This window comes from Lebetimonas sp. JS085, from assembly GCF_000523295.1.
GTDB lineage: Bacteria > Campylobacterota > Campylobacteria > Campylobacterales > Nautiliaceae > Lebetimonas.
The window spans coordinates 323160-380830 of the sequence record NZ_ATHR01000001.1 but is presented as its reverse complement, the minus strand read 5'-3'; the positions used below and the strand labels follow the sequence as shown (position 1 = coordinate 380830).

The following is a 57671-nucleotide window of genomic DNA, read 5'->3' as shown; positions in this document are numbered from 1 at the left end:
AGCAATAGCAGATGAACTTGAAGGAGAGCTTAATCATTTAAAGGATTTGGCAAACACCTCAATTGACGGAAAATATATCTTCAGCGGCAGTATGTTTAATACAAAGCCTGTTAATGACGAATTAAAATATCAGGGAAACGGCGAAAGTGTGAAGGCATTTTTGGGTGCGGGCGTCGAGAGGGAGTATAATATTGACGGAAAGAGCCTGTTTTTAGGAAGGGATAATGATTATAATAAACATTTAAGCTTAAATATTCCCCAGTTTGACAAAATGAAAGCCAATCCCCAGTTTGTAGTAAGAGGAAGTGACGGAAAACTTTATATTGACAAACATATAAAAGAGCATAATCAAATACCCGATTCTGACAGTGTTGCCCAAAATATCCCCGTTAGTGCAGATAGCGAAATTAGAATGCTAAGCGGTGTAGAGGATAATTATGATTCGGCTACAAAAACATATTCTGACGGAACAAGTTATTTTTATATAAAAGGGAAAAATCCGCAGGGTGAAACGATAAATTCAAAAATTGCATTAAAAAACAGCGAAAAGGTTTCTACACTTTTGGAAAAAATAGGGGAACTTTACGGAAATACCCAAACTACTAAAAAAGTTGATGTAAGCATCAATAAAATGGGTGAAATTCAGATAAAAGACGTAAATAGCGGAAAATTAATTACGGATTTTTATATGGTTGCAAGCGACAGGGATGAAAATTCACTTGAAGATGTGGTTAAAAATGGGGATTATATTGTCGAATTTCAAAAAAGTAATTTTAATTCAATCAGAAATCTTGATACAATAAAAGCAAACAACGGTTATTTTGATAACAGAATTTTTAAATTTGGAAGTATTTTTAGATTGATTGATAATTCTAGAGACGCTTTACCTTCTGATTTAATTCAAAATATAATAGGCTCAAAAGCAATTAGAAGCGGTGATGGGTCTATTCAGACAATAGACCATTTGACATTAAGAGGGACAGATACAAACGGAAACAGTGTAAATGCTACTTTAAATATTACATCAACTACCACTATGCACGATTTAATAGACAAAATAAAAAGTAATTTTGGAGATGTTGACGTAAAAATAGAAAAAGGGGAATTGATAATAACAGATAATTCTTTAACAAATAAAAATGACACCTCCAAATTTTCTGTTTCAATAGAGGCAGATGACAGCAGCGGAAACAAACTTCAGGCATTCAGAAGTAAAGACGCAGTTAATTTTGATAAGTTATTTATGGGGAAAAACGGTAATTTAATAGAAGGTAATAAAACTCAAATTATAAAAGATTATAAAACATATATAAAAGACGGGGTTATTTATAAAATTGAAAATCCTGATGCCCAAGGAATTGCTACTGATGATACAAGTTTAACGGATGTTATGGGAACTGATGAAATGCCACAAACGCTTGAAATTAGGTTTAGAGATAAAAACGGAGATTTTAATACAGCAAAAATAGTTCTTCAAGACAGTGAAGACAGCGACGGGCATTTGAGTTATTTTGAAATAAACGGCAGTAAATACGATATTTTCGATTCCCAGGGCAATAAAACACCGGCACACGATATTATAACCACCTATTCACAAACCGACCCTAATAACTGTAAAATATGTCAAAAAGAAAAAAGAGTAAAAGGATTTACATTCAGACAGCTCGGTGATGTTATTTCAATGATTACAAGCGGAAATGTTCCGGCTAATAATGATGAAAGTGATTATTTCACTGCACTTGACAATGCAAAAAAAGAAGTCAAAAGCGGTATGGAAAACGGCCATTTTTATGTAAAGGATTTAAATAACAATCCTTCAAAAATTGATATTTCTATTTTTGATGAAAATAACAATGTTTCTTTTCAGGCCAATGACGCAATTACAATAGATAGCGCAAAAGTTGATTTTTTCTCTATGTTGCAAAATGCAATTAATGCCGTAAAAAACGGAACTAATTATCCGGACGGAAATTCAGATAATCCCAGAAATTTTGGAATTCAGGGTGCAATTGAAGAGATTGATCATTTGAGTGATCATGTAAGAAAGCTTCATGCAAAAATAGGTGCTGTAAGCAATGAATTTGAAATGAGTATTGAAAGGGTTGACACTCTTATGATTCATACAAAGACACTTCAATCTGAAAATATTGATACAGATATAGGCGAAGCTACAATGAGGCTAAATTCACTTAAAACTTCATATCAGGCACTGCTTGCCTCTATTGCAAAGGTTAATGATTTGACGCTACTTAATTATTTAAGGTAAAATTGCGTTTAAAAAGGCTGGTTTTGCGAAAAAGTTTATATTTATTGTTATTTGCGTTTTTTGTTTATTTTTTTCTTTCTACAATTTTTCCTTCTTTTTCATATGTAGGTAAATTCGGTTCGTTTCTTGGAAAAACCAATTTAGTGCTTTTTGGATATATAGCCTATATTTTTCCTCTTTTGTTAATTTATGTTTTATATGCTTTTTATAAAGAAAAGTTTGATTTTGATTTTTCTCTAAAAATTTTAGGAGGAATTTTTATTTTTTTTGCTTTACTTTTAATACAATATGAAATTTTTGATAAAGGGATAATTGCAAAACTGTTTATTTTTTCTTTGCAAAAATACATAGGGATATTTGGCATTTGGATTTTAATATTGGTAATGTTTGCCTGGGGAGTGTTTTTGATTTTTGAAGATAAAATATTAAACTTAATGGAAAATGATAAAAATAGTGAAAATGTGAAAATGAGTGCAAATGAGCAAAGCGAATCAAGCTCACCTGGCCGTTTGAAAAACGGCTATGGTGGAAAATGTATAATGGACAATGAAGAAGAAAATAGTAGCCAAGTTGCCAAGAAGCAAGAACCAAGTACCAAGGACCAAGTTTCAAGTGAAGAAATTGAAAATGAGATAAAAATTGAGAATGGGCTTTTGGATGAAGAAAATGATTTTGAAGAGGAAAAAGAGATAATTGAAAATGAAGCAAGTAGTAGCCAAGAAGCCAAGAAGCCAAGTGAAGAGATTGAAAGTAAAAAAGAAAATGAAAAAGAGAAAAATGTAACTAAAGTTGAAGTTTTAGAAGATACCAAAAAATTGCTCTCCCAGATTGAAACGGGTAAAAGGGATTTGCCTAAAAACTGGAAATTTCCTCCAATGGATTTTTTGGCAAAACCTAAAAATGAGAAAAAAGTAATAAACGAAGCAGAAATTGATAAAAAAATTAAAATATTGATTGAAAAGCTTAAACAGTTTAAAATAGAAGGCGATGTTGTAAGATATTATGTCGGACCTGTGGTTACCACATTTGAATTTAAGCCTCTTCCGCATATAAAAGTAAGTAAAATTTTGGCTTTGCAGGATGATTTGGCTATGGCGCTTAAAGCCCAGTCAATCAGGATTCAGGCTCCAATTCCCGGGAAAGATGTGGTGGGGATTGAAATACCAAATGATAAAATGCAGACAATTTATTTAAGGGAAATTCTTGAAAGTTCTATATTTAAAAGGGCAAAATCCCCTCTGACCATAGCTTTGGGCAAGGATATAGTAGGGGAACCTTTTGTAACCGATTTAAAAAGACTTCCGCATTTATTGATAGCAGGAACGACCGGCAGCGGTAAAAGTGTGGGAATTAACGCTATGATTTTATCCCTTTTATACAGAAACTCTCCCGATGAGCTTAAATTTGTAATGATTGACCCGAAAATGCTTGAATTTTCCATTTATAACGATATTCCGCATTTACTGACGCCTGTAATTACGGAATCTAAAAAAGCTATAGTGGCTCTTAACGCTATGGTGAAGGAAATGGAAAGACGCTATAAGCTGATGGCTAAAATGAGGGTTAAAAATATTGAGGGGTTTAATCAAAAAGTAAAAGAAAAACTGCCGTATATTGTTATAATTATAGATGAATTAGCCGATTTAATGATGACAAGCGGAAAAGATGTGGAATATTCCATTGCCAGACTCGCACAAATGGCAAGGGCGAGCGGAATACATTTGATAGTTGCTACCCAGCGCCCGAGTGTAGATGTTGTAACAGGGCTTATTAAAGCAAATTTGCCAAGCAGAATCAGCTTTAAAGTAGGGCAGAAAATTGACAGCAAGGTTATTCTTGACCAATTTGGCGCTGAAAGTTTATTAGGGCGTGGGGATATGCTTTTTACGCCTCCGGGAATTACAGGCTTAATAAGACTTCATGCCCCTTTTGCCAGTGAAGAGGAAATTGAAAAAGTTGTGGAATTCTTAAAAAAACAAAGAGAGCCTGAATATGACGTAAGCTTTTTGAATACCCTTGACGAAGAGAGTGAAATGCTTGAAAATATCGATGATCTGGATGAATTATTTGATGAAGCGAAAGAAATAGTATTAAAAGAAAAAAGAACAAGCATAAGTTATCTTCAAAGAAGACTAAATATTGGGTATAATAGAGCAGCTAATTTAATTGAACAGATGGAAAAAATGGGGATACTCTCCAAACCTAACAGTAAAGGACAAAGAGAAATTTTAAAAGGGAGATAATATGAAAAGATTAATTATTTTGGGAAGCTTGGTGTTTTTATTCGCAGGATGTGCAGATAAACCGTTGGCAACAAATGTTGTTGATTTGGCCGGTAATCAAAAAGTGGCGGGATGGAAAGATAAAAATGAAACTGCTTTAAAAAAAGTAAAAACTGTATGTAAAGAAAAAGTTGTGTATAAAAGTGAAAATGTAAAAGATTCCGACGGAGACGGTGTTATAGATAAATTTGACAAATGCCCCAACACACCGAAAGGACTGGCAGTTGACCATAATGGATGTCCTATAATTGCAACATTAAGAATTAATTTTGATTTTGACAAGGCAGATGTAAAAAAAATATATTATAAAGATATTCAAAAAATCGCCCTTGCTATAAAATCCAATTCTAAGATTAAAAAAATTGAAGTTGCCGGACATACTGATAATATTGGTTCAAAAGAGTATAATAAAAAATTGTCTTTGAGAAGAGCAAAGGCTGTGGCTGAATTATTGATAAAATTCGGTGTAAACCCTAAAATGATTGTTGTAAAAGGATGTGGAGAAGATTATCCTTTAGTTCCAAATACAACTTCAACAAACAGGGCATTAAACAGAAGAGTGGAAATTATAAATATTACAAATTAATTTCCTCTCCGTTTATGTATAAATAATCCACTTCATTTGTATGTAAAATAATTTGAAGAAACAAATTATCAATATCATTAACCCTCTCAGGTAATTTGAAACTTATTAAATCCGCATCTTTTGTTGGTTCAATACTGCCGTTATTAAGTCCCAAAGATTTCGCCGCATTAATTGTTACCGCTTTTAATAAATCTTTTGCAAGATATTTTGGATGAAGTTCAACTTGCATAAGCAGGGCGGCTCTAATTTCTTTAAAAAGGTTAAGTGAATAATTTGAGCTTTTTCCGTCTGTTGCAACCGAATAATCTATTAATTTGTTTTTAACATTTTCCAAATTAAGTAATCCGGTATTTAAAAGTCTGTTTGATATGGGGCAATGTGATATAAATCCTTTTATATTGCTTATTTCTTCTAATTCTTTTTCATTGGCATGAACACAGTGTATAAAAGTTGTTTTGGTATCTTTAAATTTTTGTATAAATTCAATCGGTTTTATCAGCGGATGTGAGAGTTTAAAATTCTGCTCGAAAAAAAGTTTGAATTCCCCTTTGGCCTGATCAAGCCAAAGTCTTTCTGCCTTGCTTTCCATAAAATGGGTTTGCATGACCATTTCTTCTTTTTTAGCAATATCTATAACTTTATCCATTAAAACAGGATGGACTGAATAGGGGGAGTGAACAGAAATGCCTGTTTTAAATTTCTCGTTTTCATATTCTCTGCTGTTTTCAAGGCGTGCTAAAAAATCTTGATACAGTATATCCGCAACAGCAGGGTTTGAACCTATAATTTCATTGAAATAAACAACTTTTAATGGTTGTTTGGTTAAATATTTTAAATCGTTTCCACTTGAACTTATTTCCCCGAAAGCACATATTCCGCTTTTTTTCATTTCATTTATTGAATCTTTATAACATTTGGAATTGCATCCTGTAAAAAGATTTTCTCTGTTTTGAATGACAGAATTTAGCCAGGTAATAAAATCTCCATATTTTAGTGTGGTTTTGTTTGAAGAAAATTCTAAATGGGTATGATTGTTGATAAGTGCAGGCATTAAAACCGAATTTTTACCTAAATAAACAGCGGGAGTTTCATCTAAATTATATCCGACTTTTATTATTTTTTTCTCAAACAATACTTCGGCATTTAAAAGAATTTCATTTTTTTCATTAAAAGTTAATACATAATCAGCTTTAAGTTTAAGCAAAATTGTTCCTTTTTATTAAGTTAAAGCAAATTATATGCCAAATTTTAATATAATTACAATAAAAAAGGAGATTTTATGAAAATTAAAGTAATACACGGACCAAATATGAATATGTTGGGAATCAGGGAAGTAAATATTTACGGGCCTATGAAACTTGAAGACATCAATAAAAATATGGAGGTTGTAGCCAAACAAAACGGATTTGAAATTGAATTTTATCAATCAAATCACGAAGGTGATATTGTGGATTCAATTCAGGAATCTGTTAGTGATAAAACAGACGGGATTATAATTAATCCCGCCGCTTTAACTCATTATTCTGTTGCAATAAGAGATGCTGTCAGTGCTCTTAGAAATATTCCTATACCTGTGATTGAGGTTCATATGAGCAACATTCAATCAAGAGAAGATTTTAGAAAAAAATCCCTTATTTCGGATGTTGCAGCCGGAACGGTAAGCGGGTTCGGACCTTTTAGTTATCATTTAGGCTTGCTTGCAATGATGCAGATTTTAAATGAAATTAAAATGGCAAAAGAAGCGCAAAAAAGAGTGAATGGTGAAAGTGGTGAGTAGTGAGTGGTAAAAATGGAAAATTTTATATTAAATAAAGAAAATGAAATTTATTATGAATGCGGTTATTCAAACGATAACTGCATTTTACTTTCAGTTGACGGAGAAAAATATTTAATAACAGACGGGAGATATACCCTTGAGGCCAAAAAAGCAAAAGCCGAAGTTATTGAAGAGAGAAATTTAATAAAAAAAGCAAGAGAAATTATTCTTAAAAAAAGGGTTAAAAAACTAATTATAGACCCGCTTAACTGGTCAAAAGAGGAATATGATTATTTATCAGCGGCTGTGAAACTTAAAAATGATAAAAATTATTCACATAAAAAGAGAATGATAAAAAAACAAAATGAACTTGAAATAATTAAAAAAGCGGTGAAACTTGGTGCAAAAGCTTTTGATGAATTTTCTAAAGCAATTGAAAGCGGTATTGATGAATATGAACTTTCATACAGATTTAAAGAAAAACTAACCTGTAGGGGGAAAAGAGAACTCAGTTTTGCTCCGATAGTGGCAATTAATGAAAATGCCGCAAAACCCCATGCAAAACTTACAAATAAAAAACTTAAAAAAAATGATTTGCTTTTACTTGATGCGGGAATCAAATATAAAAGATATTGTTCTGACAGAACAAGAACCGTTTCAATAAATAAGAATATATCGATGGGTAAATTTCAAAAATTTAAAAACCAAAAAATGCAAAAAATATATGATATTGTTCTAAAAGCTCAGGAAAAAGCTATTAAAGCCGTAAAAATAGGCGAAAAAATTTCCGCTCTTGATAAAATAGCCAGAAAAGTTATAGAAAATTCCGGATACGGGAAATATTTTGTCCATTCCCTTGGGCATGGGGTAGGGCTTGATATTCACGAATGGCCTTTTGTTAATTCAAGAAATGATATAATTATTCAAGAAGGTATGGTTTTTACAATAGAGCCGGGCATATATCTGCCAAATGAATTTGGTGTAAGAATAGAGGACATGGTTATGATTGATTTTAACGGTAAAACCAAGGTGTTAAGCGAAAATGTGTAAATTATAAATAGTGGATTGTATTAAAAAAGGAGGGGGAAATGAGCATTGGTAAAATTAGAAGTATTCTTTATAAAACAGCTAAATATTTAGGCGATATTAACGCAATAAAAAGAGCTATAAAAAAAGGAGATTTTACTCCTGTCATCAAAAGAATAATAAGAAGAATATACGGATATATTGTAGGGAGGGGAATGCCAAGATAAGTTAAAAATGAAAAATGTAAAATGGAGAATGGAAAATGAGCGCAAATGAGCAAAGCGAATTAAATTCACCCGGCTATCAAAAGCGGCCACGGTGGATAATGAAAAATTAAAAATGGAAAATTAAGAATGAATGTAAGGTTTAAATTTAATGACAACAGAAAAATTATAAAAACTACATTTTATCCGGACAGTTATAAAAAAAGCAATAAAAAAAACATTGCTTTAATTGGAATTGGCTGTAATATCGGAAACTGCATAAGAAGATTCAAAAAACTTTATCTGTTTTTATCAAACCATCCCAAAATAGATATTATAAAAACTTCAATAATTTATAAAAACCCCCCTTTTGGATATTTGGCTCAAAATGATTTTTATAATACCATTATGATAATAAAAACAAATTTTTCTCCAATTGAGCTTTTAAATTTTTTGTTATATGTGGAAAAAAAATTCGGAAGAGTTAGAGCATTTAAAAATGCACCAAGAACGTTGGATTTGGATATAATTATATTTAATGAAATAAAAATTAATACAAAAAAATTAATTTTACCGCATCCTTTTTTCAAAAAAAGGGATTCGGTGTTAATTCCACTTATTTTAAAGGATTAAATTGAAGTTAAAAACATATACGGCTGAAAGTTATACCGAGGCTTTGAAAAAAGTAAAAGAAGAGGTGGGGGATGACGCTGTAATTGTTTCAAGCAAAGAAATTAAGAAAAAAACCCTTACAAGCCCGGGTCTGTATGAAATTGTTGTAGCTGTTGAAGAATCCAATATCAGGCCCAGAAAACCGATGAGTGATAAAGAACATGCACAAGAGGTTATGTTAAAACTTTCAAGTGCGGCAAAAGAAATATCTTCTATCTCAAAAAAAGAAAATAAAGAAATTATAAATCAGCCGAATTTAACGCCAAAAAAAAATGACGAAATAATTGAACTTAAAAAACAGGTTACAAAAATAAGTGACACATTAAAATTTTTACAGGCGAGTATGTGGAAAATTGCAAATAAAAGTGAATTACAGTTGCCTCCCGAATTCAGTGAAATATACGCACTTTCACGTGCAAGTGGAATTAATGAAAAACATTTGGACGAAATAATGAAACTTACAATAAAATATATGCCTTTAAAAATGAGAAAAAATTCCCAAACGATAAAAAGATATTTTTATACACTTCTTAAAAAAATGATACCTGTAAGAATGGAAAGGGAAATAACTCCTCCACATAAAAAAATTATGATGTTTGTGGGGCCTACCGGGGTTGGTAAAACCACAACCATTGCAAAACTGGCTGCCAGATTTGCTTACAAACTTTCCAAACGCCATAAAGTTGGGATAATAACATTAGATACATACAGAATAGGAGCGGTTGAGCAATTAATGACTTATGCAAAAATGATGAGACTTCCTATAGAAACAGTGGTGGACCCGAGCGATTTTTCACTGGCTCTTGAAAGTCTGCGGCATAATGAATATATATTAATTGACACGGTAGGAAGCAGCCAGCATGATAAAGAAAAAATTGAAAAATTATCAAATTTTTTAAAAGTGGATACGTTTGCCGAAATTAATATAAATTTGGTTCTTTCAGCTGTAACTAAATATGATGATTTACTGGATATTTATAAAAATTTTTCAATTTTGCCTATCGATACACTTGTTTTCACCAAACTTGATGAAACAAAAAATTATGGAAATATTTTTTCTCTTTTAATTGAAACAAAAAAACCTGTCAGTTATTTTTCGACAGGACAGGAAGTTCCGGACGATTTAACACAGGCCGGGGCCGATTATTTGCTTAAAGGTATTTTAAATAAGGAGTTTAATTGAAAACTCAAGCCGATAAACTCAAAGAACTGGTTCAAGAAAGAAATACCAAACCCTCAAATGTTCATTTTATAGCGATAACCAGTGGAAAAGGAGGTGTGGGGAAAAGTACAATTACAGCAAATTTGGGTTATGCCCTGCATAAATTGGGGTTTAAAGTTGCTCTTTTTGATGCTGATATAGGCTTAGCTAATCTGGATGTAATATTAAAAGTTAAAAGTGATAAAAACATATATAATGTACTTAAAAATGAATGCTCCTTAAAAGATATTATTGTTGAAATTGAAAAGGATTTTATTTTAATCCCGGGAAAAAGTGGTGAAGAAATAATGGATTTTGCAGATGAAGTTACCCTCAGTAAATTTTTCTCTGAATTTGAAATATTAAATGGTTACGATTTTTTTATTATTGATACGGGTGCGGGAATAGATAAAAAAGTTCAAATGTTCCTTGAGGCAAGCGATGATATTATTGTAGTTACGGTGCCTGAGCCTGCCGCCATTACCGATGCATATGCCATGATAAAACTGATAAGTGAAAAAAAAGATAAAATTTTTATGTTTTTAAATGAGGTTAACAGCGAAAAAGAAGCAATTAATATATTTTCAAAAATAAACAATGTGGCCAAACATAATTTAAAAAAAGATTTAAGACTTCAAATGATAGGATATTTAAAAAAAGATAAAATAATTACCAACTGTTCTATAAACAGGGCTCTTTTTACAAAGCAGGAGCCTTATTCGTTTTCCAGCGAACAGATATATAATATTGCAAAAAAACTGGCAAAAATTTCGGAACGAAAAGTGCTTAAAACTGAAAATAAAGGAATCGGAAGATTTTTTAAAAAGATATTTTCTCAGTTTTAAAGGAAATAAATGAAAGCGGAAAATTTTATCTATTTTTCTACTGTAAGCGGTTTTTTTATTGCTGTAATATTCGGAATATTGAAAAATTTTGATGTATATAATTTTTTTTGGTTTGTGATTATCACAACATCTGCTTTTTATATTCTTTCTTTGGCAAGTGTTTCTTTTTTTATCAAATATACAATGCTTTCAAAATATATTATTTTTAATAAAAACGAAATAGAAAAAATTGTTAATTCCCAGATAAAAGAACTTGAAAAAAAAGAGGATATTATTTATGAAAATTATAAATTTTTAAAAAAATTTGAAGAAGAAGAACTAAAAATTCTAAAGAAGAAACATGTGTAATCCTTACGAACAGACATTAAAAGAATACAGGGATTCTCTGGCGGTTAATTATATGCCCGCGGTAAAGGCAATGGCGGCAAGACTTAAAGAAAGACTGCCAGGCAGTATTGATTTTAATGATCTGGTTTCAATCGGGCTTGAAGAACTTGTGAAATTATCAAAAAGATATGACCCTAAAATGAATGATAATTTTTGGGGATATGCACAAAAAAGGGTTTACGGGGCAATGCTCGATTTTTTAAGAAGTCTTGATACCATAAGCAGGGCTGAGAGAAAACTTGTAAAAGAAATTGATAAAATTACGGAGAATTATATGTCCAGATTCGGAACTGCCCCAAGTGACGAATATTTGGCCGAAGTTTTAAACGAAAGTATAGAAAAAATAAAAAAAGCAAAAAAAGCGGGAGAAATATATAATGTAATGCCAATTGAAGAGCAGCTAAATTATTTTGAAAATATTTCTAAAAAAGTTGAAGAGGAAGAATTAATTGATATAATTAAGAAAGTTTTAAAAGAGTTGGGCGAAAAAGAACAGCTTGTGATTCAACTTTATTATTTTGAAGAGCTTTCATTAAGAGAAATAAGTGATATATTAAATGTATCCGAAAGCAGAATTTCCCAGATACACTCGCATGTTATAAGAAAAATAAGGAAAAAATTAAATGGCTGAATTATTATCGCAGGAAGAAATTGATGCGCTTTTAGAAGTTGTTCAGGAAGAAAACGTGGCACCTGAGGAGCTTGAAAAAGCTCCTGATATACTAGAACAGCGCCAAATTACTTTATATGATTTTAAAAGGCCAAACAGGGTCAGTAAAGAGCAGCTCCGTTCTTTAAGAGCGATACATGACAAAATGGCCAGAAATCTTGCAAGTGATATTTCCGCACTTATGAGAAGTATTGTTGAAATCCAGCTTCATTCTGTCGACCAGATGACTTATGGTGAATTTTTAATGTCACTGCCAAGTCCGACGTCGTTTAACGTTTTTTCTTTAAAACCGCTTGACGGAAAAGGTGTAATTGAAATTAACCCTTCAATTGTTTTCCCTATGATAGACAGGTTACTCGGAGGGGGCGGTTCTTCTTATGAATCTAACAGGGAATTTACTGATATAGAACTCAGTCTGCTTGATCAGATTTTAAGGGTTATTACACAAAATATGAAAGAGGCCTGGTCGCCTATAATGGAACTTTTTCCGGTAATAGAAGCAAAAGAATCAAGTCCCAATGTTGTTCAGATTGTTGCCCAGAATGAAATTGTTGTTATGATTGTTATGGAAATTGTCATCGGTCATACAAGCGGAATGATGAATATTTGTTATCCTGTTATTTCTATTGAATCCCTTCTTCCAAAACTCGCAAACAGAGATTTAATGCTAAGCGGGACAACAGGCAGAAAAAGTAGAAATACGGAACTGAGAGCTCTTATAAGAGGGGCAAAAATAGAGCTCGAGGCAATACTCGGATATGCTTATATGAGTATGAAGGAAATTATTGATTTGGAAGTCGGTGATATAATAAAGCTAAACAGGCCGGCCAATGATACAGTTGTTGTTAAAGTGGACGGCAGAGAAAAATTTATTGCAGATTTTGGGGTCAGCAGATACAGAAGAAGTATCAAAATCAAACACATTTTAAAAACCGAGCATGATGAGGTAAAAGAGATTTTGGAAAAACTTGAACAAATGAGAAAAGAAAAAATAGAAAATATAACATCAGGGGAGAAAAATGAATAATTTTATAGATATTTTGATAAATGAAATAAAATCTGTGGTGGAGGGGTTAATAGGAATAGCTCCTGATGTAATTTTGAAAGAAGAAAAACATAAAGTAGATATTGAGCCTCCTTATGCAAAAATAACTCTGCAGTCCAAAGAAGGTGAATTGGCAGTTATTATACCTCCGGAAATTGCCACAATTCTCGGAGATTTAATGCTTGCAGGTGAGGGAGAGGCGAAAAGTGAAATGAATGAAGACGATTTGGATGCTATAAAAGAAATTGTATCCAATATATTCGGATCACTTTCAACAACACTTGAAGCACAGGAAAATCTGCCTAAATTAAAATTTCAGATTAAAGATGTTACTTTTAATCAGGAAAAAGAAAAATTTGATTATGCAGATGACATCGTTTTAAATTGTTCTATAAAAGATATAAAAAAAGAGTGTCATATTCTTTTGGATGATAAAATATATGCTCTTATCAGAGGTAAAAAAACACATATTGAAGAAAAAAAAGAGACAGATAAAACCAAGCCTCTTCCAGAGGTTAAAAATTTGGAAATGCTTTTAGATGTAAAATTACAGCTTCGTGTGAGGATTGGAACAAAGGTTATGCTTTTAAAAGATGTTGTTTCTATGGATATAGGCTCAATCGTTGAACTTAACCAGCTTGCAAACGAACCGCTTGAAATTTTGATAGAGGATAAAAAAATAGGTGAAGGAGAAGTTGTAATCGTTGACGGAAACTTCGGAATTCAGATTACTTCTATAGGGACAAAAGAAGAGAGACTCAATACTCTTAAGAAATAGTGAAAATGGTGAGTAGTGAGTTGTGAAAATTGACAAAATAGTTTTGTTTTGATATTTTGCTGTTAAAAAAGGTACGCGGTGTTTAAATTCAGTGAATTTTCGGATATGTGTATAAAATGTGGAAAGTGTATTCCGGGATGTACTATTCATGGAATAAATCCTGACGAAGCCACATCTCCTAGGGGTTTTTTGGATCTCTTGAAGGGTGTGGAAGAAAGAGAAATTGAGCTTGATAAAAATGCAAAAGATATTTTTGAAAGCTGTTTTTTGTGTAACCAGTGTGTGGAAATATGTCCTAATTCTATTCCCACCGATTTTATGATAGAAAATATTAGAGCCGAAATTGCCGAAAAATTTGGAATAGCCTGGTTTAAAAGAGCATTTTTTTATCTTTTGAAAAACAGATGGGCTTATGATTTGGTAAGCAGGCTCGGTTTTTATTTTCAGACATGCGGGTTTAAGATTGAGCAGGAAAAAAACGCAATGCGCTCCCGCTTTTCCATACCTCTTTTACATAAAGGAAGATTACTCCCTTATTTTAAGAAAAAACCTTTTTTAAAAAAATATCCAGAAAGGATAAAAGCACAAAATCCTCAAAAAAAAGTTGCTATATTTATCGGATGTATGGCCAATTACAATTATACCGAGGTTGGCGATGCCCTGATAAAAGTGCTTAAATTTTTGAATGTTGATATTTTTATCCCTAAAAAGCAGCTTTGCTGCGGGGCACCGGCTTATTTTACGGGTGATTTTAAAACAGTAAAAGAACTTGTAGAATATAATATTACATATTTTGAAACTTTCATTGATGAGGTTGATGCCATTATTGTCCCGGAAGCCACCTGTACAGCAATGTTAAAAAAAGATTATGAAGAATTTATAACATACCATATGCCGGAGTGGCTGGAAAGGCATAAAAAAATAAAATCCAAAATTTTTGGAACCACCGAATGGTTTTATAAATATACCGATTTAAAAGAAAGGCTTGCAAAACTTCCAAAAGAAAAAGAAAAAATCACATATCATGATGCGTGTCATTTCGGTAAGGTGTTTAATATAAGAAAAGAACCGAGAGCTCTTATAAGTCAAAATTATCAGATAAATGAAATGGAAAATCCTGATATGTGCTGCGGATTTGGCGGTATTACAATTCAGAGTGAAAAATTTCATCTGGCAAGAAAAGAAGGGTTGAAAAAAGCCGAAATGATTAAAAAGGTAGACGCTGAAATTGTAAGTGCTGAATGCAGTGCTTGCAGAATGCAGATAACCGAGCATCTTGATAAAGTGGGGGATAATAAAAAATTTATGCATCCTATCGAACTTATTGCCAAGTCAATAGAAAACGGTGAAAATAGTGAGTAGTGAGTAGTGAAAAGAATGGAAAATGAATAATTTAATAAATTTCTGGCAGCATATCTACTCTCATATAAATCCTGTTGCCCTTAATATAGGCCCTTTTCATATTCACTGGTATGCAATTATGTATATAACAGCACTTGTTTTGGGTTATTATTTGGGGATTAAATTCGGCGAAAAAATGGGTTTTAGTAAAAAGATAATAGACGAATATTTTATATGGGCTGAAATAGGAATTATTTTGGGTGCGAGATTCGGATATGTTTTATTTTATATGCCAGGAGATAACAGTTATTATCTCCTTCATCCCTGGGAGATGTTTAATCCTTTTGAGGGCGGAAAATTTGTGGGAATTGCAGGAATGAGTTATCACGGGGCGGTAATAGGATTTGTTCTCGCCACTTTGATTTTTGTAAAAGTTAAAAAAGTTGATTTATGGAAATTGGTTGATGTTGTGGCTCTCGCCGTTCCGCTTGCATATATTTTCGGAAGACTCGGCAATTTTTTAAACGAAAGAATAGTCGGCAGGATTACCGATGTTCCCTGGGGGGTTTATATAGACGGTGCTTTAAGGCATCCTATCGGTTTATATGAGGCTTTTTTTGAAGGACTGGTTAGTTTTATAATTATTTATTGGTTTTACAAAAAATTTTACAAATGCAAAGGGGAATTGATAGCTTTGTATTTAATTACATATGGCGTTTTCAGAAGTCTGTGTGAATTTTGGCGCCAGCCGGACCCTCAGCTTGGATTTATTGTCGGCCATATAACGATGGGACAGATTTTAAGCTCTTTTTTGGTTATAATTGGTTTTATAATTTTTTATTACAGGAGAAAAAAATGCAAAAATTAGCAATTGTGGGGGGAGGTATAAGCGGGTTAAGCCTTGCATATTATCTTCAGAATGATTATGAAATAACTGTTTTTGAAAAAGATAAATGGGGCGGAAAAGCCTATACGCAAAAAGTTGGGAATTATCTTTTTGAAGAAGGTGTAAACGGGTTTTTAAATAATTCTCCCAAAACGCTTGAATTATGTGAAAAAATAGGCATAAAACCTATAAAAGCCGATGAAAATGCAAAAATCAGATATATTTATGATGATAAACTGATTAAACTTCCTTCAAAACCTATTGAATTTTTAACAAGTGATATAATGAGCCTGAAAGGGAAAATCAGGATTTTGAAAGAATTTTTTATAAAACCCGTATGTGACAGGGAAGAGAGTGTAAAAGAATTTGCAATCAGAAGACTCGGCAAAGAATTTTATAGAAAAATGATGATACCTATGCTGGCCGGCATATACGCCTCTACTCCTGAAATGACTTCTATGAATGCCGCTTTTCCCAAACTGAAAAAAGTTGAATGTGAATACGGTTCTCTTTTTAAAGGTATGATTAAATTAAAAAGGGGAGGGGAACCTACGGGGGAACTTCATTCATTTGAATACGGAATGAGTGAATTTATTAATAAACTAAAAGAAAAAACAAAAGCAAATTTTGTAATTAAAGAAATAAAAGATGTAGATGAACTGAAAGATTTTGATAAAATTGTAATAGCTACGGAGGCTTATTCGGCATCAGAAATTTTAAAAAAATATGAAAAACTTTCAGATTTGTTAAAAAAAATCCCTTATAACCCTGTTGCTATTGTCGGACTTGATTTTGAGAGTGTTACACCTAAATCTTTCGGTATTTTAACTATAAAAAATAAAACACTCGGTATATTGATGGACAAATATATTTTTCCAAACAGAAACGGAATCAGGGCAATGCTGGGCGGAGCCAGGTATTCTGAAATTAAAGATTTAAATAAAGAAGAAATAATTAAAACAGCGCTTGATGATATATATGAAATTATCAAAAATGCTAATCCGAAAATAACGTGGTTAAAGCTTCATAAAAACGCAATTCCAAATTATTCCCTTGGTCATCAGAAATTAGTTAAAGATATATTCACCGAAGCAGAAAAATTTAATATTTATTTAACAGGCAATGCTTATAATGGCATCAGTTTTAACGACTGTATTAAAAATTCCTATGAACTTGCTGAAAGGTTAAAGAAATGAAAAAATTGTTTTTGATTTTTTTATTTTTGACTTCTATTTTTGCAGATGGAATTCATTGGGTAAAAAATTATAAGAATGCATTTGAGTTGGCTAAAAAGGAGCATAAACTTCTAATGGTCGATATTTCCGTTCATCATTGTCCTCCATGCTGGTATATGGCAAATATTGTATATAAATACAAACCTGTAATTGATTATATAAACAAAAATTTTATACCTATATTTATTTATGCCGATACAGACAGGGTTCCCATTGAGTTTTCAATTTATTTTACGGGTGCGGCTCCCAATGTATTGTTGATTACACCGGATGATAAGCTTTATTACAGAATTTTCGGTTCAAGACCGGCTAAAGTTTTTCTTGAAGTTTTAAAACAGTATAACGAAAAATATCAAAAAGGCAAATAATGGAAAATATGGTTTATTCTCTGTTTGATTATTTTGACAAGATGCCATTTATCGTAAGTTTTATTGCAGGTGTTCTTTCATTTTTTTCTCCCTGTGTATTGCCTCTTGTGCCGATTTATTTTTTTTATATAACAGGAATAAGTGCAAAAGAAATTGAACAGAGGAATTTAAATAAAAAAGAAAGACTTAAAATTTTAATTAATTCCTTTTTGTTTATTTTGGGTTTTGCTTTGGTGTTTGTTTTAATAGGTGCAGCGGCGGCAAATTTAATAGGCAATATATTTGCGAATAAATGGTTAAATGTAATTGCAGGAATTGTAATAATTATTTTCGGGTTTAATATAGGAGGATTTATTAAATTTAAAATTTTTCAGTATGAAAAAAGATTAAATCTGCAAAATGCAGGAAGTTTTTTACTTGGGGTTTCCTTTGCATTTGGATGGACACCATGTATTGGCCCAATATTTGGCACAATTGTTGGAATGGCGGCAACCGACCCGGCAAAAAGTGTTTCTATGATGATTGTTTATTCTCTCGGGCTTGCTCTTCCGTTTTTACTTATGGCTATTTTTACCGTTTGGAGTATCAGATTTATACAAAAAGCAAAAAATTATATGGGTTTAATTGAAAAAGCAAGCGGAATTTTGTTAATATTAGTAGGTATTTATTTTATTTATAAAGGAATTAGATAAGTTAAATAAGGAGAAACAATGGATGCTGTAAAAGAATATTGGAGTGATAAAACTTTTTTACTCGGGATGTTTTTATGTATAATAGGAACCCTTTTGGGAGCTGTAGGAGTAGTGGCGCCTGCGGTTTTGATAGAACTAACGGGTATTATTTTGATGATTGTGGTAATATATAAAATTGATAGAAAAAATGAAATTACCTACTAATTAAAAAATATTAAGATATATTTTAAAAATTTATCCAAAAGTAACATTAATTTAATAATTATTAAATATAATTTCAACCTATTATTAAAAATAAAGGGTTAATATGAAAAAATTATTCGCATTTATAGGATTAGCCGGATTTTTATTTGCAGGTGATAACTGTGCAATGTGTCATAACGGCGGTATGGCTAAAAAACTTGATACTTTAACACCGGCTCAAATCGAAGCAAAAATGAAAGAATTTAAAGCCGGAAAAGGTAATCCTATGATGGTTAATGTTGCAAAAGGTTTAAAAGAAGCCGATATTAAAAGAGTTGCTAAAGAATTTGGTAAAAAATAAAATAGAAATTCCAAAACAAATATTTTATTTGTTTTGGAAAATTAATATAAAATAATTTAATAAATAAAACTTTATATTTTTATGGTTGGCAATAATAAGTGCCAGGCACTTTAAATTGTATTATTGAAAACAATGCCCAAAAAGGGCAGAAAAATTATTCGTGAGTAACAACTGGCATTGGAGGTTCGTTTTCAAGAACTTTTTTAGCGCTTCCGTATTTTTTAAGCATTCTCATTCTGTAGTTGTAAATATCTTGCATTTCTCTGATATCTTGCATTACTTGGAAAACACCATGCCAATGAGCATAATCTGGGCTTCCCATTGCCGCACCTTGTCTCATTCTTCTACCTTCATGGTGCCATAGATAATAATATAATTTAAAGAATGGATCGCTCCATACATCAGATTTGATAAGTCCTTTAGCTTTAAGTTCTTTTAACATTTTATTTGCTGCATTGAAATAATTATTGTAATTTTTAACTTGGGCATCTACTCTTTGGAAGTAGTTATTTATAAATGTGGCTTCGTGGCAGGTTGCACATACTTGTTTCATTTGAGCTCTTGCTGCTTCTGGTCCTTCAGGGTTACCGGCTTTTGGATTACCTCTTAATATTGTTTTTCCAGGTATAATTTTTCCTCCACCGTTCCAGAATGCCCATCCTGCGCTTTCTGTACCACCAGTTCTTAAGAAACTTTTTGGTGCCCATAGGTTCCATTTAAGTCTTAATGATACATTGTGAGTTGCTTTAAGCCCGTTGATTGAACTCATATGACATGTAAAACATGTTGGTGCTCTTAAAGTTTTGCCAGGAATTTGTTCTCCTGTTTTAAAATTATAAAATTGATGATTTGTTTCAAAAATATGGCCATGAACACTTGAATCAAATATTTCTTTATCCGGATGGTCAGGTCCTAAGTGACAGTTTTCGCAAGCTGCCGGTTGTCTCGCTTCTGCTGCTGAGAATGTATGTCTGCTGTGGCATGCTACACAGTTTCCAACACCTCCGTCAGGATAAAGTGAAGCCATACCATCATTTGGCCAAGTTGCTGGATCAGGTCTTCCTTCTTTATCTAATTTAATAGTTGTTCCGTGGCATTGAATACATATGTTTGCAACGCCTAAATCAGCCTGTCTTGGATTATTTTGATTTGAAGTAAATACAGAATTGTCTTTTCTGATTCCCGCAGCCATTTTTGCTGCACTGTAACCGTTTAATGAAGGATGTTTTCCTTTCATATATTCATAGTTGTATGCAAGTTTATTCATCAAAAATCCGTGTTTGCTCATATTGGCTGCTAACCATTGAGCTGCCGCTCTCGCATGTCCTGAATTTAAAAATTCTTTAACTTCTTTGGCGTGACATTTTGCACATGTCACAGAAGATACCGCAATTTGAACTGTCCAGTTTTTTCCTTGGAATGGGTGAGCTTTAAATGCTGTTGGATAATTTTTTGGTACAACGTGGCATTGCACACATCCGACACCCATTTTCGCGTGTTTTGAATGTTGCCAGTCGGCTACGATTCCAGGATCTTGAGCTTTATGACACATTAAACACTGTTGATTTGTCACTGCAGGATTTGGTTTGAAATTTTTAAGTTTTACATAATTTGGATTAGAATCCAAACTGTTTGCAGCAAATGCTACTGTTGTTAGCGCTGCAATGCTAACTCCGGCTGAAAGTGCCTTTTTCATTTTGTCTCCTTTGAGTTTATTTTTACTCTTCAGTATTGTATTATAAAAAAGTGTCCAAAAAGTGCCAAAATTAACTTTTTATTAAATTAATATTTATTTTTCAAACTTCCTTTATAATTTATTTCTTCGGCTTTTTTTTCTGTATTAAGCTCTTTTACAGTTTGATTAATGTCAATATTTTTTCTTAATTTGTCCAACTCTTCTTCATTATAACTCATATGCATATTAGCACTTATTATAAAAGGCATATTTTCTATACTTGTTACTTTAGATATTTCTTCTTCCACGCTTTCGCCTTCAACAGTTACTATTATTATTCCTTTTTCTTTTTCACCGAAATGCACATCACATAAATCACTTTCCATCAAATTCATATAAACCGCATCATAATGTTCAGGTTTTGTTTTGACTATTATGCTTGATATATTCATTTATTCTCCTTTAATTTCCAAATTATAACTTCTGCGGGTGAGAAACTTATAATTTCATTATTGTTTATATATTTTAATCCGTTTAAAGCCATTGTGTGTCCTTTTAATATTTTTATAAGTTTATTGTTCATATCAAACAGTGCAATATCGTTATTTTCATCATATTGAATGGCATAATATTTTAAATTTGGAGAAATTCCTGCAGCATACGGTAAAAATTTTACTTTATTTTCAATAGGAAAATTATCATATTTTAAATTATAAATACTTACCCTTCTGTCTTCACTTGCGTTTAATATTAAATATTTTTGAAAATCAACACTTAATGTTTTTGCTTTGTTAAATCCCCCTATAGTTTTAATTATCCTCGCATTTTTCACATCAATAATTGTTACAATACCGCTTTCATCTCCAAATGCAGCCAAAGATTTATTATTGTTTAATTTAAAAGTTGAAAATACATAATTTCCTATCTGTTTATGATAAGTTTCTTTTTTGGTATTTAAATTAAATAAAATTGCTTCATCTGCCAGTGTTGCAATCAATATTTTATTATTTGTTATGTATTTTGCTTCTATTAAATTCTCTTTTGTAGAAAATATTTTTGTTAATTTTTTGTTTTTAAAATTATATAAATAAATAATTTTTATGCCTTTTTCCCCTTGCGCCAAAATCAGTAAATTCTTATTATCCGGAGAAATATCGAGTGAATATATCGGCATAGGGATAAGTTCACCCATGAAATCATGAATTTTAGGCAGCGTAATTTTATCTATATCCTTTAATGTTTTAAAATTTTTAACAATTATTTCACCGTTTTCAAGTCCTGATATTAAATAGTTTTGATTAAATGTAAGTTTTGAAATATAGCTTGGATAAACAATTTTTTCATATCCAAACAGATTTATAATCATAAACAATAAAATTATTAATTTTTTCATTTTTATCCTTTATTTAATAATGATTTCTATTGAATCGTTTGGACAGACACCTATGCAAAAACCGCATCCGTTGCATTTTTTCAAATCTATTACGGGATTAAACATTTCTTTATAAATTATGGCATTTTTTTCACAAATATCTTGACAGGAATAACATATTATATTGTTCCAGGCAAGACATTTTTTATAATTTATTAAAAACTGTGCGTTTATTTTATCCTTTTTATACTCTAATTTTAAAACTTTTCCGCATGCTCTCGCACATTCATCGCAAAAGGTACATCCGTTAAATGCAAAATTTAAAACAGGAATGTCGTTATTTAATTCTATAATTTTTTCAGGACAGGAGTTAACGCATGCTTTTTCATCACATTCTATACAGGTTAAAAAATCTTCTTTTTTTTCATAATAAGGGGGATAAATAAAAGATTTAGGAGAAGAAATTCTCCTGAAAAAATTTCTTTTCGATCTATTTATCATTTTATTCCTGCACTTGGTTTTAAACTTTCAAATTTGTTTTCAACGACAGGATTTACTTTTGCCTGAGGAACGTGACATTGCGTACAGTTATATCTGCTTCCTGCGACTTTTTGAACATGTTTGTCACCATCAAAATTATCAACAAAATGATCTTTTGGCATAGGGATAATTCCCATGGCTTTTGCAGGTGCTGGCATATGACAGTTTAAACACATATTTCTTTTGATAGTAATTGGCACCATTCCGCTAACGCTGTGAGGTATCATAGGAGGTGCTGTTATAAAAGATTTTTTATAAAGTTTTACCTGTCCTGGAACCGGTGCCTGATTATTGTATTTTACAACAGGTAAATTTTCACTTCCTGAATTTAATGATGTTTTTCTTATACCTGTAATTTTTACTGTTTTTTCAGATGCTGTGTTTTTTTGTGTATTTGCATTTTGACATCCTGTAAATACAGCCACAGCAACTAAAGAACTAATTATGAGTTTTTTCATTTTTTTCTCCTTTTATGTAATTTCTAATAGAAAATTTTAGTGCATTATCTTTGCACACTTCAATGCATCTTCCGCAGTTTGAACACTCAATTCCTGAAATGAAATCGCTTTTTTTACCAATTACAGGTGCAAGAACCTGAGGTTCAGGACATATCGTTAAACAGTTTCCGCAATTGGTACAGTTATCTTTATTGTGTTTAACCCTGATTAAGCTTTTAACACCTATTATGGAATAAGTAGCTCCTAAGGGGCATACATGTCCGCACCAACCGTTTTTTAAAACAAAAGCATCAAATAAAAATATGGCTATCAGCCATACCCATCCAAATCCAAGAGAAAATGCAACACCTCTTGTAAAAATACCGATAGGAGAGATAAATTCAAATGCCGCTGCACCGCTTAGCATAGATACGATTAATAAAATTCCGGCAAACCAGTATCTGAAATTTTTAATTTTCATAGCACTGATTAGATTATCTTTTTCGTGATGTGTTTTTCTTCTAAGCCATGCGGCCAAATCTGTTATCATATTTACCGGGCATACCCAGCTGCAAAATGCTCTTCCTCCAATAAGTCCGTAAAAAAGAGTAATAATAATAACTCCAACAATCATATTTGTACTTATCATAGCACCTGCAAAAAGCATTTGTAAAAATGCATAAGGGTCAGTTAAAGGAATTTTGCCAAAAATTTTAGATAAACTTAAATTTCCAACAAGTATTTTCCATCCGTATGTATTAGCGCCAAAATATAAAAATAAAATTGTAAGCTGGGATATACGTCGTAAAATTAGATATTTATTTTTAATTATTGATTCCATTTTATACCTTGATTTAAGTTATTTAATGGATTTTTTTCACTCCAAGGTGTTTTTGTCGTTGTTTTTGTTGATGCGTTTTTAACTCTTTGTTGGTCTTTTTTGCTCCATCCTTTGACGTATCTGTCTCCCGCTTTCCCAAGAAAAACTTCTCTTGGGAATATTTTAATGGCTGCTTTTTCAGTAACACATGCTCTTTCGCACATTCCGCAACCTGTGCAATATTCTTCGTGAACAACAGGAATTCTGTATGCATGTTCACCTGTTCTTTTATTTTGTTTCCATTCAATTGTAATAGCTTTATCCATTTCCGGACATGCCCTGTAACATGCGGTACATTGAAGTCCCCAGAATGCAATACAACTGCTAGAATCTATTACTGCAACTCCCATTTTTGCATAATCTATTGCTACTTCACCTTTATCGTTTTTACATTTTTCCGGTGTTAATGCACCTGTTGGGCATGCATGCATGCAAGGAATATCATCACACATAAAACACGGACCCGTCCTTGCTATAAAAAAAGGTGTACCGATTGGAGCATTGTCTCCGGGGCTTGCCAATTTTAAGGTATCAATTTCCTCTCCATTTACTATCATTTTATTTTCTCTGTTTTTACATGCTTCAACGCATTGGCCGCATCTTATGCATGTTTTTATAAAATCTCTCTCTTCCAATGCCCCAGGCGGCCTCAGGGTTAAAGGTTTTGCTTTGTCTTCTTCAACAAATGCTCCAACAACAACTCCAGCGACAGCAGACGCAGCTGCTGCCTGAGCCATTTGAGTTAAAAAGTGCCTTCTATCCAATTTTTGCCTTTATGCTTTATATATTTTAACTGCTGCTTTTTTATAGTCAGTCTCTTTACTCATAGGACAAGTTGCATCTAAACAAACTTTATTGATTAATATTTTTTCATCAAACCAAGGAAGCATCACAAGGCCTCTTGGAGGTTTGTTTCTACCTCTTGTTTCAATTCTTGCTTTTACTTTTCCACGTCTGCTTTCAATTACAACCAAATCAAATCTTTGTAAACCTAGAGCTTTGGCATCTTTTGGATTCATATAACAGAGTGCTTCTGGCATTGCTCTATATAATTCAGGAACCCTCATAGTCATAGTCCCAGTGTGCCATTGTTCTAGAACTCTTCCAGTACATAACCAGAATTTATAACCTTCAGTATCATATTTAGGATCTTCCGGGTGAACCATAAACGGTCTGAAGAAAATTTTTGCTTTATTCGGTAAATGAACTTTACCCATAGAAGCAATAGGGTGTTGTAAGTTACCTCTTTTAATTGTTTTTAATAGTGGTCCGTAAAATGCAAATTTTTCACCAGGTTTTGCAAATTTTCTTGCATATGGGTCATATTCAGTGTTAAATCTCCATTTTGTCTCTTTTCCGTTAACAACCGGCCATCTTAGACCTCTTACTTTTTGATATGTGTCAAAATCAGCTAAGTCGTGACCTCTTCCCATACCGAATAATCTATATTCTTCCCACATTGCTTTTTGAATAAAGAAACCGTATCCATTAAACGGTTTACCGTCAGTTCCGATAATTTCTCTACCGTCATTTGCTGCTTCAGTGTTTGGATGAAGTTTTCCTGTTTGAGGATTTTTAGCAATTGGGTCTGGCCATGGGAAGTTTTTGCGGTATTCTTCTCTGTTGAACAATACATCAAATAATGTATCATCTGGAGAATATCCCATTCTTTTAGCTTCTTCTAATATGTCTGGTAAAACAGTTCCATCTGGAAGTTTCCATTTGTGCCATACTTCTTTTAATTTAAATCTTTTTGCAAATTCTGTCATTTGCCATAAATCTGGCATTGCTATTCCCGGAGCTACAACCTGTTGTCTCCAGTGTTGTGTTCTTCTTTCTGCATTACCGTAAGCCCCCCATTTTTCATAAATCATAGCACTAGGCAATACTAAATCTGCCACTCTTGCAGATACTCCAGGATAACTGTCTGATACGATAATAAAGTTATCCATAGTTCTTGCCGCTTTTATCCAATGGTTTGCGTTTGCAGTATCTTGCCAAGGATTACATACCATAGTCCATGACCATTTAAGGTTACCAGATTCAAGTTCTCTCATCATTTTTACGAAATGGAAACCTACTTTTGGATTAATTGTCCCTTCTGGAATTTTCCATAATTTTTCAGTTATTTTTCTGTGTTTTGGATTTGCTACAAGTAAGTCTGCTGGGAGTCTGTGGGCAAATGTTCCAACTTCTCTAGCTGTACCACATGCACTTGGCTGACCGGTTAGAGAAAATGCTCCGCTTCCTGGAATTGATTGTTTTCCAAGAAGTAAATGAACCATATACACAATTTCGTTAATCCAGCTACCTCTTACATGTTGATTGAATCCCATTGTCCAGAAAGATACTACTTTTCTGTTTGGGTCAATATATAAATCAGCTAATTTTTTTAGTTTTGCTTTAAAACTTTCAATGCTTTCGTCAGGGTCTCCTTTTGCAACACTTGCCACATAATCAAGTGTATAAGGTTCAACCGCTTTTTTAAATTCATCAAAAGTTATTTCCCAATGGAAAAACGGTGCATGTCCTTTTCTGTGTTTCATTTCCATTATATCACCGGCTTTCCATTTACCTATTGCGCTAAGTGCCACTGCTTCTTCATCAGTTACCACTTTTGCAGCCTGTTTTTTAATTGTTTGCATTTCTTTGTTTGAATAGTCTAATTTTTGAGCAACACTTGGTTCTCTCATACCATAACCGGTATCAACCGTTCCTGTTGCAAAGATTGTGTATTTTTTTACAAAATCCCAATTTACTGCATTTCTATGGAGAATTTCTCTACCTATATAGTTCATAATTGCTAAATCTGTATTAGGTCTAAAAATTATTTCCATATCTGCAAGATTTGAACATCTGTTTCTGTAAGTAGAAAGATTAACTACTTTATATTTATCAGGATTGTTTAATTTCGCATCACTAACTCTACTCCAAAGAATCGGATGCATTTCGGCCATATTTGCACCCCAGGTTATTACTGTGTCGGTAAGTTCTATATCATCATAACATCCTGCCGGTTCGTCAATACCGAATGTTTGATAAAATCCGACAACGGCACTTGCCATACAGTGTCTTGCATTAGGATCAAGATTATTACTTCTCCATCCACCTTTTACCAATTTACTTGATACATATCCTTCTTCAATTGTATATTGACCGGAACCGAAAATTCCTACACTTGTTGGTCCGTATTTATTGTAATATTTTTTGAATTGTTTTTCCATTTCATCAAATGCCCTTTTCCAGCTGACCGGTCTAAACGGGGCATTTTTGCTGAAATTTCCATTTTCATCAAGCCTTAGTAGCGGCTGAGTTAGTCTGTCTGCACCATACATAATTTTTGCATTAAAATAACCTTTAATACAGTTAATACCCCTGTTTACTGGAGCTTCAGGGTCACCTTTTACAGCAACGATTTTTCCTCCTTTTGTAGCAACCATAATACCGCATCCGGTTCCACAGAAACGGCATACGGCTTTATCCCATTGCCATCCTTCTTCACTTGTTTCGGCCTGTGCTTTTAATTCTTCCGGAACAGTAATTCCAGCTGCACTAGCCGCTGCCACTGCGGCAGTTGTTTTTAAAAAATCTCTTCTTGTCATTGACATAAGCACTCCTTTTTCGCTTTTTAACACTAAAATGATACAACTTATTGATAAAAATGTTTTATATTTTTATAATAAATTTAATTTTAAGGCACTTTATAGGCACATTTACGGCACTTTATAGGCACTTTTTATGATAAAATTAAATAAATTTTTAAAGAAGGAAAAAAATGAAAATATTATTGGTTGAAGATGATGAATTTATAGGTGAGAGTATAAAAGAATATTTTGAAATGAATGGTAGTAAGGTCGATTATTATTCAACTCCCAAAGGGGCACTTGAAAAGATTTATCCCGAGCATTATGATATATATTTATTGGATATAAATATGCCCAAAATGAACGGATATGAATTTTATAAGGAATTAAAAAATTATTCTTCTTCAACACCGGTGATTTTTATAACCGCTTATTCAGATGTAGAACATATTGAAAAAGCCTTTAATATCGGTGCTGCCGATTATATAAAAAAACCTTTTGATTTAAAAGAGCTTGAAGTGAGAATCAAAAGGCTTGTTTTCAAAAAAACGGACAGGATAAAAATTACAGCAAATTATTCATTTGATATAAAAAAATTAAAACTTTTTTATAATGGTAAAGAAGTGGAACTTACCCCCAATGAAAAATATTTCTTAGAAATTTTGGTTAAAAATATTAATAATGTTGTAGATTCCGAAACAATTAAAGATTATGTCTGGGAAGAAAAAGTTATTTGTGAGAATACTTTAAGAACACAGGTTAAAAAATTAAGGAGCAAATTAAAAGAAAATTTTATTAAAAATGTAAGAGGATGCGGATATAAAATTGAAAAAAAACAGTGAATTTAAGTTTGATTTAACAATAGCCTTTGCTTTATTTGCCTTTTTGATAATTATTGTTGTTATATATATAAGTATATATTTTTTTACAAACATAGAAAATGAAAATTTTCAGCAGAATGTTATTTTATATGTCAAAAATTTGGTAAAAGACTATAAAATAAAAAAACAAAAAGCTGTAAATAAGGCTGTTGCAATATCAAAAAGTCCATTAATTTCAAGTGAATTTAATATTAATGAAAATCTGCTTTTTGGGATTTTTAAACTTATCCTTTCAAGTGATGACAATATATATAAAATTTCTCTTATACAAAACAATAAAAATATTTATTGTAAAAAAAATAATTCTATAGTGTGTTCAATAAATCAATCACAAAAACCGAAATTAAAAACTTTGATTTTAAAAGAAAATATAAAAAATCATAATGTTGTTTTTAATATTTCGGTGCCTCTTAAAAATAAAGTTTTAAATATTGTTTATAAATATAAAAATATTTTTGAAAAATATAACGATATGTTTAACATTATAGTTATAGATAAAAAAGGAAAAATCTATTACAGCGATTTTACAAATGCCAAATATATATATGACATATACGGATACCCTGTTGTAGATTTAATGAAAAAATCCCAGGGGTTTATAAGTAATGATATTTATGTGCTGAATTTTAATGACAAATATAACGTTATTTTTTTACAGAACAAGAAATTAATTCGTGAAACAAGTGAAATCTCCAAAAAACTGGCAATTGTTATGATGATTTTATCTGTTTTTGTCGCAGTTCCTCTCGGAATATTCTTTTCAAGACCTTTATACAATTATTATAACGAACTTGATAAAAAAATAAATAAAGAAGTGGCAAAAGTAAAAGAGAATGAGCAGCTTTTAATGCAACAGTCCAAACTTGCGGCTTTGGGAGAGATGCTTGGAAATATTGCGCATCAGTGGAGGCACCCTTTAACACATCTTTCGCTGCTTATTCAAAATATTGAAATAGCATATAAAAAAAATAAAATAGATGAAAAATATATCCAAAATTTTAAAAATAAGGCAATTAAACAGATAGAATACATGTCTAAAACGATAGACGATTTCAGGAACTTTTTTAAAGAAGATAAAGAAAGAAAAGAATTTAATGTTAATGAATCTGTTAAAGAAGTTCTGTTTTTGTTGGAAGGAAGACTTAAAAATTACAATATCGATGTGGAATTAATTGAAAAAAAAGAAAAAAACATTATAGGATTTAAAAATGAATTTTTACAGGTAATTATGAATATTTTAAATAATGCAATAGACGTTTTGAATGAAAGGAATATAAAAAATAAAAAGATTTGGATTAAAATAGATGATAATTTAGAAATAGAGGATAATGCGGGGGGTATAAGAAAAGATATAATGGATAAAATTTTTGAACCTTATTTTACAACCAAATTTCAGTCCCAGGGAACGGGTATAGGGCTTTATATGAGTAAAATTATTATTACAAAACATTTTAACGGTAATTTGAATGCTTATAATTCAAATAACGGAGCGGTTTTTGTTATAAAAATTTAAAAAGCACTTTTTAAGCACGAAATTTATATATAATATCAATAAAAAAAAGGAAATCAATGAAAAAAGCTACAATCGGCGCATTAATAATAGGTGCTATTATCGGAATTGGAATTTCTTATTTTGCAGCGGTGATGGTGGATGTTACAGGAACACCTCAGTTTTGTGCAAGCTGTCATGAAATGAAACCGGAAGTTAGCAGTTTTGAATTCAGTGTGCATGGAGGAAATAACCCTTATGGATTTTCAGCTCATCACTGTACTGATTGTCACCTCTCTCATGCAAGTATAATTTCTTATTTGGTTACAAAAGGAATTAGCGGTACAAGAGATGCAATGGCACATTTTGGATTAATTAAAAAAGTTGATTTTAAAGAAAATTTTTGGGAAATGCATCATTATGTATATGATAATGCATGTCTTCACTGTCATAAGGGAATAGAAGAGCTAAAAGATAAAAACCACGTTGTCGGACTTGATGATAATATTCAAAAAATTCATAAAATTTATTATTGGAATGTTAAGGAAAATGGCAAAAAAGTCAGCTGTGTAAAATGCCATAACGATTATACAATGCCTAATTTTGCCCATCCTAATCTTTTAGAAAATTTATCTTCCGAGAAATCGGAATAATTTCTTTTTTATATACTTAATCAGTATTCATATAATTTTTTTGTTACAATACAGAAAAAAAGGAAATTAAATGAAAAAATGGTTGTTTTTAATTGTTGCTGTTTTTGCTTTTGCGTTTGAATGGAGCGGAAAAGTCAATTGGGCAATGGGTTTTAATGCGGCAAAAAATGTTGCCTCCCAAGAGCATAAACTGATTATGGTTGATGTATCACTTACAAACTGCCCCCCATGCAGGTATCTTGCTGCAAATGTTTATACAAATGATAAAGTGGCCGGTTTTATTAATAAAAATTTTGTTCCGGTGTTTTATCTGGCGGATCAGGATAATTTGCCTTTGATAGTTCAAAATTATTTTACAGGTTCAACCCCTACAATATTATTTATCAAACCAAACGGGGAACTTTATTACAGGATGATAGGCGCGAGACCTCCTCAAACGTTTTTAAAAATTCTTCAGTATGTAAATCAAAAATATAAGGCTGGTAAATGATAAAAAAAATATACAATTTTTTCTTTTCTATTGAATTAGCGGTGGTTCTTTCTTTGATATTTATAGTTGCGATGGGGGCTGCAACCTTTTTGAAAACGGATCTTGAAGCCTGGCAGTATGTTTACGGGACCAAATGGTTTGAACTTATTATGTGGCTTCTTGGAATTAATTTAACAGGGGTAATGTTCAGATATAAAACTTATAAAAAGACTCCTATATTCCTTCTTCATCTCTCGGTAATTGTTATTTTACTCGGAGCCGGGATTACAAGATATTTTGGATATGAGGGAAATTTACATTTAAGAAACGGGCAAAGTGCAAATCAAATAACCGTTATTAAAAACAGGGCCAAACCTACTGATATTGAAATTAAGGATTTGGGCTTTAGGGTAAGGCTTGATAAATTTGTTTTAAAACATTATCCGGGAAGTATGCAGCCTAGCAGTTATGACAGTTATGTAACAATAATAGATGGTAATAAAAAATTTCATTATCATATTTATATGAATCATATTTTAGTTTATAAAGGATATAGATTTTATCAGGCAAGTTATGACCCGGACGGAGGCGGAAGTATACTTTCAGTCAATCACGACCCCGGAATGTATGTTACATATCTCGGATATCTGTTAATGGCAATAGGATTTTTAGCAAGTATGCTTTATAAAAAAAGCAGATTTCAAATCACCGTTAAAAAATTAAAAACAGGGGGTCTTTTTTCATTGTTAGTATTTTTAATGCTTCCGCATTCGGCCAAAGCGTTTGACCTTAATTCTTATATACAAAAATCCAAATCCGTTGAACCTGTATGGGAGAGAATTTTGGTGCAAAAAAGCGGAAGAATTGAGCCTATGGATACGCTGGATTTGGATATAGCCCATAAAATTGCAAGAAAATATAAATTAATGGGAATGGATTATAATCAGCTAGTTATGGGAATGCTGGCGTTTCCAGAAAAGTTTCAAAAACTGCCCCTTATTTATATAGGTCATCCTAAAATAAGAAAACTCTTGCATATAAAAGGTAAATACGCTCCTTATATAGATTTCTTTTTACCTAACGGGAATTTTAAATTTACAAAAGAGGTGAATAAGGCTTTTGATACACCAGATATTCAAAAAACACAGTTAGACAGGGAATGGATAAAAATAAACGAAAGGGTTTATGTATCCTTTATGGTTTACACTGCCCAGATTTTTAAAATTTTTCCAACACCGAATTCAAAAAAAATGAATAATACCTGGTTTTCGCCTTATCAGATAGAAGAGAGTGTAACAAAGGGGATGATGGATCCTTTCAGTGCCAGGGCTTATTTAAACAGCTTTAATTCGCTGGTAAAGAATATAAAAGAATTTAATTTAAACGGAGTAAAAAAAGCTTCTAATGAAATATATGAATTTCAAAAAACATATACACCCGATATACTTCCTTCCAAAAACAGAATAGAATGGGAAATTAAATACAATCATTTACAAATTTTTCCTATGCTTATAGGAATTTATTCAACACTTGGGCTCATTATTATAATTTTAGGATTTATTGAAGTTTTAAGACTTAAAAAATATCAGAAAACCGAACTTATTTTTGTGACTTTGGGTGCACTGGCTCTTTTACTTCATACATTTAATATGGGGCTTAGATGGTATGTAGCAGGGCATGCCCCCTGGTCTGATGCATATGAATCAATTATATTTATCGCATGGGGCGCCGCTTTTGCATCACTTGTTTTCTTTAGAAAATCAATGCTCGCACTTGGTGCCGGCCTTTTTGTAGCAGGTATGTTTATGATGGTTGCGCATTTAAATAATATAGATCCTCAAATTACAAATCTTGTTCCGGTATTAAAATCATACTGGCTTTTGGTTCATGTGGCGGTGATTACCTCTAGTTACGGATTTCTAGCAGTCGGAGCGATGCTGGGTCTTCTTAATCTTGTTTTGTTTGCTATTAACAAAGAAAAACTTAAAAAACAAATTAAGGAATTCAATAATATCATTTATATCGCTTTATATATAGGTTTGGCTTTGCTCAGTGTCGGAACATTTCTTGGCGCTGTCTGGGCAAATGAAAGCTGGGGAAGATATTGGAGCTGGGATCCGAAAGAAACATGGAGTTTAATCTCAATGGTTGTTTACGCACTTGTTATTCATGCTAAAATGATGCCAAAACTCAGAGGTGAATTTATTTTTTCATTATTGGCGTTTTTGAGCTTTTTCTTTATTTTAATGACATATTTCGGAGTAAATTTCTATATTGCCCAGGGACTTCACAGTTATGGTCAGGAAGTGGTAAACGGATACGGGTGGATTAATATTATTTTTGCCGGAATGGGTGCCTGGTTTGCAGTGGTGATTTTAGGGCTTGGAATGGAGCTGTATCAAAAAATAAACAAGCCGCTTAAAATAGAAAAAAACGAATATTCGCCAAAGACTTAAAATGTATTTTATAATAAGTTTTAATTACAGAAATTCTGATATAGGCTTAAGGGGAAGACTTTCCAATTTGACACTGGAAGATTTTACAGATTTTAAAGAAGTTATGATTCTCAGCACCTGTAACAGATTCGAAGTCTTTTTTGATCAAAAAAGAGATTTGAATGAGCTGTTTGAAAAAGCTTTTTCAAAGGTAATTACAAAAGAAGAATTTACCAGTGCCGAAATTTATGAAGGTAGAGATGCCATAAGGCATACTTTCAGGGTTGCTGCAAGTCTGGATTCGATGGTTGTAGGCGAAGCCCAGATTACCGGGCAGCTTAAGGAAGCTTTTTTAAAAGCTTATGAAAAACATTATATGACGCAGGATTTGACAAGACTTATTCATTTTTCTTTTAAATGTGCAAAAAAAGTCAGAAATCAGACACAAATTTCAGAAGAACCTATTTCTGTGGCATCTATTGCCGTAAAAAAAGCAAAAGACAGACTCGATAATTTAAGCGGTTATTCCGCTGTTGTTGTGGGAGTGGGTGATACCTCCAAAATTGTATGCAAAAATTTGATAAAAGAAGGCGTTAATATAATTTTGGTAAATAGAACAATTGAAAACGCATTTGTCCTTAAAGAGGAATTGGGGGAAGATGTAAATATAGATGTACACCCTTTGGAAAAACTGCCAAAACTTATAAACAACTACAGGCTTCTTTTTTCAGCTACTTCATCAAAAGATCCAATTATAAAAAAAGAATATATAAAAAATACCAATTATTTAAGAATCTGGTTTGATTTGGCAATTCCCTGCGATATAGAAACAATAGAAAATGAAGCCATAGAAATAATTAAAGTCGATGATTTGAAAAATATATCAGAAAAAAATTTGAAAAAAAGAAAAAAAGAACTTGTTTTTGCAAATGATTTAATAGAAAAATGCGTTGTTGAATTTTATAAATATCTTCAGTCAGTATCAATTGAACCGGTTATAAAATTCTTGCAGACCAAATCAAAAGAATGTGCCGATTTGGCCTTGAATAATGCTATAAAGAAAAAATATGTGCCTGAAGAATACGAAAAAGAGATAGAAAAAGTTTTACATAACGCTTTTAAAAGATTTTTACATAATCCTAATATCACTCTTAGAAAAATGGCAGATTCTCCGGAAGCAGATATTTTGGTTTCGGCAATAAAAAGACTTTTCGGAATAAAAGGTGAATTTTTAGATATAAACAAATGTGATTATCATATGGATAAGGGAATACTTAAATAGTGATTTGTGGGTGGTGACTAGTGAGTAGTGAAAAATAATGAAAGGAATAAGATGATTTTTATTGATGCATGTTTTGGAAAAGAAACTTCATATACACCAGTTTGGATGATGAGACAGGCCGGCAGGTATTTGCCTGAATATATGGAAATAAGAAAAAAAGTAGGTAATTTTTTGGATATGACAAAAAATCCTGAAATTGCCGCTGAAGTTACCATCCAGCCTGTAAAAAGGCTTGATGTGGACGCTGCTATTTTATTTAGCGATATACTTAATCTTCCAATGGAAATGGGTTTACCTCTAAGATTCGAAAAAGGTGTTGGTCCCGTTTTTGACAAAACTATAGATTCTGAAGAAGACATAGACAGACTTGATTCTAATGCGGATAAAAAAATATCTTATGTGTATGAAGCGGTAAAAATAATAAGAAGTGAACTCAGTAAAGAAAAAGCTTTAATTGGATTTTGCGGGAGTCCCTGGACAATTGCCACATATATGGTGGAAGGAAAAGGAAGTAAACAATATGCAAAAATAAAAAGAATGGTTTATACAAATCCTATGATGCTTCATAGACTATTAGCTTTTAACACCAGAGAATTAATTGAATATCTTTCAAATCAGATTGAATCCGGAGCGAACGCCGTAATGGTTTTTGACAGCTGGGGCGGTGCGCTTGAGAGGGATAAATTTTTTGAATTTTCCTGGAATTATATGAAAACAATTTCAAAAGAATTAAAAGAAAAATATCTAAATATACCCGTTATTTTGTTTTCTAAAGGTGTAGGTTTATATATGGGTGATATGGACGGGGATTTTGATGTATTGGGGGTTGACTGGAACACTCCTATAGATTACGTGTTAGGTATTTTTAAAGACAATTATACGCTCCAGGGAAATATGGAGCCGACGCGTCTTTATTCAAAAAGTGCAACAAAAGAGGCTGTTGAAAAAATTGCTAATACAATGCAAGGACACAGGCATATATTCAATTTGGGGCACGGAATTTTACCGGATGTGCCTGTGGATAATGCTAAATATTTTGTGGATTTATGTAAAGAAATTACGTTAAAAAGAGGATGAAGGATTTAGGAATAAGGATTAAGAAAAATAAAATGTACAGTGAAAAAGGAGAATAAATGAATTTAAGAAGATTAAGACTTAATGCTAATATCAGGGATTTGGTAAGGGAAAACTATATTACAAAAAATGATTTAATTATGCCTGTTTTTATAAAAGAGGGGCTTGATGGTAAAAATGAAATTCCTTCAATGCCGGGAATTTATCAAAACGGGGAAAATGCTTTTTTGGATGAAATAAATGAGTGTATAAACCTTGGAATAAAAGCCGTAATTTTGTTTGGAATCCCAAAACTAAAAGATTCATGCGGAAGCGATGCTTTAAGCGAAGAAGGGCTGATTGCAAGAAGTGTAAGAAAAGCCAAAGAAATGTTTGGAAATAAAATAGCCATTATTACAGATTTATGTTTTTGTGAATTTACAGATCACGGGCACTGTGGAATAATTAACCCGAAACTAAAAACTGTTGATAACGAGGCGACTCTTGAAATCAGCGCAAAACAGGCACTAATTCATGCCAAGGCGGGTGCAGATATGATAGCACCGAGCGGTATGATGGATGATATTGTTATTACTTTAAGAGATGCTCTTGATAATAACGGTTTTTCACATATTCCGATTATGAGTTATTCAACCAAATTTGCAAGCGCATTTTACGGACCGTTCAGGGATGCGGCCGAGAGTGCACCTGTCGCAAACGAATATCTTCCAAAAAATAGAAAAACATATCAAATGGATACGGCAAACGCAAGGGAGGCTCTGCTTGAAAGCTTAATAGATGAAGCTCAGGGTGCTGATATTCTAATGGTAAAACCGGCTCTTAGCTTTATGGATATTATAAAAACGGTTAAAGAAAATACACTGAAACCTCTTTGTGTTTATAATGTGAGCGGAGAATATTCCATGGTAAAAGCGGCAAGTATGAACGGTTGGATGGATTATGAAGCATTAATGATGGAAATTTTAACCGGATTTAAACGAGCAGGGGCCGATATGATTATAAGTTATCACAGTAAAGATGCGGCTAAAATATTAAATGGATAATGGAAGATGAAGAATATAAAATTAAAAAATTGTATAATTTGCAAAAAAATTAAAGGATGTAAATGAAATTAATAATTGCAACCAGAGGTAGTAAGCTGGCTCTTTGGCAGGCTGAATGGGTAAAGAAAAGGCTTGAAAATCTGGGTCATGAGGTAAGTTTAAAAATTGTGACCACTACAGGGGATAAAATTTTAGATAAGCCTTTAACTGAAATTGGAGGAAAAGGACTTTTTATTAAAGAGGTTGAAGAAGCCCTTTTAAGAGGAGAAGCCCAGATTGCTGTACATTCTCTTAAAGATTTTCCAACCGAGTATGACAGGGAACATTTTACTCTTGCCGCCGTTCCTAAAAGAGAAGCAGTTGAAGATGTTTTTTTAAGTGAAACATTTGAAACACTTGCTGATTTACCTTTTAATGCGGTTGTAGGAACCAGTTCAATTAGACGTGCTATGCAGATTAAAGCTTTCAGAGATGATTTAATAATCAGTGATTTAAGAGGAAATGTTGATACAAGAATCAATAAATTAAAAAACGGTGAATATGACGGAATAATTTTGGCTCATGCCGGAATCAAAAGACTCGGGCTTAAAAAATCTGTTAAATATTTAGAAATTATTGATACAGATTTAATTATTCCGGCAATGGGGCAGGGGGCACTTGGAATTGAAACTGTAAATGATGAAAAAGTAATCGCAGCCGTTAAGCCGCTCCATGATTTAAGAACATTTGTGGAAGTCAGTATAGAAAGGGATTTTGTCGATACTTTGAATATGGGATGCCATGCACCTGTGGGAGTAAATGCAAAAATAATGCCTGATGATTCCATTAAAATAAAAGGAATTCTTGAAAGAAATGGTAAGTTAATAAAAAAAGAGGTTGTTATTGCCTTTGACAAATGGGAAAATGCAGGGAAAGAGTTTGCAGGGGAATTTAAATAAATAGTGAGTAGTGAGTAGTGAGTTGTGATAAGTTGCCAAGATGCCAAATAGCCAAGTTCCAAGTGAAAAGGTAAAAAATGATAAATGAAAAAATAGATTTTGAAAAACTCTCCAAATATTCAAGACACGCACCGAGATATACATCATATCCGACAGCGGTTGAGTTTAAGGATTTAAAGCCTGAAGATATTATAAATGAATTTAAAAGTGATAAACCTGTAAGTCTTTATTTTCATCTGCCGTTTTGCAGGAGCGCCTGTTATTTTTGCGGATGCAATGTTGTATATACTTCAAAAGCAGACAAAAGAAAAAGATATATTGAATATTTAAATAAAGAGCTTGAAATATTAAGTGAATATCTTGATACAGGCAGAATTGTCAGACAGCTTCATTTTGGAGGGGGAACACCCACATTTTTCACCCCTGATGAATTAGAAGAAGTTTATAAACTGATTTATAAATATTTTAAAAATTTTGAGAGTGATGCAGAAATAAGTGTGGAAATTGACCCAAGATTTTTTTCTAAATCTCATATGGATGTTATGAAAAAATTCGGGGTAAACAGAATCAGCTTCGGAGTTCAGGATTTTAATGAGGCGACTCAAAAAGCGGTAAACAGAATTCAGCCTTTTGAAATAACCAAAGAAGCAGTTGACATTGCAAGGGGTGCAGGAATAAAATCGATAAATATCGATTTAATTTACGGCCTTCCTTATCAAAGCTTAGAAACATTTAAGAAAACGCTTGAACTCGTTATTAAGTTAAATCCTGACAGAGTTGCAGTGTTTAATTATGCTCACGTTCCATGGCTAAAAAAAGGTATGAGAAAGATAGACGAAACTACCCTTCCGGCCCCTGAAGAAAAACTAAAAATTTTCAAATATGTAATAGATTTTTTTGAAAATAACGGATATATAATGGTTGGGATGGACCATTTTGCAAAGCCTGAGGATGAACTGTTTAAAGCTATTGAAAAAGGAGAACTTCACAGAAATTTTCAGGGATATACCACAAAAGGCGGGGCTGATTTAATAGGAGTCGGCCTTACTTCCATCAGTGAAAGTGAAAATGCATATTTCCAAAATTATAAAGATTTGAAAAATTATGAAAAAGCAATTGATGAAGGAAAACTCCCGACATTCAAGGGTGTAATATTAAATGAAGAGGATAAAATCAGAAAATATATAATAATGGAAATGATGGCAAATTTCAGCTTTGATATAAAAAGATTTGAAGAAAAATTTGGTATTAATTTTTTTGATAAATTTAAAAATGAAATAAATGAACTGCAGGAATTTGTGAACGGGGGACTTGTTGAAATTGACAAGAATAAAATAAAAGTCAGCAGGACGGGGAGTCTGCTTATTAGAAATATAGTGCTGCCTTTTGATGAATATTTTAAAAAAATGAAAAATCAAAAAGTATTTTCAAAATCTGTATAAATTAGGAGAGAAGAAAATGGATAAAAAATTAAAAATTTCAATAGGAAATCTGCCTTTAAAAAAAATAGATGTGGATATTTTTTTGCATCCGGTAAAATATAAAGATTCAATAACTTATGAACCGATGGCTGAAGAAGCGGTTATTGCTTTAATTGCCAAACATTTTACCTATGAAAAAGTGCCTGAAAGGGTAAAAAATTATTTTGACGATATGGATGACGGGTATTTAATGAGTGAAAGTAATTTTGATGAATATGATTTGAAAAAACTTGAAATAGGTGAAATAATTGTGGGTAGAGATGTTTTATTGCATCCAAAATATGAAAATATAAAAAATTTTTTAGCAATTCTTAGAGATTTTGGAGGGTTTAAAATTAGTGGAATAGAACTTCCTGAGTTTTTTAAACCAAGCGACCTTATTTTAGCTGAAATTGTAGAAACCGAAAAAACTTTTGAATATAATTTAGAAGAAATTGACGGGCTTCCAAGTTTTGACGGAAGTGTGGTTTATGCGTGCGATGACAATTTTGTTATAAGGGCTAATGAACTTTTATGCTCTCATCAGTTTATTATTGCAAACAGAATTAAATCTTTTAAAGTTGAGGTTGACGGAGAGGTTAAAGAAATTAAAAAACTTCCGGAACTTAAAGGGACGTTTGGAATAATTTATAAAAAAGTTGATGAGTATCCCTTTTTAAGAGTTAGTATTAAAAATTTGGTATAATAATATAAAAAAAGGCTTAATATGAGCTTTAATCCCCCGACCTATACATACTTTGATTATAAAAACTGGAAAGGTGACTGGGAATTAATTGAAGGATATCCTTTTGCAATGGCACCAAGTCCTGTAAGTAAGCATCAATTGTTAATGAGCAGGTTAGTTCAATATTTTAATAATGGATTAGAAAAGTGTGAGTGTGAGAGTTATCCAGAGCTTGACTGGATTATTGATGAAAAAACAGTTGTAAGGCCGGATATTGCAATTTATTGCGAAGAAATAGAAAAATATCCAAAAACAGCTCCAAAAATTGTAGTAGAAATTGTTTCTGATTCAACAGCAAATAAAGATGAGGAGATTAAATTTAAACTTTATGAAAGAGAAAAAGTTGAATATTATATTTTGGTTTATCCAGATTTTGAAAAGGTAAGAATATTTAAGCTAAAGAATTCAAAATTTGATAAAGTTTATGAAGGAGATAAAAAATTTAAGTTTGATATTTGTGATATAGAGATTGATTTTGGTAAAATATTTAAAAAAAGGGGGTAAAAATGGCAAAAATATGTGTTCCTTTGGCTAACGGGTTTGAAGAAATTGAAGCAACCTCACTTATTGACGTAATGAGAAGAGGGGGGCTTGATGTAATTGTTGCCGGTGTCGGCGGGGATGTGATTTACGGAGCCCATAATATAAGGGTAATTCCAGATACAAAAATAGAACTTATAAATGCAGATGAGCTGGATTTAATCGTATTACCGGGCGGACTTCCGGGTGCAATTAATCTGGCAAATGATGAGAGTGTTCAAAAACTTTTAAAAGAAATGGATGAAAAAGGAAAATATGTGGGTGCTATATGTGCAGGTCCGTATGCACTTAAAACCGCCGGAGTTTTAAAAGAGAGATACACAGCATATCCCGGATGGGAAGGAAATATAAGAAAAGAAGGATATGTAAGTAATGCTAAAGTTGTAGAGGATAAAAATGTTTTGACAAGTAAAGGTCCTGGAACAGCTATGTGTTTTGGTCTTGAAATTGTTAAAAAATTTGCAGGTGAGGAAGTTTATAATCAGTTAAAGGCAGGATTATTGGCTGATTTTTGTTAAGGAGTTTAAAATGAGGGGAATTGAAGCATTGGATTATTTTCTTGAAAGCTGGCATGGAAAAATACGTGAATTTGATGAATACAGAGAATTTGACGCATTAATTGAATATGTTTTTGGAAATGAGAGAAAATTTTTTGATTCAAAAGTCGTAATAGAGAGGTTTTTTGAGAGGAAAATTTATTTTGATTTAAAAGAAGAAGTAAATGAATTTATTCCTGAAGAGATTGAATATGATCCGATGAGCGGTAATTTATATATAAAAAGAAATCTGTTTGAAATAAAAATCGCCCCAAGAATTTATTAATAATTTTTGGGGTTAAATAACTTAATTATTTTATCTCCTATTTCACTTATGATTGTTGCAAAAATGACTAAAAAACCACCTGATATTTGAAATAAGGTTAATTTTTCTCCATACATAATTCCAAAAAATGCAGCCGTAACCGGCTCTAAAGCGAAAATAACCGCTGTTTTTGTCGGAGATGTGTATTTTTGGGCATAAGTTTGAACGAAAAAAGCAAATACCGTTGCAAAAAACGAAGTAATAAAAAGTGCGAAAATCACAAGGGGTGTGATTTTTATCTTGTGAGATTCAAACGGTACAAATACTAAACTTAACAGTGCAACAACTAAAAATTGAAAAGTTACCAGTGTATAAATATTGTATTTTTTAGAAAAAACATCTGTTACGCTTACATGCATACCGAAAAATATTGCACACAAAAGAGGATAAATTTCATAAACATTAAAAATTAGTTTTCCGCTTAGTGTTAATAGATATAATCCTATAACTGCAATTATAACTCCGATGATGGAATATATTTTAATGTTTCTTTTAAACAGCAGAAAAGAAAATATCGGGGTAAATACCACAAATAACGCTGTTATGAAGGCAACAATATTTGAAGGTACAAAATTAAGAGAATATGTCTGTGCGGCATAAGCTATAAAATTCAAAAATCCCAGAATACAAGCAGCAAGAATATCTTCTTTTTTTAAAGTAATTTTTTTATAAAAAATCAAAAGCATTAATAAAAATGCCAAAAAAAATCTGGCAAAAAGAAAAGAGAACGTTGGTAAATCTTCTATTGTCTTTTTCATTAGAATAAAAGTGGAGCCCCAGAAAAAGGCTGTTAAAATTAATAAAAAATCAGAATATTTTGCAAATATTCTATCCACTAAATTCCGCCCTGCGCTTTCATTCTTTTTTCGAGTTTATGTCCGATAAAACTCAAAATTGAAGTTAACATCAAATAAAGAACAGCTACCGTGAGCCATACTTCGAATGGAGAAAATGTGTTTGCAACAATTTCTCTTCCCACTTTTGTAAGGTCTGTAATGGATATAACCGATACAAGTGAACTGTCTTTTATTAATGAGATAAGCTCACCTATAAGAGCCGGAAGTGCTTTTTTTAAGGCCTGCGGCAGAATAATCAGATACATTTTCTGAAACGGTGTAAACCCGAGCGACATTGCCGCTTCGTGTTGTCCTTTATCAACCGCCTGAATTGCGCCTCTTAAAATTTCTGCAATGTAAGCCCCGTAAAAAATAGATAAACTCATTACACCCGCCCAAAATCTCGGAAGTGCAAAAATAGTTGCCACTATAAAATAAAAAATAAACAGCTGCACCAAAAGAGGCGTTCCGCGGATTACAGTGACATAAAAACTGCCTATATAATCAAGTGCCGGGATGCCGCTTAGTCTGATTATTGCTATTATAAGTCCGATTAAAAAAGCGAAAAGCATTGAAATAATTGAAATTTTAATAGTTACCCAAATTCCTAAAATAAAAGGACCCGGTTTTAATTTTTCTTTATATGCAAATTCATCATCCTGAAATAAATATTCACCATTTTTAAATTGTAATTTATAACCATTTATATCAAACTGATAAATTTTTTTATTTTCGCAGATTATTACAGTTTTATTTTGTTTTATCTGAAGCTTTCCGTCACATGGAGCTGTAAGAGGAATTTTAGCATTATATACAAAATATTTGGGAATCATATCCCATTTCCATGTATAATTTATTTTGCTTGCAGCGTTATATAAAAAATATCCTACCAACACATAAAAAAGAGAGGCTAAAAGTAAGCCTGTTTCTTTTTTTTTTAATATTGACTTTTTCATTGAACGCTTTTTAACCAATCAGTATGTCTAAACCATTTGTTGTACAGTTTTTCATAAGTTCCGTCATGTTTGATTTGTCTTAAGAAATTGTTTAACCAGTTTAGAAAATCAGGGTCTCCGTGATTTATTGCAAATCCTAAAGGTTCATATGTTAAATCCTGATTAAGAAAAATAAGTTTCCCTTTTCCTTTATCCGCCATAAATAGTTCATTGTAAGGTTTATCGTATATAAATGCATCGGCTCTGTTGTTTAATACTTCCTGAACGGCTGCGCTTTCTGAATCAAATGTTTTGATTGTGGCGTGTTTAAATAATTTTCTTGCCGCAATTTCTCCAGTAGTACCAAGTTTGGTTGTAATTACCATACCTTTTTTATCTAAATCTTTATAACTTTTTACACCTTTGTGTTTTTTATTTACAAGAAGCGTTTGACCGACTAAAAAGTATGGATTTGTAAATGCCACTTTTAAGTTTCTTTTTTGGGTAATGGTCATACCTGACATTATGATATCACATTTATTGGTAATAAGTGCAGAAATGATGCCGTCCCATGCTGTCGGAACAAGTTTTAGTTTTACACCCATATCTTTAGTCATTTTTTTTGCAACATCAACATCAAAACCGATTATTCTTCCGTGTTTGTCTCTCATTTCAAAAGGAACATAACCCGGCTCCAGACAGACTCTAAGAACTCCTTTTTTTACAACCTGATTTAAAGTGGATTTTTGCCAAAGATTAAAATCGGCAGCAAAAACCATTGATACCAAAGCTAAAACCGTAAATAGTAATTTTTTCATTTTTATCTCCTTTTAATGATGTAAGATTTCGCTTAAGAATTTTTTTGCCCTGTCTGTTTGAGGGGTGTTGAAAAATTCTTCAGGCGTATTTTCTTCTACTATCTGGCCTGCATCCATAAATACAATTCTGTCACTCACTTCCCTTGCAAATCCCATTTCATGGGTTACACACACAATTGTATAATTTTCTTTTGCGAGTTCCTTCATAACATCAAGTACTTCACCTATCATTTCCGGGTCCAGTGCACTTGTCGGTTCGTCAAAAAGAATAATTTTAGGCTTCATTGCAATTGTCCTTGCAATTGCAACCCTTTGTTTCTGACCTCCGCTAAGTTCACTTGGGTATTTGTTTGCCTGATGAGGAATTTTAACCCTCTCAAGCAGGCTCATAGCAAGTTCTTCGGCTTCTTTTTTTTGCATTTTTTTTACTTTAACCGGAGCCAAAGTAATATTTTCGAGTATTGTCAAATGCGGAAAAAGATTAAAATGCTGAAAAACCATTCCAACTTCCTGACGGAGTTTGTTTATATTTGTTTTTTTGTGATATAAATCTTTTCCGTCAATAATTATTTTTCCGCTGTCAATATCTTCTAGTCTGTTTATACATCTGATAAGTGTAGATTTTCCGCTTCCGCTCGGTCCGCAGACTACTACAACTTCTCCTTTTTTTACGTCGAAATTTACACCCTTTAGGGCGTGGAAATTTCCATAATATTTTTCAATATCTTTCATCTGAATGATTTTGTCATTATCCATCTATGCTCCTATGCGTTAAGCTGTTTTTCAACTTTTTTTTCTAAATGATGAGAAAATTTACTCATACTGAATGCTATACTGAAATATACCAACGCTACAAAAGAAAATACTTCAAAACTGATATAAAGTCTGTTATTGATAATTGTTGCAGCCCTGAAAAATTCAATTACGCCTATTGTATAAGCAAGAGACGTATCTTTAAAAAGTGCAACAAACTGTGATACAAACGCCGGTATCATTTTTCTGTATGCCTGAGGTAGAATTATATAAAAAAATGTCTGAAAATTATTCATTCCAAGAGATTTTGCAGCTTCAAACTGTCCTTTTGGGATGGAATTTATACCGGCTCTTACTATTTCGGCAACATAAGCACTTGTAAATATGGTAAATGCAATTATCGCCGCAACGGTAGGTGACACATGTGCCTGAGTGTGAAAAAAGCTCATTGAAAATACCGGTATTGCAAAAAATACCCAGAATATAACCATAAGCAGCGGGGTTGCCCTTACTATTTCAATATATAAAATCGATGGTATTTTAATTAATTTAATACTAGACCATCTCGCGATTCCAAAAATTGAACCAAGTATAAAGCTTAAAATTATTGAAACAATAGCCAAAATAAAAGTTAAGGCAAGTCCTCCAATTTCCCCAGGTCTTCCAAAAAACAGAAATCTTAAGTTATCTTTTGTAAAAAGTTCTTCGTAATGGGTCTCAGGGTATGCAAGCATTTGAAAAATTTTAAGCAGCGCAGCAATTACAATAATATTGAAAATCCAAAATACTATTTTATGTGTTTTGAAATAATTTTCTATGTTTTTAAGCATTTTTTACGCCTTTTGAAAATTTTATTTCTATGAGATTCATTATAAACGAAGTGCTCAAAGTTAAAATAATATAAAGGATTGTAACTGCTGTCGCCGCTTCAAAGCCTCTAAAAGTTTCAGCATCTATTTGTTGCGTTGAAAAAGTAAGCTCCGCCACACCTATTGTCATAGCTAAAGAAGAATTTTTTATTAAATTTAAAAACTGGCTTGTAAGAGGTGGAATGATAATTCTGACAGCCTGAGGATATATTACATACCACATTACCTGAAATCTGTTCATTCCAAGAGATCTTGCAGCTTCAAACTGCCCTTTTGGAATGGAACGTATCCCCGCTTTTACCACTTCCGCTATATAAGCGCCCGTATATAAAATAAGCGCTAAAAGGGCTGAAAAAAATGCATCCACGTCATTTATATGTAAAAAATCCCCCCATGTATTTAAAAACGGAAAAATTTGTGAAAGAGTGAAAGTAAAATATATAAAAAACATTTGTACAATTAAAGGAATGTTCCTGAAACTTTCAACATAATAACTTGAAATAAGACTCAGCCAAAAGCTTTTGGAAGCTCTTCCGATTCCTACGATAGAACCAATTATAAAGCTGAAAAAAATTCCTAAAACCGAAAGTTTTATTGTAGTAATTAATCCATTTATTAGCAGCTGCTTATATTCAATTAACACATGCCAGTCAAATTCATAACCCATTATTTACCTTTATCCCGAAAAAGGGAGAAATTATTTAGGCCAAACTTCAGGAAGTCTGTTTGGTTTTGTTCCGAACCATTTTATATAAAGTTTTTGATAAGTTCCGTCCCTTACAGCATCTTGGATTGCAAAATTTACCGCATCTCTGAAGTTTGATTCATTTTCTCTGACTCCCATTCCGTAAGGTTCGAAAGTAAATGTTCCGCCTACAACTTTGAATGCACCGTGTGAATTTTTAGCCTGGGTTACACACCATGTATAATCTGTTGAAACCGCATCGACTTTTCCTCTTTTTAATGCCATAACAGCCTGAGGATATTCCTGGAAATATACAAGTTTAACTTTTGGATTTACTCTTTTTAAATTGTCTCCGCTTGTAGCCCCCTGAATTACCCCGACTTTTTTACCGCTTAAATCATGATAGTTTTTAATTGTGGAATCTTTTCTAACCATAATTGACTGACCGTCAAAATAATAACTGATTGTAAAATCTATCGGTAAATCTCTTTTTACTTTGTGGGTCATACTGGCAGCTGCAATATCTACAGTCCCGCTTTGAACCATTGGAATTCTTGTTTTTGAAGTAACCTGTGTAAATACAGGTTTCACACCGAGTTTTTTTGCAATGTATTTAACCAAATCTATATCAAAACCTACAACCTGACCTTTTTCGTTTACATAACCAAACGGTGGAAAGTCATATTTCACTCCTGCTTTTAATACACCTCTTTTTTGAACATCTTGGAGTAAATCAGCATTTAAACCGCTAAAAATTACTCCTAAAAGTACAAACAGGGCAAGTATTTTTTTCATTTTTTGCTCCTTTGAATTTTTTTTTCAAATCATTATAACAAAACAATGACAAATAAAAGAAATTTTTTTGCATATATTTTAATCAATTATTGTTTATATAAGTATTTATAATTAAGGCCGGGTAATTAAAAAGAAGTGTGTTAAAATATTAAACGGTAAAAAAAGAAAAATTTTAATCTCTTAATAAAGATGTAATATATTCTATATTTAGACTGTTTTGATGAACCTGCGCTAAAACAGAGGCATTTAATTTTATTTTTTCATTTTGCATATCCATAACTTTTTTGGCCATATCCGGTTCATTTTGAGCTTTAGCTGCAGATTCTGATACTATATTTTGTGACAGATTATTGACTTTGTCTCTCAAAGCATTTTGGGCCGCTCCGATACTTGAAAATGCACTGTTTAATGATTTTTCAAATTCATCGAGATTGTCAACATCAAAATTTGGCATGGAAGTATTTATATTAATTTCGTTAAACTGAAAACTTCCAAAAACATTTTTATTGTTATATGTTGTATTTTCTAAAGTATTATTTATATTTTTGGTATATTTTTGAATTTGGGAATCGATTATGTTTAAATTATCATTACTGAGTGCGGCATTGTTTAATGCAGCCTGAAGTGTTTTTATATCGTGTAAATTATCCCTGATTGAATTTAAAGCCCCGTTTGCAATTTGTGTAAAACCAATCGCCTCATTATAATTATTAATTTCCTGTAAATTGGAATCAATATCGTTTTGGAATACATCATTTACAAATTTGTTTACTGTTTCTTCTACATTTGGATTGGATATTTTATCTAAATCTTTTTGAATTTTTTGTAAATGGTTGTTTATATGGTTTTGTGTTAGGTTTTGAACTTTCATTTCCCACTCCTTTATAATTGATTATATCATATTTTTGATAAAATGTTAAATAATTTTAAAGGATATAAATGATTGAGATTCGTCATTTGAAAAAAACATTTGGCAAAAAAGAGGTATTAAAAGATATAAACCTTGATATAGCTGAAGGGAAAATTACATATATTTTGGGAATGTCCGGTCAGGGAAAATCCACCATTATCAAGCATATAGTGGGGCTTCTTAAACCAACAGGCGGAGAAATTTTAGTAGATGGAGTGGATGTGGCAAAAGCGGATATAAAAACACTGTATGAAATAAGAAAAAAGGTCGGTTTTACTTTTCAGGAAGGTGCACTTTTTGACAGTATGAATATTTTTGACAATGTGGCTTTTCCTTTGGTTGAACACACAAAATTATCCAAAAAAGAGATAGAAAAAAAGGTATTTCAAACACTCGAAATGGTTGGACTTGAAGCAAAAAGGGTTGCATATTTATATCCACACGAACTAAGCGGGGGAATGAGAAAAAGAGCGGCTACGGCAAGAGCAATTATAATGGAGCCCAAGTATATTCTTTATGATGAACCTACAAGCGGGCTTGATCCAATTATCAGTGATAAAATTACAAGAATGATAGAAAGTCTTACAAGAAAACATAATATGACCAGTGTTGTTATTTCACATGATTTAAAAGAAACTTTTAAAAGTGCCGATTTTATAGCATTGCTTTTTAACGGTGAGATTATTGAATTCGGCGATGTAGAGGAATTTAAAAATTCAAAAAATCCGGTTGTACAGGCTTTTATAGAAGGTGACAGTGAAAAATACGAAACAATGGCGGATGGAATTTAATTAAATAAAAAAGGAAACAAATGAAAAAGATGCTTATTTTTTTAGCAAGTATACTTTTGGCTTATGATGCAAAAGTTCTGCCTTTTGATGAATTTGATATAAAAGCAAGTGTAAGCGGGGAGGTGATATTTGCAGACAAAAATTTTGAAGCCGAAAACGTAAATAACAAAACAATTGTAAAATTGGACGATTATCAGGAAAAAGTTAATAAAACCAATTTAAAAACCCAAATTAAATTGTTAAAAAATGAAATAAAAAAAACCAAAGAAGCTTTAAAAAGAAAAGAAAAAACCTATTTAAAATATAAAGATCTTAAAACAAAATCCCAAATAGAAAAAGATTTAAAGTTTTATGATTATATAAACACATATAATCAGCTTATCAATTTAAAATTAAGCTTAAGCAGCGATATGGCAAATCTTAAAAAAACAGAGGATTTAATTAATAAAAAAAACATCAAAGCAAACGGATATGTCTACGAAATTTATGTAAACAGGGGTGATTATCTTACACCCGGAAGACTGGTGGCAAAAGTGTATGATACAAGCAGGGAAAAACTTTATATTTATGTGCCTGTTGATAAAATAAATTCGATAAAAACTAAAAGAATTTATATTAACAATAAATTAAGCAGTTTTAAAATTACTAAAATCTGGCATGTGCCGGATGAAAAATTTGTAACGAGCTATAAAGTAGAATTAGTTGGAAAAGGTTTAAAATTCGGAGATATTGTGGATGTCGAATTTAAAAAAGAGTAGGGGAATGTGTATCCGGATTTTTCAGACTGTCTGAATCTATTATTTCTCCTATCTCATCTATATCCAGATAATCTGGATATTCTACTTCTATTCCGAAATCGTTATAAAAAACAGCTTTATCCCCCCTTATTTCATCGAATTCTAAAATTTCGTTTTCTACTGTTTTAATTAATATTCCCTTTTTAAGTTCATAAACTTTTCTCAATTCCATTCCTTGATTACATTTTCAAAAACACGTGATAGTTTTATAACTTCATTTTTACCTGTTCTTTCATTTGGTGCATGGATTGTATCGTTTTTTACTCCAAATTCTACTGTTTTTACCCCATTTTTGGCAAAAAATCTTGCATCGCTTGTTCCGCCTGCGGTAGAGTGTTTTGGAGTGAGTCCTGTAATTTTTTGAATGGATTTATCCAGATTTTTCACAACTTTTGTATTAGGGTCGGTTATAAAAGGCTCAGCGCTTTGTTTGAGCTCCAGGGTGTAATTCATATCTTTAAAATATTTATGAATAAAATTTTTAACATCTTCTTTTGTGGTATGGGTATTGTTTCTTACGTTAAACATCATTTTAAGCTTACCCGGAGTTACGTTTGTAACTTCCATACCGGCTCTGATATCCGTTACAACAAATTTACTCGGAATAAAAAATTCATCTCCGCTGTCTAAATCGACCCCGGCTATTTTTCCAAGCACCTGTGCGACTTTATGAATCGGATTGACTGATTTTTCCGGATAAGCCGCATGCCCCTGAAGCCCTGTTTTTTTTAAAACCCCGTTAATACTTCCCCTTCTTCCTATTTTTATGGCATCTCCGAATTCTTTTTCACAGGTTGGCTCAGCCACTATAGCATAATCTGGAATTAAATTTTTTTCTTTTAATATTTCAAGCATATATTTTGTGCCCCAGATGGCATCGCCTTCTTCGTCGCTTGTAATCAGTGCGCTTAATGTGCCGTTAAAATTTTTGACATTTTTAAGCGCCCAAAGAAAAGCCGCAACACCGCTTTTCATATCCTGTGCGCCTCTTGCAAAAATATAGCCGTCTTTTTCAGTCGGAGTAAACGGGTCTGTATTCCAACCATCACCCGGAGGCACTACATCAATATGCCCTGCAAAACATAGATGGTCTCCCTCTGTGAATTTTTTATATAAAAAGAGATTTTTAACCCCCTCTTTTTCATTCTCAATCACTTCAAAATCATTTAAATAATTTTTTATAAACTCCATTGCACTGTCGTCATTTGGAGTTATTGATTTAAAACTTAAAAGTTTTTTAAATAGTTCTGTTACATCCACTTTTTTTCCTTTTTGTTTTAATAATAGCAAATTTTGTGTAAAAAATAAACTAAATCAAATGATTAAAAATTTTTAGATAAAACTTATATAAAGATTTATTAAATATGTGTTATAATATATTAAACCAGTATTAAAAGGAGAGGGTGTGAAAGAAATATTAAAAGAAATTGACTCTCTAAAAAAGAAAATAATCGACATCAGACGCCACCTTCATATGTATCCCGACCTTTCACACAAAGAAAAACCGACACGTGATTATATTAAAGGTATTTTAGAAAGTAAAGGAATTAAATGTAAAACTTTTAAAGACCACTATGGAATGGTTTGTGATATTGTTGTCGATGAAAACAGGCCTTTTTTGGCATTCAGGGCGGATATGGACGCTCTTCCTATACAAGAAGCAAATGATGTTTCTTATAAATCAAGAAAAGACGGGATTATGCATGCATGCGGGCATGACGGGCATACTGCGGTTTTGGCAGGATTACTTATTGTATTAAACAGACATAAAGATAAACTACCGATTAATATAAGGGGTATTTTTCAGCACAGTGAAGAAGACACCGAGGGAGGAAGTGAAGATTTGATACGAGATGGTGCATTGGAAAATGTAAATGCAATATTCGGGCTTCATATGTATCCTTATTTAAATACAGGTGAAATTGGTTATAAATACGGGGAAATGATGGCAAGTGCCGATACGTTTGAGATTGAAATTTTTGGGAAAAGCTCTCACGGTGCAAGACCTCACGAAGGGGTTGATGCGCTTTTAACCGGTGCACTTGCAATCAATTCAATAAACCATATTATTTCAAGAAGAATCGATCCTCTCCATCCCGCTGTTATTTCCATGGGTACTGTTAAAGGCGGAAAAGCTCCGAATGTGATATGTGATTATGTGAAAATGACCGGAACGGTTAGAACCCTTAACGATAAAGTTAGAAATTCCATAAAAAAGATGATGGAAGATGCGATTAAGGGAATTTGTTTTGCGATGGGGGCTGATTATAAGTTTCATTATTTTTTTGGAAATCCCGAACTTATAAACGATGATAAAATGGTAGATATTGTCATAAAATCTGCAAAAGAAACAGGTGCAAAACCGTTTGATTTGAAACAGCCGGTAATGGGAGGGGAAGATTTTGCCAATTATTTAAAAATTGTTAAGGGGGCATTTTTCAGACTCGGATGCTGTAACAGGGAAAAAAATATAGGATGTGTTCCGCAACATCATCCAAAATTTGATATAGACGAAGATTCATTGCCGTTAGGGGCAAAGGTTATGGCAAATTTAGTGAAAGAATTTAAAAATGAGAGTTAGTAATATATTTTCACCTTTATTTGTGAAACAGGAAAAACTTTTTGTCAATATAAGGGATTTTAAAAAAGAAGATGCAAACGGGATAGTTGAATTAATTAGAAAAAATTACGCAGACACTTATTATAGAAAAGATTTTTATGATGCCAATATGTGGATAAAAGCATACAATGAAAAAAGATTAATCCCTATAATTGCCGAATATCAGGGAAAAATAGTAGGTCAGTTTTCTTTAATACTCAATGACAAATACAATGCGGAAATCGGTATTGCCGTAGTTCACCCTGATTTTAAAGGAAGAGGCATTATGAATCAGATGTTTGATTATCTGATAGAAAAAGCAAAAAGTATAAAACTTTATGCAATATACGGCGAGGCCATTATGTTTCATCCTTTCTCACAAAAAGCGAATTTATCCCACTCAATGGTTGAAACTGCCCTTCATTTCGGGGAAGTCGCTCATTGGATATCTCAAAAAGAATTTAAATTTGAAAAAAGAAGCGGCGTTTTGATTTCTTACCTTTTATTTAAAAAAGAAAAAAGAAATTATTATCTTCCCGAGATTTATAAAAAAATAATGCTTGAGAGAATCAAAAAATTAAAAATTACCGTTACAAAAACAAAAGTTAAAAGAATAAAACCGAAACTTAAGTTAAAAATAAAAAAAATATTAAAAATTGCAATAATTAGATGTGATAGCAGGGTTAAAAATTTTGAAAAAAAATTTAATTTTATTTTTTCAAAAGCAAAAATAAAAGCGGATATGGTATATCTTGATATTAATCTTCATTCCCATTATGCAGAAAAAATAGTGGAATTTGCAAATAAAAAGGGATTTTTTTACAGCGGTATACTTTTTTATAGGTACGAGCGAATGGATTATTTAAGACTTCAATTTGAAAACAGGCATAAAATAGAAGAGAAATTAAATGTCTGTTACAGCAAATATTGTAAAAAACTGACAAAATTTATTTTAAAAGATAAAAAAAGGGTAAATAAATTAAATTAATTAAGTTTTTTAATCAACAGGATTTTCGTAATAAACATATGTCTCGTAATTTGTTATTTCAAAATATAATTTTTTCTTTTCGTTGGGGTCAACTTTATAATTAAAATTTTTATCAAGATATCCGTATCCGAACCTGTAAGGTCTTGGTTTGTTGTCATCAGTTCCGTGAGCAGTTGTAAGTTTGTCCACTTTTAAAAATCTCATTACAATCCTGCCTCCGGAATAAATATCCACAACACCGTTTACGCCTGTAAAATTCTGAATGGAATGGCCCAATTTATTTTGCTGTTCCTGAGTGCATCCTGAAATTATCAAGATTAAAAAAAATCCTAATATTTTTTTCATTGAAATCCTTTTTTAAAAATTATAGCATATTATAAGTTTAGTGATATAAACTAAAGAAACTTGAAATTTAAAATAAATTTTGATATAATCAGTATACATAATGCAAAATATGATACAATAAACACAAAAAGAGGATAGATGATTAAAAATTATGAGGAATATAAAAAAGCTGTCCAGCTTTTAAAAAAATATTCATATTATTATTATGTTTTGGATAATCCTTTGGTTACAGATGAAGAATATGATAAATTATACCGTGAAGTTGAAAAATACGAAAAAGCGCACCCTGATGAAATAGATCCGACTTCTCCTACACAAAGGGTAGGCGATGTGGTACTTGAGGGATTTGAAAAGGCCAAACATATAACAAGAATGTGGTCTATGGAAGATGTGTTCAGTGAAGCCGAATTTAAAGACTGGTTAAACAGGGTGAATAAATTAATTGATGACAATTATACTTTATACATAGAACCAAAATTTGACGGAGCCAGTTTAAATCTGGTTTATAATAACGGGGAATTGGTTAGAGCGGAAACAAGAGGCGACGGTGATATCGGGGAAAATGTCACGTTAAATGCAAAAACTATAAACTCCATACCTTTAAAGATAAATTATAAAGGACTTATTGAAATACGGGGGGAAGTTTTAATAAAAAAAGAGGATTTTGATAAATTAAATGTAGAGAGAGTTAAAAAAGGCGAAAGCACTTTTGCAAATCCGAGAAATGCGGCGGCAGGAAGTCTAAGACAGCTTGACCCTAAAATTACGGCAAGCAGACATCTGTTGTTTCAACCCTGGGGTGTGGGATATCCTGTTGAAATATTAAATTTCACGGAGGTGGAAAACGACAGGTATGAAAACGATAAAAAAATGTTTTTTGATAAATTTAAAACATATAAAAATTTAATGGATTTTGTTTATTCCCTCGGATTTAGGGAACCCCCTAAAAGAGGGGAGTGCAAAAAAGACGAAATTGAATGCATTCAGAAAAAATATAACGAATTTGTTAAAATCAGGGATGATTTGCCTGTAATGCTTGATGGTATGGTTGTTAAGGTGAATGAGCTTAATTTACTTGAAAAATTAGGTTACACTCAAAAATATCCAAGATGGATGGTCGCATATAAGTTTCCTGCCATTGAAAAAGAGACAATTTTAAAAGATGTTGTTATTCAGGTTGGAAGAACCGGCGTTTTAACTCCGGTTGCCGTTTTGGAACCTGTTGAAATAGGCGGGGTTATAGTAGAGAGGGCCACTCTTCATAATTTTGATGAAATTGAAAGAATGGATATCAGAATAGGTGATCATGTAATAGTAATCAGAAGCGGGGATGTTATTCCTAAAATTACTAAAGTTTTGGCATGGAAAAGAAGCGGAAATGAAAAGAAAATAAGTAGACCCACATATTGTCCCGTATGCGGAAGCGAGGTGCTGGACGAAGGGGCTCTGATTAAATGTCAAAATCTTTCCTGCCCGGCAAGGGTCGTAAATACTATAATTTATTTTGCTAGTAAAAACTGTATGGACATAGAGGGGTTAGGAGAGAGCGTAGCAAAACTTTTATATGAAAAAGGGCTTGTAAAAGATATAAGGGATTTATATAAACTTAAAGTTGAAGAACTTGAAAGGCTCCCCGGTTTTGCAAGAAAAAAAGCCGAGAATTTGATAAACGCAATTAAAAAAACAAAAGGGACTGAATGCTGGAGATTTGTAAATGCTCTCGGAATTGAACATATAGGAGAAGTCGCAAGCAAAAAAATTTGCGAAAAATTCGGGGTCGGTTTTTATAAACACGACCCTTTAGAATTTATGCATATAGATGGTTTTGGGCCTGAGATGGTAAAATCTATTGAAGAATATGTAAAAGTAAATAAAGAAAAAATTGAAGAGCTTATAGAATTAATTCAGCCTAAAAGCCCCGAAGCTAAAGAGATTAAAGAATCTCCTTTTCTTGGCAAAACAGTAGTTTTAACAGGAGCTATGAAAAAACCGAGAAATGAGATAAAAGAACTTTTTGAATCTCTTGGGGCACATGTAAGCAGCAGTGTAAGCAAAAGAACAGATTATGTAATTTACGGCGAAGATGCGGGGAGTAAATTTGATAAGGCTAAAAAGCTTGGTGTTACCCTTCTTCCCGAAGATGAAATGTGGAAAATGATAGGAGAGCAAAATGCCGACTAAAGTTTTGGTAGAAGATGATTTGGAGATTATTACCCCAAAACTTTATAAAGTTATATTGCTTAATGACGATTACACAACTTTTGATTTTGTAATAGAAATATTACGTTCAGTTTTTAATAAAAGTGAAGACGAAGCTATAAACATTACGCTCAAAGTGGATAGGGAAGGCAGCGCTGTTGTGGGTATTTATCCTTATGAGATAGCCCAGATGAAAGTAGATAAAGTTCATACCCTTGCGCGTTCATCCGGCTATCCATTGAGGGCAAAAATAGAGGAGGTATAAATGCAGATAACTGAAAATTTAAAAAATATATTTAACGAAATAATAAATGAAGCTAAAAGAAGACAAAACGAATATATAACAATAGACCATGCTTTTTATATTTTATTGAAAGATAAAAACATAAGAAATTTACTTGAAGATGTAGGGGTTGATGTTGATTATATAAGAAGGGGGCTTGATTATTATCTTGACAGATATATTGAAAAAGCCCCTGTGGTTGTAACGCCCACAGAAACCCTTTCTTTTCACAAAGCAACCGAAAGAATGATAAAGCATATTCAGGGAATTAAAAAAACCGTTGCCGATGAAATCGACTTTTTTATTGCACTTCTTGAAGATGAAACAAGTTATGCAAATCAGCTTTTAAAAGAATTTGGAATAGAAAGAGTCGAAATAGTCGAATATGTAACAGAAACAAAAGAGGAAAAGAATGAGCCAAAAGTATTGGGGGAATTTACAACCGAACTTGTAAAAGAAGCCAAAGAATTTGATGATGTAATAGGCAGGGAAAAAGAAATAAACAGGATTATGCAAATCTTAGTTAGACGTAAAAAAAATAATCCTGTTTTAGTAGGAGAACCCGGAGTGGGTAAAACTGCAATTGTTGAAGGTCTCGCCAAAAAGATAGCTTTTAACCAGGTTCCAAAAGAGCTTAAAAATAAAAAAATTTATTCTCTCGATATGGGGAGTTTGATAGCGGGTACCAAATACAGAGGTGAATTTGAAAAAAGAATGAAACTTATTTTAAACGAACTTAAAAAAGAAAAAGAGCCTATTTTGTTTATAGATGAAATACATATGATTGTAGGTGCGGGTGCTGCTGGCGGCAGCAATATGGATGTTGCAAATCTTCTTAAACCGGCACTTGCAAGAGGTGAAATAAGATGCATTGGGGCTACTACTTACGAAGAATTTAAAAACCATTTTGAAAAAGACAGAGCCTTAAACAGAAGATTTCAAAAGATAGATATAAAAGAGCCGTCTGTTGAAGACACAGTAAAAATACTTGAAGGTTTAAAATCAAGATATGAGGAGTTTCATAAAGTTAGATATTCAAAAGAAGCAATAAAAAGTGCGGCAATTTTAGCTAAAAAATATTTAAGAGAAAAATATCTCCCCGACAGTGCAATAGATTTAATAGATGAAGCCGGTGCAAAATATAAATTAAAGGGCAAAAAATTAATTACAAAAAACGATATCGAAACAATAATCGCCAGTATCGCCAATATTCCAAAAGAGAGTGCAACGAGTAATGAAATAGAAAAACTTAAAAATCTCGAAAACAGTTTAAAATCAAAAGTTTTCGGACAAGAGGCGGCTATAAAAGAGCTTGTTAAGGTAATTAAAAGAAAAAAAGCAGGATTAACCCGCGAAGATAAACCGATAGGAAGCTTTCTGTTTGTAGGACCTACAGGTGTTGGTAAAACAGAAGTAGCAAAACAGCTTGCAAATATACTCGGTATTAATTTTATAAGATTCGATATGAGCGAATATCAGGAAAAGCATTCAGTCGCCAAATTAATCGGTTCACCTCCCGGATATGTGGGATATGAAAAAGGAGGAATACTTACAGAAACCATAAGAAAACACCCTCACAGTGTATTACTTTTGGATGAAATAGAAAAAGCGCATCCTGATATAGTGCAGATTCTTTTGCAGGTTATGGATAATGCGACTTTGAGCGATAATGACGGCAGAAAAGCTGATTTTAGAAATGTTGTTTTGATAATGACAAGCAATTTGGGTGTTGGTGAGGGAAATAATCTTGGATTTATGCAGGAATTCAGTGAATTTAAAGAAGATGCAATAAACAGATTTTTTGCACCTGAATTTTTAAACAGGCTTGATGCCATAGTGAGATTTAAACCTTTAAGCAAAGAAAATGTATTAATGGTGGTAGATAAGTTTATTAATGAGCTTCAGGATAAATTAAATGCCAAAAAAG

At 32.2% G+C, this 57671-nt stretch carries 61 protein-coding genes (2 of these 61 cut by a window edge); 41 read left to right on the top strand and 20 right to left on the bottom strand.

The window, feature by feature from the left end; all coding sequences use genetic code 11:
* The 3 genes in view from flgL to DZ68_RS0102060 are tightly spaced (at most 23 nt apart) and all read left to right on the top strand, a layout consistent with a single transcriptional unit that may run on beyond the window.
* A protein-coding gene (flgL, locus tag DZ68_RS0102070) for a flagellar hook-associated protein FlgL (RefSeq protein ID WP_024790635.1) crosses the window boundary here: on the top strand, positions 1-2266 show its 3' portion. 323 nt of this gene lie to the left of the window's left edge; 2266 of the gene's 2589 nt are visible here — the last part of the coding sequence; its start codon lies beyond the left edge, outside the window; its stop codon occupies positions 2264-2266.
* A gap of 23 nt (positions 2267-2289) precedes the next feature.
* Positions 2290-4509: a DNA translocase FtsK gene (locus DZ68_RS0102065; RefSeq protein WP_024790634.1), complete on the top strand. Its 2220-nt coding sequence runs from the start codon at positions 2290-2292 to the stop codon at positions 4507-4509.
* Between the two features lies 1 nt (position 4510).
* Positions 4511-5134 carry an OmpA family protein gene (locus DZ68_RS0102060; RefSeq protein WP_024790633.1) on the top strand — a complete coding sequence of 208 codons (624 nt, stop codon included), beginning with the start codon at positions 4511-4513 and terminating at the stop codon, positions 5132-5134.
* Here DZ68_RS0102060 and DZ68_RS0102055 read toward each other — a convergent pair.
* On the bottom strand, positions 5124-6338 hold the full coding sequence (locus tag DZ68_RS0102055; protein ID WP_024790632.1) for a metal-dependent hydrolase: 1215 nt from the start codon (positions 6336-6338) through the stop codon (positions 5124-5126). The genes DZ68_RS0102060 and DZ68_RS0102055 overlap by 11 nt on opposite strands.
* A 75-nt stretch (positions 6339-6413) precedes the next feature.
* On the opposite strand from DZ68_RS0102055, the gene aroQ reads away from it, so the two are divergent.
* The 17 genes from aroQ (at position 6414) to DZ68_RS0101970 (ending at position 18783) form a co-directional block, all read left to right on the top strand.
* The gene (gene aroQ / locus DZ68_RS0102050) at positions 6414-6911 is read left to right on the top strand and encodes a type II 3-dehydroquinate dehydratase (RefSeq protein WP_024790631.1); all 498 of its coding nucleotides are present in this window, start codon (positions 6414-6416) and stop codon (positions 6909-6911) included.
* 12 nt (positions 6912-6923) lie between these two features.
* On the top strand, positions 6924-7940 hold the full coding sequence (locus DZ68_RS0102045; protein WP_024790630.1) for a M24 family metallopeptidase: 1017 nt from the start codon (positions 6924-6926) through the stop codon (positions 7938-7940).
* Positions 7941-7978: 38 nt separating this feature from the next.
* Positions 7979-8143: a hypothetical protein gene (locus tag DZ68_RS10795; protein WP_173391318.1), complete on the top strand. Its 165-nt coding sequence runs from the start codon at positions 7979-7981 to the stop codon at positions 8141-8143.
* 126 nt (positions 8144-8269) lie between these two features.
* Entirely contained in the window at positions 8270-8752 is a 483-nt protein-coding gene (gene folK / locus DZ68_RS0102035; RefSeq protein WP_024790629.1) for a 2-amino-4-hydroxy-6-hydroxymethyldihydropteridine diphosphokinase, read from the top strand.
* Between the two features lies 1 nt (position 8753).
* Positions 8754-9974: a flagellar biosynthesis protein FlhF gene (flhF, locus tag DZ68_RS0102030; RefSeq protein ID WP_024790628.1), complete on the top strand. Its 1221-nt coding sequence runs from the start codon at positions 8754-8756 to the stop codon at positions 9972-9974.
* Positions 9971-10837 carry a MinD/ParA family protein gene (locus DZ68_RS0102025; protein WP_024790627.1) on the top strand — a complete coding sequence of 289 codons (867 nt, stop codon included), beginning with the start codon at positions 9971-9973 and terminating at the stop codon, positions 10835-10837. The genes flhF and DZ68_RS0102025 overlap by 4 nt, the downstream gene beginning before the upstream one ends.
* A gap of 9 nt (positions 10838-10846) precedes the next feature.
* Complete coding sequence (locus tag DZ68_RS0102020) at positions 10847-11185, top strand: hypothetical protein (protein ID WP_024789251.1); 339 nt, start codon at positions 10847-10849, stop codon at positions 11183-11185.
* Positions 11178-11855, top strand: coding sequence for an RNA polymerase sigma factor FliA (locus DZ68_RS0102015; protein WP_024790626.1), 678 nt, complete (start codon positions 11178-11180; stop codon positions 11853-11855). The genes DZ68_RS0102020 and DZ68_RS0102015 overlap by 8 nt, the downstream gene beginning before the upstream one ends.
* The gene (gene fliM, locus DZ68_RS0102010; protein WP_024790625.1) at positions 11848-12921 is read left to right on the top strand and encodes a flagellar motor switch protein FliM; all 1074 of its coding nucleotides are present in this window, start codon (positions 11848-11850) and stop codon (positions 12919-12921) included. Before DZ68_RS0102015 ends, fliM begins: the two co-directional genes overlap by 8 nt.
* Complete coding sequence (fliY, locus tag DZ68_RS0102005) at positions 12914-13717, top strand: flagellar motor switch protein FliY (RefSeq protein ID WP_024790624.1); 804 nt, start codon at positions 12914-12916, stop codon at positions 13715-13717. Before fliM ends, fliY begins: the two co-directional genes overlap by 8 nt.
* A 78-nt stretch (positions 13718-13795) precedes the next feature.
* Positions 13796-15079 carry a (Fe-S)-binding protein gene (locus DZ68_RS0102000; protein ID WP_024790623.1) on the top strand — a complete coding sequence of 428 codons (1284 nt, stop codon included), beginning with the start codon at positions 13796-13798 and terminating at the stop codon, positions 15077-15079.
* A 22-nt stretch (positions 15080-15101) separates the two neighbouring features.
* Entirely contained in the window at positions 15102-15926 is an 825-nt protein-coding gene (gene lgt, locus DZ68_RS0101995; protein ID WP_201767784.1) for a prolipoprotein diacylglyceryl transferase, read from the top strand.
* Entirely contained in the window at positions 15914-17140 is a 1227-nt protein-coding gene (gene hemG, locus DZ68_RS0101990) for a protoporphyrinogen oxidase (protein ID WP_024790621.1), read from the top strand. The genes lgt and hemG overlap by 13 nt, the downstream gene beginning before the upstream one ends.
* On the top strand, positions 17137-17547 hold the full coding sequence (locus DZ68_RS0101985) for a DUF255 domain-containing protein (RefSeq protein ID WP_024790620.1): 411 nt from the start codon (positions 17137-17139) through the stop codon (positions 17545-17547). The genes hemG and DZ68_RS0101985 overlap by 4 nt, the downstream gene beginning before the upstream one ends.
* Positions 17547-18239 (top strand): cytochrome c biogenesis CcdA family protein, encoded by a 693-nt coding sequence (locus tag DZ68_RS0101980; RefSeq protein ID WP_035908026.1) that lies wholly within the window; start codon positions 17547-17549, stop codon positions 18237-18239. Before DZ68_RS0101985 ends, DZ68_RS0101980 begins: the two co-directional genes overlap by 1 nt.
* 18 nt (positions 18240-18257) lie before the next feature.
* Positions 18258-18443, top strand: a complete 186-nt coding sequence (locus tag DZ68_RS0101975; RefSeq protein WP_024790618.1) for a hypothetical protein — start codon at positions 18258-18260, stop codon at positions 18441-18443.
* 103 nt (positions 18444-18546) lie between these two features.
* Entirely contained in the window at positions 18547-18783 is a 237-nt protein-coding gene (locus DZ68_RS0101970; protein WP_024790617.1) for a cytochrome c553, read from the top strand.
* 154 nt (positions 18784-18937) lie between these two features.
* Here DZ68_RS0101970 and DZ68_RS0101965 read toward each other — a convergent pair whose 3' ends face one another.
* The 8 genes from DZ68_RS0101965 to napA form a co-directional block, all read right to left on the bottom strand.
* Positions 18938-20479 (bottom strand): multiheme c-type cytochrome, encoded by a 1542-nt coding sequence (locus DZ68_RS0101965; RefSeq protein WP_024790616.1) that lies wholly within the window; start codon positions 20477-20479, stop codon positions 18938-18940.
* A gap of 86 nt (positions 20480-20565) precedes the next feature.
* Positions 20566-20910 (bottom strand): chaperone NapD, encoded by a 345-nt coding sequence (locus tag DZ68_RS0101960; RefSeq protein WP_024790615.1) that lies wholly within the window; start codon positions 20908-20910, stop codon positions 20566-20568.
* Entirely contained in the window at positions 20907-21851 is a 945-nt protein-coding gene (locus DZ68_RS0101955; protein ID WP_024790614.1) for a nitrate reductase, read from the bottom strand. Before DZ68_RS0101955 ends, DZ68_RS0101960 begins: the two co-directional genes overlap by 4 nt.
* A 9-nt stretch (positions 21852-21860) precedes the next feature.
* On the bottom strand, positions 21861-22331 hold the full coding sequence (locus DZ68_RS0101950) for a 4Fe-4S binding protein (protein ID WP_024790613.1): 471 nt from the start codon (positions 22329-22331) through the stop codon (positions 21861-21863).
* Entirely contained in the window at positions 22328-22828 is a 501-nt protein-coding gene (locus tag DZ68_RS0101945; RefSeq protein ID WP_024790612.1) for a nitrate reductase cytochrome c-type subunit, read from the bottom strand. The genes DZ68_RS0101950 and DZ68_RS0101945 overlap by 4 nt, the downstream gene beginning before the upstream one ends.
* Positions 22809-23648, bottom strand: a complete 840-nt coding sequence (gene napH / locus DZ68_RS0101940; RefSeq protein ID WP_024790611.1) for a quinol dehydrogenase ferredoxin subunit NapH — start codon at positions 23646-23648, stop codon at positions 22809-22811. Before napH ends, DZ68_RS0101945 begins: the two co-directional genes overlap by 20 nt.
* Positions 23636-24451, bottom strand: a complete 816-nt coding sequence (gene napG, locus DZ68_RS0101935) for a ferredoxin-type protein NapG (RefSeq protein ID WP_024790610.1) — start codon at positions 24449-24451, stop codon at positions 23636-23638. Before napG ends, napH begins: the two co-directional genes overlap by 13 nt.
* A gap of 9 nt (positions 24452-24460) precedes the next feature.
* A complete protein-coding gene (napA, locus tag DZ68_RS0101930) occupies positions 24461-27295 on the bottom strand; it encodes a nitrate reductase catalytic subunit NapA (RefSeq protein ID WP_024790609.1) in 2835 nt (944 codons plus the stop codon).
* Positions 27296-27462: 167 nt separating this feature from the next.
* Between napA and DZ68_RS0101925 the strand changes: the two genes are divergently transcribed.
* The 14 genes from DZ68_RS0101925 (at position 27463) to DZ68_RS0101860 (ending at position 41102) form a co-directional block, all read left to right on the top strand.
* Positions 27463-28113 (top strand): response regulator transcription factor, encoded by a 651-nt coding sequence (locus tag DZ68_RS0101925; protein ID WP_024790608.1) that lies wholly within the window; start codon positions 27463-27465, stop codon positions 28111-28113.
* Positions 28097-29665 carry a sensor histidine kinase gene (locus DZ68_RS0101920; protein WP_024790607.1) on the top strand — a complete coding sequence of 523 codons (1569 nt, stop codon included), beginning with the start codon at positions 28097-28099 and terminating at the stop codon, positions 29663-29665. The genes DZ68_RS0101925 and DZ68_RS0101920 overlap by 17 nt, the downstream gene beginning before the upstream one ends.
* Before the next feature lie 56 nt (positions 29666-29721).
* On the top strand, positions 29722-30294 hold the full coding sequence (locus DZ68_RS0101915; protein WP_024790606.1) for a NapC/NirT family cytochrome c: 573 nt from the start codon (positions 29722-29724) through the stop codon (positions 30292-30294).
* Between the two features lie 70 nt (positions 30295-30364).
* Positions 30365-30784, top strand: a complete 420-nt coding sequence (locus tag DZ68_RS0101910) for a thioredoxin family protein (RefSeq protein WP_024790605.1) — start codon at positions 30365-30367, stop codon at positions 30782-30784.
* Complete coding sequence (gene ccsA / locus DZ68_RS0101905) at positions 30781-33219, top strand: cytochrome c biogenesis protein CcsA (protein ID WP_024790604.1); 2439 nt, start codon at positions 30781-30783, stop codon at positions 33217-33219. The genes DZ68_RS0101910 and ccsA overlap by 4 nt, the downstream gene beginning before the upstream one ends.
* Before the next feature lies 1 nt (position 33220).
* Entirely contained in the window at positions 33221-34480 is a 1260-nt protein-coding gene (gene hemA / locus DZ68_RS0101900; RefSeq protein WP_024790603.1) for a glutamyl-tRNA reductase, read from the top strand.
* A gap of 51 nt (positions 34481-34531) precedes the next feature.
* A complete protein-coding gene (gene hemE, locus DZ68_RS0101895; RefSeq protein ID WP_024790602.1) occupies positions 34532-35557 on the top strand; it encodes a uroporphyrinogen decarboxylase in 1026 nt (341 codons plus the stop codon).
* 56 nt (positions 35558-35613) lie between these two features.
* A complete protein-coding gene (hemB, locus tag DZ68_RS0101890; protein WP_024790601.1) occupies positions 35614-36597 on the top strand; it encodes a porphobilinogen synthase in 984 nt (327 codons plus the stop codon).
* Between the two features lie 62 nt (positions 36598-36659).
* Positions 36660-37535, top strand: coding sequence for a hydroxymethylbilane synthase (gene hemC / locus DZ68_RS0101885; RefSeq protein WP_024790600.1), 876 nt, complete (start codon positions 36660-36662; stop codon positions 37533-37535).
* Between the two features lie 77 nt (positions 37536-37612).
* Positions 37613-38977, top strand: coding sequence for an oxygen-independent coproporphyrinogen III oxidase (gene hemN, locus DZ68_RS0101880; RefSeq protein WP_035908013.1), 1365 nt, complete (start codon positions 37613-37615; stop codon positions 38975-38977).
* 16 nt (positions 38978-38993) lie between these two features.
* Positions 38994-39701, top strand: coding sequence for a hypothetical protein (locus DZ68_RS0101875; RefSeq protein WP_024790598.1), 708 nt, complete (start codon positions 38994-38996; stop codon positions 39699-39701).
* A gap of 21 nt (positions 39702-39722) precedes the next feature.
* Complete coding sequence (locus DZ68_RS0101870) at positions 39723-40244, top strand: Uma2 family endonuclease (RefSeq protein ID WP_024790597.1); 522 nt, start codon at positions 39723-39725, stop codon at positions 40242-40244.
* Between the two features lie 2 nt (positions 40245-40246).
* Positions 40247-40798 carry a DJ-1 family glyoxalase III gene (locus DZ68_RS0101865; protein ID WP_024790596.1) on the top strand — a complete coding sequence of 184 codons (552 nt, stop codon included), beginning with the start codon at positions 40247-40249 and terminating at the stop codon, positions 40796-40798.
* 10 nt (positions 40799-40808) lie between these two features.
* Positions 40809-41102: a hypothetical protein gene (locus DZ68_RS0101860; RefSeq protein WP_024786993.1), complete on the top strand. Its 294-nt coding sequence runs from the start codon at positions 40809-40811 to the stop codon at positions 41100-41102.
* Here the strand turns inward: DZ68_RS0101860 and DZ68_RS0101855 are convergent.
* The 8 genes from DZ68_RS0101855 to DZ68_RS0101820 form a co-directional block, all read right to left on the bottom strand.
* Positions 41099-41977, bottom strand: coding sequence for a DMT family transporter (locus DZ68_RS0101855; protein ID WP_024790595.1), 879 nt, complete (start codon positions 41975-41977; stop codon positions 41099-41101). The two genes, DZ68_RS0101860 and DZ68_RS0101855, sit on opposite strands and share 4 nt — an antisense overlap.
* Positions 41977-42933 carry an amino acid ABC transporter permease gene (locus tag DZ68_RS0101850; RefSeq protein ID WP_024790594.1) on the bottom strand — a complete coding sequence of 319 codons (957 nt, stop codon included), beginning with the start codon at positions 42931-42933 and terminating at the stop codon, positions 41977-41979. Before DZ68_RS0101850 ends, DZ68_RS0101855 begins: the two co-directional genes overlap by 1 nt.
* Entirely contained in the window at positions 42930-43730 is an 801-nt protein-coding gene (locus DZ68_RS0101845) for a transporter substrate-binding domain-containing protein (protein WP_024790593.1), read from the bottom strand. Before DZ68_RS0101845 ends, DZ68_RS0101850 begins: the two co-directional genes overlap by 4 nt.
* Before the next feature lie 12 nt (positions 43731-43742).
* Entirely contained in the window at positions 43743-44486 is a 744-nt protein-coding gene (locus tag DZ68_RS0101840; protein WP_024790592.1) for an amino acid ABC transporter ATP-binding protein, read from the bottom strand.
* A gap of 8 nt (positions 44487-44494) precedes the next feature.
* Complete coding sequence (locus DZ68_RS0101835) at positions 44495-45313, bottom strand: amino acid ABC transporter permease (RefSeq protein ID WP_024790591.1); 819 nt, start codon at positions 45311-45313, stop codon at positions 44495-44497.
* Positions 45306-46019, bottom strand: a complete 714-nt coding sequence (locus tag DZ68_RS0101830) for an amino acid ABC transporter permease (protein WP_024790590.1) — start codon at positions 46017-46019, stop codon at positions 45306-45308. The genes DZ68_RS0101835 and DZ68_RS0101830 overlap by 8 nt, the downstream gene beginning before the upstream one ends.
* Positions 46020-46049: 30 nt before the next feature.
* A complete protein-coding gene (locus DZ68_RS0101825) occupies positions 46050-46832 on the bottom strand; it encodes a transporter substrate-binding domain-containing protein (protein ID WP_024790589.1) in 783 nt (260 codons plus the stop codon).
* Positions 46833-47004: 172 nt separating this feature from the next.
* Positions 47005-47703: a flagellin gene (locus DZ68_RS0101820; RefSeq protein ID WP_024790588.1), complete on the bottom strand. Its 699-nt coding sequence runs from the start codon at positions 47701-47703 to the stop codon at positions 47005-47007.
* Between the two features lie 68 nt (positions 47704-47771).
* Here DZ68_RS0101820 and DZ68_RS0101815 point away from each other — a divergent pair, with 68 nt between their 5' ends.
* Together DZ68_RS0101815 and DZ68_RS0101810 are read left to right on the top strand one after the other, a co-directional pair.
* A complete protein-coding gene (locus DZ68_RS0101815) occupies positions 47772-48533 on the top strand; it encodes an ABC transporter ATP-binding protein (protein WP_024790587.1) in 762 nt (253 codons plus the stop codon).
* Positions 48534-48553: 20 nt separating this feature from the next.
* Positions 48554-49291: a hypothetical protein gene (locus DZ68_RS0101810; RefSeq protein ID WP_024790586.1), complete on the top strand. Its 738-nt coding sequence runs from the start codon at positions 48554-48556 to the stop codon at positions 49289-49291.
* On the opposite strand, the gene DZ68_RS0101805 is transcribed toward DZ68_RS0101810, so the two are convergent.
* Together DZ68_RS0101805 and dapE are read right to left on the bottom strand one after the other, a co-directional pair.
* Entirely contained in the window at positions 49278-49502 is a 225-nt protein-coding gene (locus DZ68_RS0101805) for a hypothetical protein (RefSeq protein ID WP_035907007.1), read from the bottom strand. The genes DZ68_RS0101810 and DZ68_RS0101805 overlap by 14 nt on opposite strands.
* Entirely contained in the window at positions 49493-50590 is a 1098-nt protein-coding gene (gene dapE / locus DZ68_RS0101800; protein WP_024790585.1) for a succinyl-diaminopimelate desuccinylase, read from the bottom strand. The genes DZ68_RS0101805 and dapE overlap by 10 nt, the downstream gene beginning before the upstream one ends.
* A 145-nt stretch (positions 50591-50735) precedes the next feature.
* Here dapE and DZ68_RS0101795 point away from each other — a divergent pair, with 145 nt between their 5' ends.
* Positions 50736-51911: an amidohydrolase gene (locus DZ68_RS0101795; RefSeq protein WP_024790584.1), complete on the top strand. Its 1176-nt coding sequence runs from the start codon at positions 50736-50738 to the stop codon at positions 51909-51911.
* Entirely contained in the window at positions 51901-52917 is a 1017-nt protein-coding gene (locus DZ68_RS0101790; protein ID WP_024790583.1) for a GNAT family N-acetyltransferase, read from the top strand. The genes DZ68_RS0101795 and DZ68_RS0101790 overlap by 11 nt, the downstream gene beginning before the upstream one ends.
* A gap of 9 nt (positions 52918-52926) precedes the next feature.
* Here DZ68_RS0101790 and DZ68_RS0101785 read toward each other — a convergent pair whose 3' ends face one another.
* A complete protein-coding gene (locus tag DZ68_RS0101785) occupies positions 52927-53262 on the bottom strand; it encodes a hypothetical protein (RefSeq protein ID WP_024786978.1) in 336 nt (111 codons plus the stop codon).
* A 138-nt stretch (positions 53263-53400) separates the two neighbouring features.
* On the opposite strand from DZ68_RS0101785, the gene ligA reads away from it, so the two are divergent.
* The 3 genes in view from ligA to DZ68_RS0101770 are tightly spaced (each overlapping or abutting the next) and all read left to right on the top strand, a layout consistent with a single transcriptional unit that may run on beyond the window.
* Positions 53401-55443, top strand: coding sequence for an NAD-dependent DNA ligase LigA (ligA, locus tag DZ68_RS0101780; protein WP_024790582.1), 2043 nt, complete (start codon positions 53401-53403; stop codon positions 55441-55443).
* Positions 55433-55726 (top strand): ATP-dependent Clp protease adaptor ClpS, encoded by a 294-nt coding sequence (locus tag DZ68_RS0101775; protein ID WP_024786976.1) that lies wholly within the window; start codon positions 55433-55435, stop codon positions 55724-55726. The genes ligA and DZ68_RS0101775 overlap by 11 nt, the downstream gene beginning before the upstream one ends.
* Positions 55727-57671, top strand: partial view of an AAA family ATPase gene (locus DZ68_RS0101770; RefSeq protein WP_024790581.1) — the 5' portion only. It continues 209 nt past the right edge of the window; the window shows 1945 of its 2154 coding nt (coding positions 1-1945); it begins with the start codon at positions 55727-55729; its stop codon lies off the right edge, out of view.

Bases quoted from the DNA above. Each gene is read 5' to 3' on its own strand.
- hemC (WP_024790600.1), top strand. From the start codon at position 36,660: ATGAAATTAATAATTGCAACCAGAGGTAGTAAGCTGGCTCTTTGGCAG.
- DZ68_RS0101950 (WP_024790613.1), bottom strand. From the start codon at position 22,331: ATGATAAATAGATCGAAAAGAAATTTTTTCAGGAGAATTTCTTCTCCT.
- DZ68_RS0101985 (WP_024790620.1), top strand. From the start codon at position 17,137: ATGAAAAAATTGTTTTTGATTTTTTTATTTTTGACTTCTATTTTTGCA.
- DZ68_RS0101970 (WP_024790617.1), top strand. From the start codon at position 18,547: ATGAAAAAATTATTCGCATTTATAGGATTAGCCGGATTTTTATTTGCA.
- DZ68_RS0101810 (WP_024790586.1), top strand. From the start codon at position 48,554: ATGAAAAAGATGCTTATTTTTTTAGCAAGTATACTTTTGGCTTATGAT.
- ligA (WP_024790582.1), top strand. From the start codon at position 53,401: ATGATTAAAAATTATGAGGAATATAAAAAAGCTGTCCAGCTTTTAAAA.
- aroQ (WP_024790631.1), top strand. From the start codon at position 6,414: ATGAAAATTAAAGTAATACACGGACCAAATATGAATATGTTGGGAATC.
- DZ68_RS0102015 (WP_024790626.1), top strand. From the start codon at position 11,178: ATGTGTAATCCTTACGAACAGACATTAAAAGAATACAGGGATTCTCTG.
- DZ68_RS0101815 (WP_024790587.1), top strand. From the start codon at position 47,772: ATGATTGAGATTCGTCATTTGAAAAAAACATTTGGCAAAAAAGAGGTA.
- DZ68_RS0101845 (WP_024790593.1), bottom strand. From the start codon at position 43,730: ATGAAAAAATTACTATTTACGGTTTTAGCTTTGGTATCAATGGTTTTT.
- DZ68_RS0101965 (WP_024790616.1), bottom strand. From the start codon at position 20,479: ATGAAAAAGGCACTTTCAGCCGGAGTTAGCATTGCAGCGCTAACAACA.
- DZ68_RS0101785 (WP_024786978.1), bottom strand. From the start codon at position 53,262: ATGAAAAAAATATTAGGATTTTTTTTAATCTTGATAATTTCAGGATGC.
- DZ68_RS0101870 (WP_024790597.1), top strand. From the start codon at position 39,723: ATGAGCTTTAATCCCCCGACCTATACATACTTTGATTATAAAAACTGG.
- DZ68_RS0102020 (WP_024789251.1), top strand. From the start codon at position 10,847: ATGAAAGCGGAAAATTTTATCTATTTTTCTACTGTAAGCGGTTTTTTT.
- napA (WP_024790609.1), bottom strand. From the start codon at position 27,295: ATGTCAATGACAAGAAGAGATTTTTTAAAAACAACTGCCGCAGTGGCA.
- DZ68_RS0101830 (WP_024790590.1), bottom strand. From the start codon at position 46,019: ATGGGTTATGAATTTGACTGGCATGTGTTAATTGAATATAAGCAGCTG.
- folK (WP_024790629.1), top strand. From the start codon at position 8,270: ATGAATGTAAGGTTTAAATTTAATGACAACAGAAAAATTATAAAAACT.
- DZ68_RS10795 (WP_173391318.1), top strand. From the start codon at position 7,979: ATGAGCATTGGTAAAATTAGAAGTATTCTTTATAAAACAGCTAAATAT.
- DZ68_RS0101775 (WP_024786976.1), top strand. From the start codon at position 55,433: ATGCCGACTAAAGTTTTGGTAGAAGATGATTTGGAGATTATTACCCCA.
- ccsA (WP_024790604.1), top strand. From the start codon at position 30,781: ATGATAAAAAAAATATACAATTTTTTCTTTTCTATTGAATTAGCGGTG.
- fliM (WP_024790625.1), top strand. From the start codon at position 11,848: ATGGCTGAATTATTATCGCAGGAAGAAATTGATGCGCTTTTAGAAGTT.
- DZ68_RS0101805 (WP_035907007.1), bottom strand. From the start codon at position 49,502: ATGGAATTGAGAAAAGTTTATGAACTTAAAAAGGGAATATTAATTAAA.
- DZ68_RS0101835 (WP_024790591.1), bottom strand. From the start codon at position 45,313: ATGCTTAAAAACATAGAAAATTATTTCAAAACACATAAAATAGTATTT.
- DZ68_RS0101790 (WP_024790583.1), top strand. From the start codon at position 51,901: ATGAGAGTTAGTAATATATTTTCACCTTTATTTGTGAAACAGGAAAAA.
- DZ68_RS0101860 (WP_024786993.1), top strand. From the start codon at position 40,809: ATGAGGGGAATTGAAGCATTGGATTATTTTCTTGAAAGCTGGCATGGA.
- hemA (WP_024790603.1), top strand. From the start codon at position 33,221: ATGTATTTTATAATAAGTTTTAATTACAGAAATTCTGATATAGGCTTA.
- fliY (WP_024790624.1), top strand. From the start codon at position 12,914: ATGAATAATTTTATAGATATTTTGATAAATGAAATAAAATCTGTGGTG.
- hemE (WP_024790602.1), top strand. From the start codon at position 34,532: ATGATTTTTATTGATGCATGTTTTGGAAAAGAAACTTCATATACACCA.
- DZ68_RS0101840 (WP_024790592.1), bottom strand. From the start codon at position 44,486: ATGGATAATGACAAAATCATTCAGATGAAAGATATTGAAAAATATTAT.
- DZ68_RS0101820 (WP_024790588.1), bottom strand. From the start codon at position 47,703: ATGAAAGTTCAAAACCTAACACAAAACCATATAAACAACCATTTACAA.
- DZ68_RS0101850 (WP_024790594.1), bottom strand. From the start codon at position 42,933: ATGAAAAAGTCAATATTAAAAAAAAAAGAAACAGGCTTACTTTTAGCC.
- DZ68_RS0101975 (WP_024790618.1), top strand. From the start codon at position 18,258: ATGGATGCTGTAAAAGAATATTGGAGTGATAAAACTTTTTTACTCGGG.
- DZ68_RS0101925 (WP_024790608.1), top strand. From the start codon at position 27,463: ATGAAAATATTATTGGTTGAAGATGATGAATTTATAGGTGAGAGTATA.
- DZ68_RS0102045 (WP_024790630.1), top strand. From the start codon at position 6,924: ATGGAAAATTTTATATTAAATAAAGAAAATGAAATTTATTATGAATGC.
- hemN (WP_035908013.1), top strand. From the start codon at position 37,613: ATGATAAATGAAAAAATAGATTTTGAAAAACTCTCCAAATATTCAAGA.
- DZ68_RS0101945 (WP_024790612.1), bottom strand. From the start codon at position 22,828: ATGAAAAAACTCATAATTAGTTCTTTAGTTGCTGTGGCTGTATTTACA.
- DZ68_RS0101960 (WP_024790615.1), bottom strand. From the start codon at position 20,910: ATGAATATATCAAGCATAATAGTCAAAACAAAACCTGAACATTATGAT.
- DZ68_RS0101875 (WP_024790598.1), top strand. From the start codon at position 38,994: ATGGATAAAAAATTAAAAATTTCAATAGGAAATCTGCCTTTAAAAAAA.
- DZ68_RS0101955 (WP_024790614.1), bottom strand. From the start codon at position 21,851: ATGAAAAAATTAATAATTTTATTGTTTATGATTATAAATCTGTTTGGA.
- DZ68_RS0101825 (WP_024790589.1), bottom strand. From the start codon at position 46,832: ATGAAAAAAATACTTGCCCTGTTTGTACTTTTAGGAGTAATTTTTAGC.
- hemG (WP_024790621.1), top strand. From the start codon at position 15,914: ATGCAAAAATTAGCAATTGTGGGGGGAGGTATAAGCGGGTTAAGCCTT.
- DZ68_RS0101980 (WP_035908026.1), top strand. From the start codon at position 17,547: ATGGAAAATATGGTTTATTCTCTGTTTGATTATTTTGACAAGATGCCA.
- DZ68_RS0101910 (WP_024790605.1), top strand. From the start codon at position 30,365: ATGAAAAAATGGTTGTTTTTAATTGTTGCTGTTTTTGCTTTTGCGTTT.
- lgt (WP_201767784.1), top strand. From the start codon at position 15,102: ATGAATAATTTAATAAATTTCTGGCAGCATATCTACTCTCATATAAAT.
- napH (WP_024790611.1), bottom strand. From the start codon at position 23,648: ATGGAATCAATAATTAAAAATAAATATCTAATTTTACGACGTATATCC.
- DZ68_RS0102060 (WP_024790633.1), top strand. From the start codon at position 4,511: ATGAAAAGATTAATTATTTTGGGAAGCTTGGTGTTTTTATTCGCAGGA.
- DZ68_RS0101865 (WP_024790596.1), top strand. From the start codon at position 40,247: ATGGCAAAAATATGTGTTCCTTTGGCTAACGGGTTTGAAGAAATTGAA.
- DZ68_RS0101915 (WP_024790606.1), top strand. From the start codon at position 29,722: ATGAAAAAAGCTACAATCGGCGCATTAATAATAGGTGCTATTATCGGA.
- hemB (WP_024790601.1), top strand. From the start codon at position 35,614: ATGAATTTAAGAAGATTAAGACTTAATGCTAATATCAGGGATTTGGTA.